General features: G+C 40.5%; 39 protein-coding genes and 2 pseudogenes (1 of these 41 running past the window's edge). 27 read left to right on the forward strand and 14 right to left on the reverse strand.

Translation table 11 applies throughout. The annotated features are described in order from the left end of the window. Together BUC01_RS15390 and BUC01_RS15395 are read left to right on the forward strand one after the other, a co-directional pair. Positions 1-388, forward strand: the 3' portion of a protein-coding gene (locus BUC01_RS15390) for a heparinase II/III domain-containing protein (protein ID WP_083595465.1). The gene continues 1454 nt to the left of window position 1, outside the view; 388 of the gene's 1842 nt are visible here — the last part of the coding sequence; its start codon lies off the left edge, out of view; its stop codon occupies positions 386-388. Between the two features lie 32 nt (positions 389-420). Continuing rightward, positions 421-1593, forward strand: coding sequence for a glycoside hydrolase family 88 protein (locus BUC01_RS15395; RefSeq protein ID WP_025831479.1), 1173 nt, complete (start codon positions 421-423; stop codon positions 1591-1593). Positions 1594-2068: 475 nt separating this feature from the next. On the opposite strand, the gene BUC01_RS15400 is transcribed toward BUC01_RS15395, so the two are convergent. Continuing rightward, positions 2069-2476 (reverse strand): LacI family DNA-binding transcriptional regulator, encoded by a 408-nt coding sequence (locus BUC01_RS15400; RefSeq protein ID WP_007663930.1) that lies wholly within the window; start codon positions 2474-2476, stop codon positions 2069-2071. 205 nt (positions 2477-2681) lie between these two features. On the opposite strand from BUC01_RS15400, the gene BUC01_RS15405 reads away from it, so the two are divergent. Further along, positions 2682-6566 carry a hybrid sensor histidine kinase/response regulator gene (locus BUC01_RS15405; protein ID WP_244895752.1) on the forward strand — a complete coding sequence of 1295 codons (3885 nt, stop codon included), beginning with the start codon at positions 2682-2684 and terminating at the stop codon, positions 6564-6566. 185 nt (positions 6567-6751) lie between these two features. Here the strand turns inward: BUC01_RS15405 and BUC01_RS15410 are convergent, their stop codons facing one another. After that, a complete protein-coding gene (locus BUC01_RS15410; RefSeq protein WP_073314172.1) occupies positions 6752-8170 on the reverse strand; it encodes a sialate O-acetylesterase in 1419 nt (472 codons plus the stop codon). Positions 8171-8433: 263 nt separating this feature from the next. Between BUC01_RS15410 and BUC01_RS15415 the strand changes: the two genes are divergently transcribed. Genes BUC01_RS15415 through BUC01_RS15430 form a run of 4 tightly spaced genes read left to right on the forward strand, consistent with a single transcriptional unit; the run spans position 8434 to position 16607 of the window. Further along, complete coding sequence (locus BUC01_RS15415; RefSeq protein ID WP_025831483.1) at positions 8434-10434, forward strand: retaining alpha-galactosidase; 2001 nt, start codon at positions 8434-8436, stop codon at positions 10432-10434. Positions 10435-10447: 13 nt separating this feature from the next. Continuing rightward, positions 10448-12232, forward strand: coding sequence for a glycoside hydrolase family 2 protein (locus BUC01_RS15420; protein ID WP_025831485.1), 1785 nt, complete (start codon positions 10448-10450; stop codon positions 12230-12232). Positions 12233-12236: 4 nt separating this feature from the next. Then, positions 12237-14450, forward strand: a complete 2214-nt coding sequence (locus BUC01_RS15425; RefSeq protein WP_025831487.1) for a glycoside hydrolase family 3 N-terminal domain-containing protein — start codon at positions 12237-12239, stop codon at positions 14448-14450. Positions 14451-14462: 12 nt separating this feature from the next. Next, the gene (locus BUC01_RS15430) at positions 14463-16607 is read left to right on the forward strand and encodes a polysaccharide lyase family 8 super-sandwich domain-containing protein (protein WP_244895753.1); all 2145 of its coding nucleotides are present in this window, start codon (positions 14463-14465) and stop codon (positions 16605-16607) included. A gap of 143 nt (positions 16608-16750) precedes the next feature. On the opposite strand, the gene BUC01_RS15435 is transcribed toward BUC01_RS15430, so the two are convergent. The 6 genes from BUC01_RS15435 to BUC01_RS15460 form a co-directional block, all read right to left on the reverse strand. Beyond that, positions 16751-18742: a glucosamine-6-phosphate deaminase gene (locus BUC01_RS15435; protein ID WP_073314176.1), complete on the reverse strand. Its 1992-nt coding sequence runs from the start codon at positions 18740-18742 to the stop codon at positions 16751-16753. A 232-nt stretch (positions 18743-18974) separates the two neighbouring features. Then, complete coding sequence (gene pbpC, locus BUC01_RS15440; RefSeq protein WP_025831491.1) at positions 18975-21392, reverse strand: penicillin-binding protein 1C; 2418 nt, start codon at positions 21390-21392, stop codon at positions 18975-18977. Positions 21393-21479: 87 nt separating this feature from the next. Then, positions 21480-27098 (reverse strand): alpha-2-macroglobulin family protein, encoded by a 5619-nt coding sequence (locus tag BUC01_RS15445; protein WP_073314178.1) that lies wholly within the window; start codon positions 27096-27098, stop codon positions 21480-21482. 35 nt (positions 27099-27133) lie between these two features. Continuing rightward, on the reverse strand, positions 27134-27937 hold the full coding sequence (locus BUC01_RS15450) for an amidohydrolase (protein ID WP_025831493.1): 804 nt from the start codon (positions 27935-27937) through the stop codon (positions 27134-27136). A gap of 81 nt (positions 27938-28018) precedes the next feature. Next, positions 28019-28573, reverse strand: a complete 555-nt coding sequence (locus BUC01_RS15455; RefSeq protein WP_025831495.1) for a 1-acyl-sn-glycerol-3-phosphate acyltransferase — start codon at positions 28571-28573, stop codon at positions 28019-28021. A 9-nt stretch (positions 28574-28582) separates the two neighbouring features. Next, the gene (locus BUC01_RS15460) at positions 28583-28852 is read right to left on the reverse strand and encodes a hypothetical protein (protein ID WP_025831497.1); all 270 of its coding nucleotides are present in this window, start codon (positions 28850-28852) and stop codon (positions 28583-28585) included. Positions 28853-29034: 182 nt separating this feature from the next. Between BUC01_RS15460 and BUC01_RS15465 the strand changes: the two genes are divergently transcribed. The 10 genes from BUC01_RS15465 (at position 29035) to BUC01_RS15510 (ending at position 39938) form a co-directional block, all read left to right on the forward strand. Beyond that, positions 29035-30681, forward strand: a complete 1647-nt coding sequence (locus BUC01_RS15465; protein WP_025831498.1) for a diphosphate--fructose-6-phosphate 1-phosphotransferase — start codon at positions 29035-29037, stop codon at positions 30679-30681. Positions 30682-30801: 120 nt separating this feature from the next. Continuing rightward, positions 30802-31668, forward strand: coding sequence for a glycoside hydrolase family 25 protein (locus tag BUC01_RS15470; protein WP_034524250.1), 867 nt, complete (start codon positions 30802-30804; stop codon positions 31666-31668). 726 nt (positions 31669-32394) lie between these two features. Next, positions 32395-32934, forward strand: a complete 540-nt coding sequence (locus BUC01_RS15475) for a UpxY family transcription antiterminator (RefSeq protein WP_025831502.1) — start codon at positions 32395-32397, stop codon at positions 32932-32934. Between the two features lie 43 nt (positions 32935-32977). Next, complete coding sequence (locus tag BUC01_RS15480; RefSeq protein ID WP_025831504.1) at positions 32978-33454, forward strand: UpxZ family transcription anti-terminator antagonist; 477 nt, start codon at positions 32978-32980, stop codon at positions 33452-33454. 35 nt (positions 33455-33489) lie between these two features. Continuing rightward, positions 33490-33714: an acyl carrier protein gene (locus BUC01_RS15485; protein WP_025831506.1), complete on the forward strand. Its 225-nt coding sequence runs from the start codon at positions 33490-33492 to the stop codon at positions 33712-33714. A 56-nt stretch (positions 33715-33770) separates the two neighbouring features. Continuing rightward, positions 33771-34811, forward strand: coding sequence for a 3-oxoacyl-ACP synthase III family protein (locus tag BUC01_RS15490; protein WP_243462463.1), 1041 nt, complete (start codon positions 33771-33773; stop codon positions 34809-34811). Position 34812: 1 nt separating this feature from the next. After that, positions 34813-35574, forward strand: coding sequence for an SDR family NAD(P)-dependent oxidoreductase (locus tag BUC01_RS15495; RefSeq protein ID WP_025831510.1), 762 nt, complete (start codon positions 34813-34815; stop codon positions 35572-35574). A gap of 34 nt (positions 35575-35608) precedes the next feature. Next, a complete protein-coding gene (locus BUC01_RS15500) occupies positions 35609-37432 on the forward strand; it encodes a Coenzyme F420 hydrogenase/dehydrogenase, beta subunit C-terminal domain (RefSeq protein ID WP_025831512.1) in 1824 nt (607 codons plus the stop codon). Between the two features lie 25 nt (positions 37433-37457). After that, on the forward strand, positions 37458-38372 hold the full coding sequence (locus BUC01_RS15505; RefSeq protein WP_025831514.1) for an aldo/keto reductase: 915 nt from the start codon (positions 37458-37460) through the stop codon (positions 38370-38372). Positions 38373-38411: 39 nt separating this feature from the next. Then, positions 38412-39938 (forward strand): lipopolysaccharide biosynthesis protein, encoded by a 1527-nt coding sequence (locus BUC01_RS15510; protein ID WP_073314180.1) that lies wholly within the window; start codon positions 38412-38414, stop codon positions 39936-39938. 64 nt (positions 39939-40002) lie between these two features. Here the strand turns inward: BUC01_RS15510 and BUC01_RS15515 are convergent, their stop codons facing one another. The 3 genes from BUC01_RS15515 to BUC01_RS15520 form a co-directional block, all read right to left on the reverse strand. Continuing rightward, positions 40003-40428 (reverse strand): N-acetylmuramoyl-L-alanine amidase, encoded by a 426-nt coding sequence (locus BUC01_RS15515; RefSeq protein WP_025831516.1) that lies wholly within the window; start codon positions 40426-40428, stop codon positions 40003-40005. Continuing rightward, the gene (locus BUC01_RS26220; RefSeq protein WP_159106501.1) at positions 40428-40532 is read right to left on the reverse strand and encodes a smalltalk protein; all 105 of its coding nucleotides are present in this window, start codon (positions 40530-40532) and stop codon (positions 40428-40430) included. The genes BUC01_RS15515 and BUC01_RS26220 overlap by 1 nt, the downstream gene beginning before the upstream one ends. Positions 40533-40648: 116 nt before the next feature. Continuing rightward, positions 40649-41188 carry an HU family DNA-binding protein gene (locus BUC01_RS15520; RefSeq protein WP_025831518.1) on the reverse strand — a complete coding sequence of 180 codons (540 nt, stop codon included), beginning with the start codon at positions 41186-41188 and terminating at the stop codon, positions 40649-40651. Positions 41189-41431: 243 nt separating this feature from the next. On the opposite strand from BUC01_RS15520, the gene BUC01_RS15525 reads away from it, so the two are divergent. Further along, positions 41432-41689: a DUF4248 domain-containing protein gene (locus BUC01_RS15525; protein WP_025831521.1), complete on the forward strand. Its 258-nt coding sequence runs from the start codon at positions 41432-41434 to the stop codon at positions 41687-41689. Positions 41690-41822: 133 nt separating this feature from the next. Here BUC01_RS15525 and BUC01_RS15530 read toward each other — a convergent pair whose 3' ends face one another. Further along, a complete protein-coding gene (locus BUC01_RS15530) occupies positions 41823-43829 on the reverse strand; it encodes a bifunctional DNA primase/helicase (RefSeq protein ID WP_025831523.1) in 2007 nt (668 codons plus the stop codon). Positions 43830-43868: 39 nt separating this feature from the next. Further along, positions 43869-44871: pseudogene (locus BUC01_RS15535) on the reverse strand (hypothetical protein). Positions 44872-45304: 433 nt separating this feature from the next. Here BUC01_RS15535 and rfbC point away from each other — a divergent pair. The 9 genes from rfbC (at position 45305) to BUC01_RS15590 (ending at position 54403) form a co-directional block, all read left to right on the forward strand. Further along, complete coding sequence (gene rfbC / locus BUC01_RS15545) at positions 45305-45877, forward strand: dTDP-4-dehydrorhamnose 3,5-epimerase (RefSeq protein ID WP_025831524.1); 573 nt, start codon at positions 45305-45307, stop codon at positions 45875-45877. Continuing rightward, positions 45874-47028, forward strand: coding sequence for a polysaccharide pyruvyl transferase family protein (locus BUC01_RS15550; protein ID WP_025831526.1), 1155 nt, complete (start codon positions 45874-45876; stop codon positions 47026-47028). Before rfbC ends, BUC01_RS15550 begins: the two co-directional genes overlap by 4 nt. A gap of 5 nt (positions 47029-47033) precedes the next feature. Then, a complete protein-coding gene (locus BUC01_RS15555; RefSeq protein WP_025831528.1) occupies positions 47034-48002 on the forward strand; it encodes a glycosyltransferase family 2 protein in 969 nt (322 codons plus the stop codon). Between the two features lie 52 nt (positions 48003-48054). Then, positions 48055-49374 (forward strand): O-antigen polysaccharide polymerase Wzy, encoded by a 1320-nt coding sequence (gene wzy / locus BUC01_RS15560; protein WP_025831530.1) that lies wholly within the window; start codon positions 48055-48057, stop codon positions 49372-49374. Further along, positions 49349-50152, forward strand: coding sequence for a glycosyltransferase family 2 protein (locus BUC01_RS15565; protein ID WP_081795784.1), 804 nt, complete (start codon positions 49349-49351; stop codon positions 50150-50152). Before wzy ends, BUC01_RS15565 begins: the two co-directional genes overlap by 26 nt. A 367-nt stretch (positions 50153-50519) precedes the next feature. Continuing rightward, positions 50520-51635, forward strand: a complete 1116-nt coding sequence (locus BUC01_RS15575) for a glycosyltransferase (RefSeq protein ID WP_025831534.1) — start codon at positions 50520-50522, stop codon at positions 51633-51635. A 1-nt stretch (position 51636) separates the two neighbouring features. Then, the gene (locus tag BUC01_RS15580) at positions 51637-52449 is read left to right on the forward strand and encodes a glycosyltransferase family 2 protein (RefSeq protein ID WP_025831536.1); all 813 of its coding nucleotides are present in this window, start codon (positions 51637-51639) and stop codon (positions 52447-52449) included. 9 nt (positions 52450-52458) lie between these two features. Continuing rightward, positions 52459-53355: an NAD-dependent epimerase/dehydratase family protein gene (locus tag BUC01_RS15585; RefSeq protein WP_025831538.1), complete on the forward strand. Its 897-nt coding sequence runs from the start codon at positions 52459-52461 to the stop codon at positions 53353-53355. Between the two features lie 97 nt (positions 53356-53452). Then, positions 53453-54403 carry an MraY family glycosyltransferase gene (locus BUC01_RS15590; RefSeq protein ID WP_025831540.1) on the forward strand — a complete coding sequence of 317 codons (951 nt, stop codon included), beginning with the start codon at positions 53453-53455 and terminating at the stop codon, positions 54401-54403. A gap of 291 nt (positions 54404-54694) precedes the next feature. Here the strand turns inward: BUC01_RS15590 and BUC01_RS15595 are convergent. Next, positions 54695-54832, reverse strand: a pseudogene (locus BUC01_RS15595) (DDE transposase); the annotation flags it as partial.

The raw sequence follows: 54832 nt of genomic DNA on the forward strand, positions 1-54832 counted from the left end.
TAGGAAAGGGGCAGAAGTAAATCTTACAAGCGTTTTTGCTGATGATATGGAAAAAGTTGTCCGCATCATTTATCTGAATGAAGAAGATGATCTGATTGTGAAAGATGAACTGGTTACGGGAGAAAAAGAGGCTTTGGTAACTTGGATTATGGTAACACCGGCTGAAGCAAAAATCATCGGTAAGAATCAAATAGAATTGGCTAAGGATGGACACCGAATGTTGCTTACCGTGGCTGCACCGGATGATGTTGAAATGAAACTTTGGTCAAATGCCCCCCTCCATGTTTTTGATGAACCTAATCCGGGAAGTATGCGTGTAGGTTTTGAAACTTATCTTCCTGCAAACCGGAAGAATTTGTTGAAAGTGACATTAAATCTTATCAGATGAATTATTTGTTAATTAAATTATAAAAAGGATTTATGAAAAAGAAATGGCTCTTATTAAGTTTAATTGGTTTCCTTGTTTCGTGTTCGAAACAGGAATCAATGGATGCATTGACAGCACGTGTATTTACCGTTGCTGAACAGCAGTATTTGACAATGGATACTCGTTTGGAAAGTACTACTTTACCGCAGTCCATAGCTCCGGACAGTACATTCAAATCTTCGACAATTTATTGGTGGTGTAGCGGGTTTTATCCCGGTTCACTCTGGTATATTTATGAGTATACTCAAAATGAAGCCGTGAAGACATTGGCCGAAAAGAATACGTTGAAACTGGATCCTATTCAATACGTAACCAATGACCATGATGTAGGTTTCCAGTTAAATTGTAGTTATGGTAATGGTTTTCGTCTCACGGGAAATGAAGATTATAAGAAAGTTCTTTATCAAGGGGCACAATCATTGGCGACCCGCTTTAGTTCTGTAACTGGAGTAACCCGAAGCTGGGATTTCTTGCGCCGTGGTTGGAAATACCCTGTTATCATTGATAATATGATGAATTTGGAATTGCTGATGTTTGCATCGAAAACCTTTGATAATGATACTTTGGAATATATAGCTCGTACACATGCAAATACTACCCTTAAAAATCATTTCCGTAAAGATTATTCTTCTTATCATCTGGTAGATTATGATCCTGAAGATGGACATGTGCGTAGCCAGCAAACAGTACAGGGTTATGCCAATGAATCATCATGGGGGAGAGGGCAAGCCTGGGCACTTTATGGCTATACAATGATGTTTCGCATGACCGGAGATGAAAAGTATTTGGAACACGCAGAAAATATTGCCGATATGCTTCTTTCACGTCTTCCGGTTGATGGTATTCCTTATTGGGACTTTGATGCTCCTAACGGTAATGAATATCGCGATGCTTCAGCCGGTGCAATAATGGCCTCTGCTTTTGTAGAGCTGAGTGGTTTTGTTACAGATGAGAAAACAGGACAAAATTATCTCTCAATAGCTGAAAAACAACTTCGAACTCTAGCTTCACCTCATTATCTTGCTGAACCGGGAACTAACTGTAATTTTATTCTAAAGCATAGTGTCGGTAATCTTCCGGAAAATAGCGAAGTAGATGTACCGCTTTCTTATGCCGATTATTATTTCTTAGAAGCATTGTTGCGTTATAAAAAGGCTGTGGAATAAGCTTGTAAAATCCTTTCTCTCGAAGAGTGGGCTTGTTTAAGGTTAACGCTTCGAGAGAAAATGCATTTAACTCCTGTTCTTTTCCTAATATATATCCGCCAGATATGCACGCTTTTTGCAGGGTTATGAACACAATCCAACTCCTGATCCGCATAAATAATATTAAGTTTCAGAGGTTAAGCCGCCGCATCGCCACTTTTATCCCTTTTCGCTGCGACGGTTAAGGAAAATTGTAGTAGGTACTTATTCTTTCCACCATGGAGAAAGTTTCTTTCCATCACGGGGAAACTTTCTTTCCACCATGGTGGAAAGAAAGAAACTCCACGGTGGAAAGAATAAGCGTTCGGATGGAAAAGGCTAACCGTTGGAAGGGAAAAAGCATAGGAATGCCTAAGAAAGGAGTTAGCTATTGCATTTAGTTCATTTCTGACGGGTTATGAATCAATTTCAACTCTTGATTCGCATTAATATGAGATTATGCTGATGCACGTTTAGTATGTTGTTGTTTTAAGATGATAGCGATAGGATTTGGACGATAATGTAGCTTCTTAGCTAAAGCCTGTACAGCCTTTCTGGTGTTCAGGCTAATATCTTTTTTATTGGCTAATGCGCGTGATATGGTAGATGGTGCCAGATTGAGTTGGCGTGCCATTTCTTTGATGGTAATTTTAGGTTGTTTACTGACTTCCGTATTATTCTTATGGCATTGTTTAAGTTTCACTGCCATGATATTGGGCTTGTAGTTTAATTTGGTGGCCAATTCCATTACGATTTCTTTTGTCTGCGAATTTACATCCCACTGGTCTGCCAAAGCTCTGGATACAGTGGAAGTAGAAAGATTTAGTGCTTTAGCGATTGTTTTAAGTGTTACTTGAGATTTCATGGTATTTACTTTATTAGGGTTAATATTATTTTCTTTATTGTTGCTGCAAAGTTAGAATGCAATGAATTTTAGGACTTTACGACATGTCTCAGAAACTCCCGGATTTGTGTCATTAAGGAATAAAAGGTATATTTGCAGCATGTTTAGCCGATATATATTATTGATATTATTCTTTTTTTGTTGGTCGAGTGGAAGTGCTCAGCTTTTGACTGACAAATTGTTCTTCGAACATTTGACTACCGAGGACGGACTTTCTCATAATTATGTGCAATCCATATATCAGGATAAGGATGGTTTTATCTGGTTGGGAAGTGATAATGGTTTAAACCGTTATGACGGACAGCATATCGATATTTTCAGTACTAATACGCAACCCACTCTTGGAGGTAATAAAATACGCCGTATCATTCAGGACAGGGATAAGAATTTATGGATATTGCATGAAAACGGTTTGGACAGGATGAAATATTCTACTCAGCAAGTAAAAAGTTTCCTGTATGACAAGAACCAAAGTAGTCGTTGGGTTGGGATTGGAGTTGATAAGGGAGGGAGCTTTGTAGCCTATACGGAAAAGAAAATATTCAGATATGATATGGAGAAAGATACTCTTGTGGTTCTGCAAGACGCTCCGGAGGAATATCGATATTCTGCATTTGTGCAGGCTGGTGGGAAATATTACGTAGGCACTCGCCAACATGGCATTATTGTATATGATGAAAACTGGCAATTGCTTGAGCATATTTATCCTAGGTCTATAGAGAAAGGTCCCTTGACTGACGGATTGATAAATGTGTTGCGGGTGGATTCAGAAGGTTGTCTTTGGAGCGTGATTGTAGGTATATGTATCAACAAATATAATCCTCAGACCAAGGAAGTGAAAACTTATAAGCTTTCTTCTACATCTCTCCTTAATAAAGAGATCAGAGATATCATAGAGTTGAATAAGGACTATATGTTGATTGGTACTTTCAATGGCCTGTTTAGGCTGCATAAGGATAATATGGAGGAGGTGATAGTAGAAAAAGGGGAAATCGGAGAAGATGGAGGTCTGAGTTATTATTCCATATATTCTTTGTTTAAGGATAGGCAAGGAATAGTGTGGGTCGGTACATATGCCGGTGGTGTGAACTACAGTCACAGCTATAATCAGCGTTTCAGATTCTTTGCTCCTTCCCATTTGGCAGGACGCTTCAGGATGGCAAAAGAAGATGCTGATAATAATATCTGGTTCGCGACAGAAGGTAACGGCTTGCTGCGTCATCGTCCGGAAACAGGTCAGGTAGAATCCTTCTGGCTGAATGAAAACAAGCACCACAATGATAATATCATTAAATCAATCTGTATATCGGGTGATACAATCATGTGCGGTAATCAACGGGGAGAAGTTTATAATTATTCTATAAAGAGGAATAAGTTTTCATTATTGCGAAAGTACGATAATACAAATATATTGTATATCTTCAAAGACTCCAGAGAGCATTGGTGGATATCTGTACAGGATCAGGGCGTTTTCTGTCTAGATATGGACTCCGTGCAATTTCCATGCTCGAATTATATTGATGAAATAGATCCCGGAATACTTGTGTTTGCCACCCAGAAGGAAGGATTGTATGTCTATGATCTGAATATAGGACAAAAGAAACAGATAAGCGCGGCAGATTTGGGAGTTCCTGCAGATAAATCGCTTAGTATAACTTCTTTTTGCCGGGATTCGGAGCATAACCTATGGATGACGACTGAGAGACAGGGGCTCTTATCTGTAGATAAACATTGGAAATTGCGAAAGCAACATTTGTCGCATACCAAGGTTCATTCGGATAAACTTTATTTTGTTGCAAAACAGAATGAAGAGAGGTTATGGGTAATTGGTGCACACAAGTTGTATTTGTTCAACTTCAAAGAAGACCAATTACATACTTTTGATAATAACAACGGTTTGCGTCTGACCGATATGGATGCTTCCAGTCTGATAGATTCAGCCAATCGTTTTTGGATATTGGGTAATACCGGATATGTAATGGTAGATAACCGGAATTTTATGTTGAATGATACGCCGGCCTCTGTGATTCTTACTACGTTGCGTATTAATAATAAATTGCAAAGACCTTGTGATGGTTCTGTGTTAGATAAATGCTTGGCTGAGACATCTGTGTTATGCTTAAAACACAATCAGACAAACATTTCGATAGCCTATGCGAGTGATAACCATATATATGGTAATAGCGACCGGTTCTTTTATAAGATGGATGGAGTAGATCCGGATTGGGTGGATGCGGGTAATCGTCGTGAAGTATTCTATAGTAATCTTGCTCCCGGTAACTACCTTTTAAGGATCAAAGCACTTAATAATGATGGAACGATAGGACCGGAAACTCATTTGAAAATTGAAGTGCTTCCCCCTTTATGGGCGCGTTGGTGGGCATTTGTTATTTATGCTGCTATTATTTTCTACATATTGCAACGCTATATTGCCTATAAGCAAAGGAAACAACGGTTAGAGCACGAACTGTATCTCAAACAAATAGAAAAGGATAAATCTGAGGAGTTTAACCGGGAATTGCAGACTTTTTTTACGCAAGTGGCGCATGAATTCAGGACTCCGTTAACTTTGATTTTGAATCCTTTGGACGAGATACAGAAAAAGATAATACATGTTTCCGGAGTAAAAGAAGACTTGCTGTTAATCCGTCGTAATGCCAAACGATTACTTACGTTGGTAAATGACCTGATGGATTTGAGGAAGATAGAGAATGGGAATGGGGAACTGGAACTATCTTCTTTTAATTTTAATGATTTTATTCAGGAGATTTACTACTCTTTTCAGGTTACTGCCCGGCAAAGAGATATAGCATTGCAGCTTTCTCTGCCAGAGACGCCTATATTAGCTACATTTGATAAGGACGCATTAGAGAAAGTGTTCTTTAATTTATTGTCCAATGCTCTGAAGTTTACTCCGGAGGGAGGAACTGTTATTTTGGCTGTTTCCTTGATTGAAGGAGAGAAGCCGAAAATACACATTGAAGTGAAAGACACTGGAGTTGGAATATCCAATGAGGATATAAACAAGATATTCAAACCTTTTGCACTGTCTCATCAGGATTTGCATGGACAGATGGGAGGTAGTGGAGTCGGTCTGACTATAGCAAGAGCTATTGTAGAAAAACATCAGGGAACTATATCGGTCAGACGTAGGGAACCGCATGGTACTTGTTTTTCTATTGATTTGCCGTGGAGATATGATAAATGTTATGAAATGGCAGTTCAAGGCACATTGGATGAGAGTGAAGATGCAGTAGACGATGCTTCTTCTTTTAAAGTTACTTCGATTTCTGAGACGATTTTGTTGGTAGATGATAATATTGAAATTCTGACTTATCTTCAGAAAGAATTGTCGAGAAACTTTAAAGTTGTTACAGCTCAGAATGGACGTGAAGCACTGGAGGTATTAGGCAAAAAAAATGTGTCATTAGTAGTGAGTGATGTCATGATGCCTGAAATGGATGGCATGGAATTATGTACGTATATTAAAGAGAACCCTTCTCTTTGCCATCTTCCTGTCATATTGCTGACTGCAAAATCCATGACGATATATGTTGAAGAAGGCTTCCAGGCCGGTGCAGATGACTATCTTGTGAAACCTTTCAAAGTCTCTACCCTGATAGTCCGTATTAATAATATTCTGAGCGGTCGGAAGAAATTGAAGGAGATTTATGGAAAACAACTCTCTTTAAAGAGTGTAGGCATTGAGTTGGAACCTGCAGATAAATCTTTTGCTGAACAATATGAAGCAGTAGTGAAAACACACCTTTCTAATCCTGAGTTGGATGTGGAAATGTTATGTAAGGAAATGGGAGTGAGCAGGGCTAAGTTATATCGTAAGGTAAAGGCTATTACTAATCTTTCTCCGGCAGAGTTGATTCGTAATATCCGTTTGGAATGTGCTGCTGAGATGCTTCGTACTTCTCAACAGACAGCAACGGAAATTGCTTATCAAACAGGATTTGGCAGTTATAATCATTTTGGTGATTATTTTAAGAGTGTTTATGGTGTTTCTCCTAAAGTATATAAGGAGAAGTATAAGAACACTTAATTTATTCGTTTACAGAGTCGATTGCAAAGATTTGGAAATGTATATTTAGGGATAACAAGATCGTCTAAATAAACTGCACCTCACAATTTTAAACTGCCCCAAAAAGTCAGATACGAAACCTTAGGAGCAGTTCTGTTAAAAAGATAATATCATTTGATTCTTTAGCGATGTGAAATAGATAATGCTTACCAATTATCTGTACGGAACAGGCAAGCCGGTAAGCCGTCCTTATTATAAAGATTTCCGTCCGGATTATTTTCCCAGTTATAGCGTACGGCAACAGGATTAGGGACTTTCGGACTCCAAATAACAATTCGGTTATCTTTGAGTTCTCCCAGCGCCCAGTGGAATTTTTTGTCTTCTCCTGCGATGGCAAAACCTTGCAGACATCCATATCGGCTACGTATTTCTAAACCGGAACCTGTATTTTTGAATGTAATTATGACTTTGTCACCATTGATTTCCATGCGTTCAAACATGGGGCTTTCACTGACAATATCTGAATACCCGTACTCGTAATGTAACGCTTGTAATGCTGCTCTCATACCTACCTTTTGTTTGTTGCGGGGATGAAGGTCATAGGGGTCTCCCAAGTCACTGGTTACGATGAGATGGGTTCCAGAAACTGCCAGAACTTTACTTTGAGCATCTCGCATTTCCGCCCAAAGTGGTTTCTTGTTGATAGAATCGAAGTTGGGAAGCTGGATGATATAAAACGGTAATTCTGAATTCCAGTGGTTACGCCAATCTCCAATCATACATGTGAGCCAATCGGTATAAGGTTCTGCATTTCCTACATTATTTTCTCCCTGATACCAGAGAACTCCCTTAATGGAGAAGGATAGCAGCGGATGGATCATTGCATTGTATACCAATGATGGATAATCATTACGCTTTGCTTCCTTATTTTTTCGTGTAAGGTATTCTGTAGGGGGGAATAGTTTCTCATTTTTGTTATATCGATCGAGTCGTTTTTGTGGCAATGTATTGGCAGCTTCCAGACTTGTCCAGGTTTCCACGATTGTACCGCCCCATGATGAATTTATAATACCAATAGGTATGTTTGTTTCCTCATAAACCTTTTTAGCAAAGAAATAAGCAACTCCGGAGAAACGGCCTACGTTTTCAGGTGAACATACGAGCCATGTTGCGCTGATTGTATCTTTAGGGGATAATTCCATGCGACGAGGTATGTTTAAAGTTCGGATTTGCGGATAATTGGCATTCTTTTTCTCCACTTCCGCATTAGTGACGTTATTTACTACCCATTGCATGTTAGATTGTCCGCTACATAACCATACATCTCCGATAAGAATATCCTTGATACTTATTTGGTTTTCTTTTCCGATGATTTGCAGTTGGTAGGGGCCGCCAGCTTCCAGAGCTTTCAGATTCACTTCCCAGTATCCCTTGCCATCGGCTTTTGCTGTTTGTTTTTGCTCTGCGAATAAGATTTGTATTTTTTCCTTTGGATCAGCCTGCCCCCATATACGAATAGGTTGATTCCTTTGTAGTACCATTCCATCAGAATAGATGGCTGGTAATGTTACTTTAGCTTGTACGCTTAAAGAAACAAATAGAAAAATAAATAATAAATGTTTCATAGTGAATTGTTTTTGTGCGAAAATAAGTGAATACTATAACATATACAATAGGTATACAGATGAAATTATTGGAAACGATTTCGTATTTCATATTTTAGATAAATATCTTATATATAGCTTTTTAATGTAAAATTGAATTTGCAAACGTTCCCGATGATTTCATACATAAACACAAACCTGACTTCAGTAAATGTCTATATTTGTGACGTATTATTTAATTTAATATTAATCAAAATATCACTTAAAACCAATAAAATTGATTTATGAGAAGATTTTGTCTGACACTTACATTTCTGAGTGCATTCCTGAGTTTTAGTATAGCTCAGAAACAATATCAGTTAAAGTCACCGAATGGGAAGCTTAAATTAAGTATCGAAGCCGGTGATAAAATTTGTTATTCCTTAAAACATGAAAATACTGCGATTATTGTCTCTTCGCCTATTTCTATGTCATTAAGCAATAATAAAATATTAGGCGTGAAGTCTAAAGTCAAGAATGTACGTAGGCGTGTGGTTGATGAGAATATCACTACTGCCATCTACAAACGGAGTGAGATAAGAAATCGTTGTAATGAGCTGTCTCTTACTTTCAGGGACGGATTCCAATTAGAATTCAGAGCCTATGATGAAGGAGTTGCATATCGCTTCGTCGTTACGGAGAATAAACCTTTTAATGTAATAGCTGAAGAAGCTACATTTAATTTTGACGATGATTATATGACGTATATTCCCTATGTGAGAGGAGGAAAGAATAAAAAGGTAGAAGACCAGTTCTTCAATTCTTTTGAGAATGTCTATACACATGTCAACCTAAGTGAAATGGGTACTAATCAATTGGCTTTTACTCCGGTTGTTGTGGAATTGAAAGATGGAAAGAAGCTTTGTATTGCAGAATCAGACGTGGAGAGTTATCCCGGCATGTTTGTTCGCAATGCGAATCAGTCTAATTCTTTGAAAGGTGTTTTTGCTCCGTATCCGAAAGAAACGATACAAGGTGGACATAATAAATTGCAAAAGCTGGTTACTGCAAGAGAAGATTATATTGCGAAGTGCTCCGGCAGACGAAGTTTTCCCTGGCGCATTGCTATTGTATCTTCTGATGATAAAGAACTCCTTGATAATGATATGGTTTATAAACTGGCTGCTCCCTCCCGATTGGAAGATACTTCATGGATTAAACCTGGAAAGGTGGCTTGGGAATGGTGGAACAGTTGCGGGTTGTCCGGTGTAGATTTCAAGGCTGGTGTGAACAATGTTACCTATAAAGCATATATTGATTTTGCTTCTAAGCATGGTATTGAGTACGTGATTTTGGATGAGGGCTGGGCCGTAAATCTAAAAGCTGATTTATTTCAGGTTGTGCCGGAAATAGATTTGAAAGAGTTGGTTGCTTATGCTGATTCTAAACATGTAGGGCTGATCTTGTGGGCCGGTTACTATGCTTTTGAACGTGATTTGGAAAGCATCTGCAAGCATTATTCAGAATTGGGCATTAAGGGCTTCAAGGTAGACTTCATGGACCGTGACGATCAGGCAATGGTTGATTTTCACTATCGTGGGGCTGAGATAGCTGCAAAATACCATTTAATGTTAGATTATCATGGCACTTATAAACCGACAGGAATGAATCGTACTTATCCGAATGTGATTAATTTTGAAGGCGTACATGGCTTGGAGCAGTTGAAGTTCTCTGGCAGTGAGAAGGTGGATCAGGTTACCTATGATGTGACTATGCCTTTTATTCGTATGATAGCGGGACCTGTAGATTATACCCAAGGTGCAATGAAAAATGGCAATAAACGTAATTTTCGCGCTGTTAATGAAGAACCTATGAGTATGGGAACTCGTTGCCGCCAGCTGGCTGAATATGTAATATTCGAAGCTCCGCTATCCATGTTGTGTGATAGTCCTGTTCTCTATGAACGTGAATCTGAGTGTACCTCTTATATTTCAGATATTCCGACAGTATGGGATGAAACAAAAGCCTTGAATGGAAAAATAGGAGAATATATCTCAATGGCTCGTCGTAAAGGAGATGTTTGGTATGTGGGAGCGCTGACTAATTGGAAAAAGCGTACAATGGAATTTGATTTTTCATTTCTGGGTGAAGGGGAATGGACAATTGAACTTTATAAAGATGGTATAAATGCAGATAAGATAGCTTCTGATTATCGGAAGTCTGTTATCTTTGTTCCCCAAAATCGTAAGCTAACGGTGAATTTGGCAGAAGGGGGCGGATGTGCAATGAAAATTTATAAAAAGTAATAGAGAAATACTTATGAAGGAGAAATTTTTAGGTTGGATTTTATTTCTGATAACGATCTGTAATGGCCAGTACGTTGGTGCTCAGGAGTTACTGACGAATGTATATGGTAGACAATACACTTTTTTGAATGGGAAGTGGAATGCTATTATTGATCCTTATCAGCAAGGTCGGCGAACCTCTATCTATAAGAACAGACCTTTAAGAAATAAGGCTGATTTTAAAGAGTATGAGTTCGAAGGAGGGCTACGTTTGAATGTGCCTTCCGACTGGAATTCGCAGCTTCCAGAACTTAAATATTATGAAGGTACGGTGTGGTATGCCCGTAAATTTGAGGTGAGTAAAAATCAGGATGAGAACCTGTTTCTCTACTTTGGAGCTGTGAGTTACCGTTGCCGGGTCTATCTGAATGGAAAAGAGATAGGTAGTCATGAAGGTGGATTTACGCCGTTTCAGTTCAATATCACTGATTTGGTAAAAGCAGGAGAAAACTTTCTGGCTGTGGAAGTGAATAATACTCGGACGGTAGATGCAATTCCTGCGCTGTCATTTGACTGGTGGAATTATGGCGGCATAACGCGTGATGTGATGTTAGTACGTACTCCTAAAGTATATATCAGCAATTACTTTATACAACTGGATAAATACAAGCCAGATTATATTCATGCAACCTTACAACTGTCAGAGCAGAAAGCGGGCCAGAAAGTGAGAATTGAAATTCCTGAACTGAAAATCGCATCTGAAGTGCAGACTGACGGACAAGGAATGGCGAAAATATCTTTCTGTGCTAAGAAACTGGAACGTTGGTCGCCCCAAAAACCTAAACTTTACCAAGTCACAGTTTCCACTGCAACGGACCATGTGAAAGAGAATATAGGTTTTCGTAATCTTAGTGTGAAAGGGACGAAGATTTATTTGAATGATACTCCGGTCTTTATGAAAGGAATCAGTTTCCATGAAGAGATAGCGCAACGCCAGGGAAGAGCATTTTCAGAGCAGGATGCTGTAGCATTACTTTCTGAAGCAAAGGAGTTGGGTGCTAATTTAGTGCGTCTAGCGCATTATCCACAAAATGAATATATCGTTCGTCTAGCTGAAAAGATGGGTATTATGTTGTGGGAAGAAATTCCTATTTGGCAAGGAATTGATTTTAAAAATGCCGAGACGCGTATGAAGGCGCAAAAAATGTATACGGAAATGGTTATGCGTGACAGGAACAGGTGTGCCTTGACCTTCTGGGGAGTTGCCAATGAAACAGCTCCTTCCGAAGCCCGCAATGCCTTTCTGAAGAGTCTTGTCGAACACTGTCACGAGATGGATACTACTCGTCTGATAACAGCAGCTTTCGATCTGCCGAAGCTGAATCCTGAAACGAAGGCTTTTGAAATGAATGATTCTTTTATCGAAGAGTTGGATGTGGTGTCGATTAATAAATATATGGGGTGGTACCATGCCTGGCCGTCAGATCCTTCGGAAGTACGTTGGAATGTGGCTCTCGGTAAACCGTTGATTTTCTCTGAATTTGGTGGTGAAGCCCTTTACGGACAATCGGGAGATTCTACTTTAACAAGTTCATGGAGCGAAGAATATCAGGAAAAGCTGTTCAGAGATAATTTGGAGATGTTCAGCCGTGTGGAAAATCTGGCTGGTATTTCTCCTTGGATACTATTTGATTTCCGTTCTCCGTATCGTTTTCATCCTACGAATCAGGAAGGTTGGAACCGGAAAGGGCTTATTTCTGATCAGGGATTCAGGAAAAAGGCCTGGTATGTGATGAAAGAATTCTATAATAATAAGTGATAATATGAAAAAGAATAGTCTTTTGTGTGCAATAATTCTAGGGATTATGGCAACTTCCTTGTCTGCTCAGACAAGGAAGAAGGATTATACCCATCAAGTAGATTCTGTACTGAATCTTATGACTTTGGAAGAAAAAGTCGGGCAAATGATTCAGTATTCCAATAATAAGCTTCTGACCGGACCTTCTCTTGACAGTCGTAATCATACGGAAGAAATCAAACGTGGTGAGGTAGGTTCTATTTTTAATATATTGACTGTAGAGCGTGCAAGGCAATATCAGGATTTGGCTATGCAGTCCCGTTTGAGGATTCCGTTGATTTTTGGTTTGGATGTTGTACATGGGATGAGGACTATTTTCCCGATACCGATGGCTGAAGCTGCCAGTTTTAATCTGGAATTGATAAAAAAAACAGCCAGTGTGGCGGCGGCGGAGACTTCTGCCCATGGGATTCACTGGACGTTTGCTCCCATGGTTGATATCTCCAGGGATGCCCGTTGGGGGCGTTCGATGGAAGGAGCCGGTGAAGACCCTTGGTATGGTAGTCAGGTGGCAAAGGCTCGTGTAGAAGGTTTTCAGGGTACCAATTATAATGATAGAAACACTGTGCTTGCTTGTGCGAAGCATTTTGCTGCTTATGGAGCGGCGGTAGCAGGTAAAGATTATGCCGAAGCTGATATCTCGGAACATACACTTCAACAAGTATATTTACCACCATTCCGGGCTGCAGTAGAAGCCGGAGTGGGCACTTTTATGAATGCTTTTAATGAGATAAACGGTATTCCTGCAACGGCCCATAAGCCTCTTTTAAGGGATGTTTTGAAGGGAGAATGGGGATTCACAGGCTTTGTAGTCAGTGACTGGGGTTCTGTTAGTGAGATTGCCAAACACCGGATGGCAAAAGACAATAAAGATGCAGGACGTCTGGCTGCTATTGCAGGTTGTGACATGGATATGCATTCTATGACTTATGCCAGGCATCTGATAGATTTAGTGAAAGAGGGCACTGTAGACATTACTTTGATTGATGATGCTGTAAAACGTATCTTAACGGTAAAATTCGAATTGGGCTTGTTTGATGACCCTTATCGTTATAATTATCGTGAGAAGGAAATCGGAGACAAGAAAGTGAATGCGGTTCACAGGAAAGTAGCCCGTGAAGCTGGAGCCGGTTCAATCGTCCTGCTGAAAAATCAGAATGTTCTGCCTATTGCGTCAACCGTACGTAATATAGCTTTAATCGGTCCCTTGAATAAGGCTAATAAGGATATGCTGGGGAATTGGTCTGCCATTGGCAAGGCAGAAGAGGTGATTTCTGTTTTTGATGGTTTGAAAGCTGCTTTTTCCAAGGCTAAGGTTACCTATATAGAAGGTTATGATTTGGAAACGAATGAATTGAAACCATTACCGGATCTTTCTGGTTATGATGTGCTTATTGTATCGGTAGGAGAGCGTGCCATGGATTCCGGAGAAGCGAAATCGAAAGTTGATATTAGTGTCAATGCCAATCAGCAGTTGATGGTGAAACAAATAAAGGAAAAGGCCGGGAAACCTGTTGTAACTTTGGTTATGGGTGGCCGTCCGTTGATTTTCTCCGATATGGAACCTTATACCGATGCCATTCTTGTGACTTGGTGGTTAGGTACGGAAGCTGGTAATTCTATAGCAGATGTGCTTACTGGTAGCTATAATCCGTCTGGTAAATTGCCAATGACATTTCCCCGTCATGTAGGTCAGTGTCCGATATATTACAATCATAAAAGTACAGGTCGTGCTTGGACACCAAACAATCCGTGGGTAAGCGGTTATATGGATGAGAGTGTGAAACCTGCCTATGCATTCGGATATGGTTTGAGCTATACAACTTTTGAAATTGCTGCTCCTGTGATATCAAAAAAAGAATATAGGTCAGGAGAGTCAGTGGTCGTGACTACTTTTGTTAAGAATACGGGAAAGTATACGGGCAAAGAAACCGTCCAGCTTTATTTGCAGGACGTTGCCAGTTCCGTGACCCGTCCGGTTCTTGAATTGTGTGGAATCCGGCAAATAGAATTGTTACCCGGAGAAACCCGGAAGATTGAATTTACTCTGTCAGAACAGGAACTGGGGTTCTTTAATGCAGATAGACAGTTCGTAACAGAGCCGGGTAGCTTTAAACTTTTTGTCGGGAACAGTTCGGATAATTTGAAAGTTACAGAATTTGAACTTATAGAGAAATAAATGGCATCACATATGATACGCTATGTTTTTGTACTTTTCATTTTCATTTTTACTTTGGGATTGAAAGCCGATGATTTATCCATCATCAGGCAGAAGTATATAGAAAGTATATTGTATAAAAACAAATCAGAACAGCAGCTAATACGGCTGATGTGTCAGACTTCGCATGAAAAGATCGTCGGTGATCAGATGATTGTAGAATTGATGGAACGTTGCCCGATAGAAGTCGGGTACGTTCGTCAATTATTATCAGACTTGAGTGAGGAGGGTAGTTGGAGTGACCTTGATTTTACTAATAGCAAGGCTGCCAGCTGGCTTCCGCGGATTCATGCAGCCCGTGTGCTTGAACTGACTAAAGTTTATAGTAATCCGGAGCATGATTTTTATAAATCGGCTGAGGTTGCAGAGGCTATCCATAAAGCCATAGGCTATTGGTTTCGAATGAAGCCGATAGCTGCCAATTGGTGGTATAATGAAATTGGTATACCTAAAGTACTGGGAGCTGTGTTTATCTTATTTGAAGATCAATTGTCGACGGAAGAAAAGAAACACGCTATAGAAGTGATGAGTCAGGCAAAGATAGGGATGACAGCTCAAAATAAGGTTTGGTTAGCCGGCAATGTGTTGGTGAAAGGTTTGTTGCTGAATGACCTTCAACTAGTGTGGAAAGCAAGGAATGCTATAAACGATGAGATCAAGATGGCTTATGGTAAATCAGAAGGAATTAAGGTTGATTATAGTTTTCATCAACATGGACCTCAACAGCAGGTCGGGAATTATGGTGCAGCTTATTTGGCTACTATGAGTTTCTGGGCATATATTCTTGATGACACTTCGTTGGCATTGGATGAGGAGCGTTTTCAGATTATAACTAACTATACTAATGAAGGTGTACGGAGAATTCTGTGGAAAAACAAGATGGACGTAAATAATCTCGGAAGACAGCTTTACAAGCAGGCACAGCGAAACAAAGCTTTTTCGAGTTTGTTCTCTGCCAATATGTTGGCGCAGGTGAATAGTAAAGACAGTAATACCTATCAGCTCTTGATTGATGAAAACCTTGGTAATACTCCAACTTCGTTGTTAGGGCAGTATCATTTCTGGAAATCAGATATGACAATCCATCGTTGTCCCACTTGGATGGCATCTGTGAGGATGGCATCGGACAGGGTGATTGGTACAGAGTCGGGCACTGATAATGTAAAGGGGTATTATCTGGCAGACGGTGCTCTCTATACTTATGTGGATGGTGATGAGTATACGGATGTATTTCCTTGTTGGGATTGGCGTAAAGTGCCTGGTGTAACTTGCTATCAAGAAGATAAAGCTGTCCATGTGATGGGATGGCTTGAAAAGCAAAATAAAGGTTCGTTCGTAGGAAATGTGAATGATGGCGTTATTGGTCTTACCTCGATGGATTTAGTAAGGGATGAGCTTTATGCTAGAAAAACATGGATTTTTACACCGGATTATATCTTGTGTTTAGGAGCGGGCATTCGTTCGGATAGCAGTTATCAGGTGAATACTTCTGTAGAGCAGGCTGTGCTGAGAGATGATTTACTACATCTGCATAAAGGGAAGTGGGAGGTTGTGAAGGATTTGAATTTTTCTTGTGAGAATCCCCAGCGCTTCTTTCATCGTCAGACCGGATATATTTTACTGGAAGGTAAAGGGCGTATGTTTTCTGAACAGCGTACGAATTTCTGGAATGATATCATGAAGATATATCCTAAAAGTGAATTGCTGACAAAAGATGTATTTACTATCTATATAGATCATGGGATTCTTCCACAAAATGATTCATATCAGTATATAATATTGCCGGCTACCACTCCTAAGCAAGTACAACGCTTTGATTTATCTTCATTCAAAATAATCAGTAATACTAGTCAATGTCAGGCTGTCCAACTGGATCAAGATACATATTTACTTGCATTGTATGAAGCCGGAAGTATTTCCTTGTCCGGTAAACTAAAGTTTGAAAGTGATAAAAAAGGGCTTTTCATTCTGCATACTTATAAGAAGGGGTGGAAAGTATATGCTTCGGACCCAACTCAGACAGAAGCATTTATGGAGGTGACATTTAATGGGGACAAGAGAAAAATCAAATTGCCCGAAGGCGAATATAAGGGAACTGTTGCCATATCCTCCGAATAATCTGTTGAATGCGTCATGGTAATGAAGAAAATCTTGGTGAGATAGAGATCACACGAAAATGAAGCTGATGAGAATGTTAAATGAAAAAAGGTTGCAGTGATAAAACACTGCAACCTTTTTTTCTTTATTTCTTTGTTAGTGATTTACAACGGAATATATTCCACAAATGCTTCCATTGCTTCGTAAGATGCCAAGCCCAGGCTGTCATACAATGCAGCCGTACCACGGTTACGGTCTTCACTGCGTTGCCAGAACAGGCGCTCGTCATTACCCAGGAACGGTGCGCTTTCCATCTGCGACTGGTGTTTCAGGATGGAGTTGCGTTTCGCACGCAATTCTTCCGGACTGATAGGCACTGCCATTTCAATGTTTTCAATTTCCCATTCAGCCCACGCACCACGATACATCCAGATGCGGCAATCCTTCAACCACTTTGCACCTTCTTCTTTCTCCAGGTCAATGGCTGCAAACACTGCATCCGTGCAGACACGGTGTGTTCCATGCGGGTCGGCAAGGTCGCCGGCAACGAATATCTGGTGAGGTTTCACTTCGCGCAACAGGTTGCGTACGATTTCTACGTCAGCTTCCGTCAGCGGACCTTTCTGGATGCGGCCTGTTTCGTAGAAGGGCAGGTCGAGGAAGTGGCAGTGATCCAGCGGTATATTGTTGTAAGTACATGCCGTGCGTGCTTCACCGCGGCGAATCAAACCTTTGATGGTCAGGATATCGCGCGTATCAATATCGCCGTCTTTTTTCTCTTTCAGGAACTTGCGGATTTCTGCATATTTATCAATGACCACCTGATCTTCGCTGTTATTGAAAATCTGGTTGAAACCATTGATGAAATGCATGAAGCGGATTACTTCTTCATCACCTACGGCAATGTTGCCGGAAGTTTCGTAAGCTACGTGCACATCATGTTTCTGCTCTACCAGGCGGCGGATGGTGCCACCCATAGAAATCACGTCGTCGTCCGGATGCGGAGAGAATACAACGACCCGTTTCGGATACGGCTTCGCACGTTCGGGACGATAAGTGTCGTCAGCGTTTGGCTTTCCACCGGGCCAGCCGGTGATGGTGTGCTGCAAGTCGTTGAATATCTTGATATTCACATTGTATGCCGAACCGAATAAAGCCAGCAATTCGCTCAATCCGTTTTCGTTATAATCCTTATTGGTCAGTTTAAGGATTGGTTTTCCAGTCAATTGGCAAAGCCATACGATGGCACTGCGAATCAGTTTATCGTTCCATTCGCAGGAAGTCACCAGCCACGGACGTTGGATGCGTGTCAGATTACCAGCTGCAGAGAGGTCGATAACGACATGGGCATTGTTATGAGTTTGCAGGTAAGAAGCCGGGATAGTGTCGGTTACCGCACCTTCCACACATTCTTTTACCATTTTGGCTTTATCCTCACCCCAAGCCATCAGATAGATTTTCTTGGCGCTCAATATGGTAGAAACCCCCATCGTTATGGAACTGATAGGCGTACTTTCAATGCTACCGAACATTTTGGATGCTTCGTTGCGTGAGTCGCTATCCAATAAAATCAGTCGGGTAGTGGAGTTCAGACGGGAGCCCGGTTCATTGAAACCGATGTTACCTACGCGTCCGATACCCAGTAACACAGCGTCCAGGCCACCGAAGCTTTCTATACGCTGTTCATACAGGCGGCAGTATTCGAAGATGGTATCTTTGGGGATGGTGCCGTCCGGGCTGAAAACGTTTTGTTTGTCAATATCCACATGATCCAGAAACATCTCTTTCAGGGCATTCAGATTGCTGTTGATGGCATCCGACGTAAGTGGATAATATTCGTAAAGGTTGAATATGATGACATTACGGAAACTCAGACCTTCTTCCTTATGCATGCGGATGAGGGTTGAATATACGTTACGGGGAGAATTACCACCAGGCAATGCCAATACGCAGAAGCGTCCGGCTTTCTGTTTATCGCGGATAAGTTGCGCAATTTCACAAGCAATGTGGTTGGCTCCTTCCTCTGCCGATTCGTAAATGTCGGTTGGGATTTTTTCGAGTCGGGTCAGTACCGACCTTTCAAATGCATTCTCAGGTCTGTAATACCTGGGGGAGACTCTGTTGAGAGTGATTTGAGAACTAAGATTGGTTTTCATAACTTATTGGTATTAATAAATTGATTAAAGCTTATCACTTCTAAGATTTAACAAATATACGAAAAACAAAGTTCACTCCTAAAAGCGTTGGGGTTGTTTTTCGGAACAAGGTGTTTTTTGCCGCACTGTTTCGGGGTACAAATGTAGGCACTTTTTAGCAACAAAGCACTCACTCTTTTTAGGTATTTTCTTTAAAAAGCCTAAAATTTATTCTGATGCAAGGTTTGTTTCGCTATTCCACAAAGAAAGTAGTAGAAACCGTATTTCCTGCATCATCTACGGCAGTCAGTGAATGTTTGCCGGAGCTGGGTTGCAGGGAGATTTTATGGAAGTCCTGAGTTTGAGTTAGATAGCAGTTGTCGAGGTGCCAATAGATGGTAGTGGCGGGATTGCTATGTGCCAGTTCGACGGTGATGAAGCCTTTGCTTCCGTCCATCTGCCGGGGCAACACGATGCGGGCATTCATCGGTGGATAGATGAATTGCATCTGTTGCAGGGCGTCTTCTCCGCAACCCGGCTTGAAGGGTGGAAGTGGATTGTATTCCGGATGATGCTGTTTATAATACCATTCCCATACGGGCGGCAGAGTGAACCATGACTTTTGGATGGTGGGCTCCGTATTGGCACAATTTTCATAAATGCGTTGGGTTTCATCAGCCGACAAAGTGATGAGATGATGATAGGGGCAGGCTTCTGTCTTGAGCCCTGCAGGAAGAATCAATAAGGTGTCCGTCTCTTCACAGAATCTACTTTTCAGATGTCCTGATTTCCGGCATATTTCAGCTTTGACAAAGATATCTCCCGGACGTTTGAACCATCGTGAGGCAGGAAGCATATTGAATATGTCAAACAATACCGGACCCGCTGTCCGTGCTCCTACAAGACCGGGCTTTCCTTCTCCGGTTGCGTTCCCCACCCATACGCCTACTGCATATCTGGGGGTGACTCCGACAGCCCAGGCATCGCGGAAACCATAACTTGTTCCGGTTTTCGAGGCAATGGAGTGCATGGAGGGGATGGATTTCCAGTCTATCTCTTCGGGGCGGTTGACTTCGGTCAGGGCATCAAAGGTTTGCCATACGGCACCCGGCTGAAAAATATCTGTTCCGCTTGCCTCCGATGCCGTTTGCTTCGTTTCCCTAAGCTCACTCTCCGCTGCCTGTTGCTCACTTTCTGTCATCCTGAGCTTGTCGTAGGATCTCTTCTCCTCCTTTTCTTGAGAAGAAGCAAGCAGTAAGCTGCATTTTTCTTGCGGAAGTTGCAGCAAGCTTCGTCCCATATTAGCGTATGCACTCGTCACGTCCCATAGTGTAGCTTCCGCGCCGCCCAGAATAAGTGATAATCCATAATGGGAGGCGGGACGGTTAATTGTCTTAAATCCTGTTTGCCGTAGGAAACTGTGAAACTTTGGGACTCCATATCTTTGCAGCATCGTGACAGCCGGAATATTCAGCGACCGTGCAAGCGCCTCCGATGCAGGAACCGCCCCCTCAAACTGCAAGTTGAAGTTCTGGGGAGTGAATCCGTTGATATTAACCGGTATATCCGGCAGCAGCATATCCGGTAACAGGCTGCCTTCCTGCAACATCGCATAGTAGAGGAATGGCTTCAGAATACTTCCCGTGCTTCTGGGAGCCTGAATGACATCTACTTGATTTCCTGCCTGTTTGCGCTCAAAGTTGACATTTCCGCAATAGGCTACTACTTGATTGTTCCGGATATCAATCACCAGGATTGCCAGATTACGTATATCGCTCCGGTTGAATTCGTTGCTCCATCGTTCGGCCAGACTTTCAATCTGTGTCTGGATTCCCCTGTCGATGGTTGATACGGAATACTTCCCGTTTCGTTCTTGATAGAAGCGGCTGACCAGGTGTGGGGCTATTTGTGGCAACGGATGCGGTTCTTCAGGAAGTGGTTCGCTGACAGCCAGTTCGTAGGTCGATTCATCTATTACTTCTTCCTTATATAGTTGTTTCAGGAGTCTGTTGCGCTTTTCGAGTAGTGCCTGGCGTGCCTTTGAGAGATGAATCATCGAAGGCGCATTGGGCAGCACAGCCAGCATGGCAGCTTCTGCCCACGACAAATCTTCTGCGGAATGTCCGAAGTATCTCCATGCTGCGGCATCCAGTCCTACAACATTTCCGCCGAACGGGGCGTGCGAGACGTACATCGACAGGATTTCTTCTTTCGAAGCGCGGAATTCGAGACGGGTAGCCAGGATCATTTCAATGAATTTCTCCCCGAAGGTGCGCGATTCATTTCTTGCCAGCCGGATGGTCTGCATCGTGAGGGTGCTTCCACCGCTGACGACGCGTTTGTTTTTCAGATTTTGCCAGACAGCTCTTCCGGTAGCGAATGGGTTGACGCCCCAGTGATAATAGAAATGCCTGTCTTCAAACATCATCAGGCATTGCTTCATTTTCTCCGGAGTAGTGGTTCGGGGAGGAAAACGCCATTGACCGTCGGAGGCTATGCGTGCACCTAATAGATCTCCGTTGCGGTCGGTCACGACGGTAGAGTAGGGGACATGGAACAATTCTCTGGGGAGACAAAAGATATAGCCTATCACCAGAATTGTAATAATGCTGAGTATTACTTTTCCGGTGATAGACAGGTGCTTGAAGAAGTTGATAATCTGAACTTTCATCCATGGTTTATATAACTATCCCCGTTCTCCTCCTCCCAGAAGGAGGGGAATTGAGATACTCTGTTTTTTACTTACTGAGGTACTCCGTTACCTACTAACCGTCGTCCTTCCCGCCCTTGTCCGTGCCTGTGCCGAAGCGTCATACATGGCTTCGCACTGGACGGCAGGCAGAACAAAATTACCGGCATACGTGGCTTGCAGCCTTACGGTAAACTTTTTCAGTTCGCTACGTTGCAGGTCAAAGTAAGTCAGTACGCGGTCGTCGCGAATATCCTGATAGGTATAATTGCGGGTAGGAGTAGCCTCCGGAGTTATAAAACGTTCATTGTAAATCTCCCATCCTGACGGAATGATATGCGTTAACGCCAGATTGCTATAACCGGTAGTCCCACTGATATTGCCTACGGTGATGACAGCCATAAAGTCAGTGCCTTGCCGGATGTCATCTATAGATATAGTCGCTCCGTTCATATCCGTATATTTCACATCCAGGCGGAGATTATTGGAAATTGCGGGCAGTGTATCGTTGACTAACTGTATACGTGTAATGAAGTCCACATTCAACGCTCCCTTACCTTGATTCTTTACTGTCACATTTCCCGATGCCGGGGTAGTAGCCAGTTCCTTTCCGAATACAGCCTTAGCCGACTTCACGGCAGGTTGTTGCTTTCCGTTCCAACTCCAGGTGAAATCCAGTGTGCCTGAGAGTTTTTCCGCCAGACGTCCCATTGCCATCAGTGAGAAAGCTGTGGACTGTGTACTGAACCAGTTCTCATCTGCCAGATTCTGCGAAACTTTCTTGGCCTGTTGCAGGGCGGCTTGGTCTTTGTGCAACAAAATCAGTGTTTCCAGTATCATCGCCTCGTCGCGGTCGTATGAGCCGTAGATGAAGTTTTGTGAAGAATAGGGTTTCACGGTTGTTTCCGCATTGAACACCAGTTCTTCTGCCGGCTTCGTCTTACCCGTCAGGGCATATGCTGCCGCCAGTCTCCATTTGGCTTGCAACGACAGGTTGGCTTGCTCCTTCATCCGGTTCATGGCTCCCTGTTCAGGAGCGCCTGCCAATGCTAATGTATATAACCTGTAAGCCTGTTGCAATCCTGATTGCCAGTACATCCAACTGTCATTCTGTTCCGGCATCCGCCAGTTCTGGGCGGCGGTACGCTGGAAGCGTTTCCACTTGTCCAGCACATTCGGATGAACGGCATAGCCTTTCTCTTGTGCCAGCACGAGGAACATACCCGTATAAGAGGTTATCCACTCATCAGCCACCGCATTTCCCGGCCAGTAGACGAAACCACCGTTGGGAAGCTGCCGGGAGTAAATCTGCCGGATGCCTTCCTGTATATTGGCTTTTATCTTTTCCGCCTCTTCACTGTCAATGGCTTTGAACTGGCTGACAAACAGCAATGGCAATACTTTCGATGTCAGCTGCTCCGTGCAATGGTGCTGGTAGTTGTACAGGAAATCGAACCGTCGGCTGATGTCCACCGGAGGTATGCGCGAAACTTCCATCAGCAAACGGCTATTTGCCGGAGATGCATTATTCAGATTGTACGGGATGGTTACACTTTCTCCGCCTTCCACCCATTTGCTGGTGCGCAGGGTGACTGCCGGATTCGGATTCCGCACTTCTATTTCAATCGTTTCTTTCGTCTGTTTTCCGTCACCGCTGGCAGTCAGATGGATGGTTGCTTTCCCGGTTTGGCTGCCTGTCTTGATCTTGAAGAATGTGAGCTGGTCACCCGGTTGGGCAAAAGTGATGGACTGCTGTTTATTCCCTACAACTTGCACTCCGCCGCCGGTTGCCTGAATGGACACCGTTACATTCTTCACCTCTTTTTCCATGGCAAAGATATTCACCGGAACAGTGATTTCCTCCTGCGTACTGAGAACACGAGGGAGGGTAGACAACAGCATCAACGGTGTCCGTACAAACGATGTCTTTTCCGCCTTTCCGTAAGCTCCATCCTGTCCGGCCACTACCATTGTGCGGACAGAACCCACATACATAGGCAGCTTCAGCGTATGCGTTCTTTGTTTGCCCTTATCCAGATAGAACGGGCCGATGAATTTGACTACCGGTTTGAACCGGTTTGCTTTTGCGTCGGCAGGTTTCAGTGTTTCGTCACCACCTGTGCTGAACAAAGAACTGTAACGTCCTGCCGAAGCTCCGAGCACATCGTCATACATATCCCAGGTACGGATGCCCAATGCTTCGCGGGCATAGAAATCATTCCACGGGTCGGGAGTCTTGAAGTTCGTCAGGTCGAGCAAACCGTCATCCACGATAGCCAGCGTATACGTCATGGGTTTACCACTCTTCTCGCTGACAGTCACATTGAAGTCGGTTTCCGGACGCAACACTTCCGGCATTTTAATTTGCGGTTGCAATATGGTTTGCTTATTAGTCACTAATACCGGAACAACACCGTACATACGTATCGGCAAATCGTTCACAGTCTGCGCATGAGGCTGCAACAGGCTGATGTGCAGGTAAACATTCGGAGCCATTTCCGGAGTGACCTTGAAAGCATATTTCGTGTCTCCGTTGCTGGAAACTTCAATCCATTCGCGTTGCAATACGGTCGAACCGTTTTCCAAGGAAACCAGTGCCCGCCCTCCTGCGGCGGCAGGGATGATGGCAGTTGCCGTTTCACCGATTTCGTATGATTCCTTATCCAGTGAGAAGGCCAGCATCTTGATGCCGCTTGGGTCAGTCTTGCTTGAACGTCCGCGCCAGTCGGGCCAGTCTATATAAACGGTTCCGCCGGTGGCGTGCCCGCTTTCCTTATCCTTTACATACACCAGATATCGTCCCCAGTCCGGATAGTTAACCCGAAACTTGAAAGTCGCTTTTCCGCCTGTAGTCCGGATGTTTCCACTGGCTACGGGAGTGATGGAACTACTGTTTATGTAAGTGCCGAATGATTCTTCCCGGTTTTCCCACCACCAACTCCAGGAGACGCGGTAGATTCTGTATTCCAGGTTGGAACGGTTCACCAATTGTCCTTCCGCGTTCACCGTGACAAGGTCGAATACATGATCCTTATCTGTTTCTACATATTTCCCTTTCGGTTGGTTCAGGTTGATGCCGACATAGGATGAGAAGGGAGAGAACGGAATGGTCTGTGTATAAATGCTGGCATCTCCTCCCGGCTCGAATACGCGGCTGGTCAGGGTTGCATTCAGCATGCCCGGTGCATTGGTGGCAGGTGGCAGCTTCAGCATGAAAGCGGCCTTTCCTTCCGCATCCAGCGTACCGTCGAATACATCGCTCTTCACGGTCGTAAATTCAGTTGCCGGATTATTGAAGATGTATTGGCTGTAATTCTTGAATTGCGTATTTACCCTTGACAGGGACATTTCCACTTTGGTTTTCAGCCTGGATGCCGTGGCTCCCGTCAACCACGTGGAAGAAAGGGCTACCGGCATTTCTTTTGCTGAAGCCTGAATGACCTTATCGGGTAATTTTAGGTTGATCTTCAGCCGGTTCGGTTTTACGGTTTCTATGCGGAGGCTCTTATGGAAAGCTGTTCCACCCACTTTGACATAGGCGTTCCATAATCCGGTCGGATCTTCTGCCCGTGTCGGAATATCAAAAGTATAGAAACCATTTACACCTTGTGTAGAAATCATTTTCGTATAGAACTGGCCTCTCGGATTATAAAGTTCCAGCGCTACGGGATGTTTGTCCGGAATTCTCTTTTCCCGGTCTTCCAGGATGAAGGCTACGTGAAGCGTATCTCCCGGTCTCCATACCCCTCTTTCTCCATATACAAAGCCCTTTAAGCCTTTTTGAATATCCTTTCCGCCTACGTCAAACCGACTGACGGATTGTTCTTCACCATCTGCCACGCGGACATATGCTTTCTGTTTGTCCACTTCGGCTACGAGGATGAAAGGTACGCCTTTCGGGGTGATTTCCACAAAGCCCTCACTGTTGGTTTCACCAGTTCCGATGGCTTGCAACTGGAAGTTATAAGCGGTCACTTTCGCTTTTTCCATCGGCTTGGTGTCCAGGATGTTACTTACGGCAATCCAGAGCTTGTTCAGTGAATTCCGTTTCACAATCATTCCTATATTCGAAGCGAATACATTGCAGGATGCCGCCCGGTCGGAGTCCATATAATAGGAAGGGTGGCAGGGATTGTTGCGTTGCCTCCAGTCATACTGTCTCCAGTCCATTTGAACTCCGCCGTTATAATAGAAGTAGGCTTCGGGGGTGTCCCATTCCGCTTCGTTTTCTTCAAAAAGAGTATTTCCGCTGACTTTTGTCAGTCCTTCGGGGGCTGCATTGCCGGCAAAACTCATCTGCTGGTTCTCTGTTCCGCTGCAAGGATATGCCGAGTATTCCTGCCGGAAGGAAAGAATAACGCGGTAGATGGCTCCCGGTTCCTGTCGGATAAGTCCGGCAAGGTCTATCGAATAATCTTCCCAGCGGTGCACATCTTTCGTACTGTCTTTACTCAGCCAAAGCGTGTTCTGGTAAACCAACCGCCCGGAACGTCGCAGTTCGCTGGCAGACGAAAGGGTATTTGTCTGCATAAACATCAGCACGTTGTTCTCGAAAATGCGGATGACGCTCAAATCCACTGCATAAAGATTGACTGCCCGGAATGGGATAATCAGGCTTTTGGAGTCGGGCAGGATAGCGGCCGAAGTAGACATTTCCACTTGCGGTTTCAGATTGAGCTCGCTGAACGAGATGGAGTGGGAGGTACCAAGTGATTTATCTTTGCTGTTTTTCACTCCCTCATGTATCTTCAGTGTCAGTTTATTCAGTTGGTTTGCTTCAAAGTAGATATATACTTTGTTGCTTTCTACCTGAAAGATGGAAGTGGATACTTCCGGAATTTCAATCAATCCTTTCAAATCCTGTGTAGTGGAAACCGGGTCGGAAAATACAATTTCTATTCCGTTTTCCGGTTCTTCGATACGCTTGGCGGAAAGGAAACGGAAACTGTTCTTTGAAGGAATCAGTACGCTTTCGGTCAGCTGGCGGTCGATGCCTACGGGGCTGCCGTCCGCTTTTATTTCCAGTTGATAGTCTTCTTCTTCACGGGGAATACCGATAATCTCGAACTGGTAGCGTGTCGGGTTATCTGTCGGGGTGATGTTTACCGGGTAGGTTTGTCCTTTCCCGTTTCCGGCAGTCAGCATTTTTTCTACCGCTTCTTTCTTTGCGGCATCACTGAAGCGTATTTCTCCTTTGATGCCTACCTGTTCGGAGTGGCTGTTTATGTCGGCTGTTGTCAGCGGTTCAACGTTGAGAGAGAAATTGGGTTCCTGCACCCTGAAAGAAAACTTGAATTCTTTCAGGCGGCTGTCCACTTCTACAAATTTGCCCAGTTGGAAAGTGCCTTCGTAGAATTGTCCCGGTTTCAGAATACCCGCTTCAGGAACGAATTCAATGGTATTGTTGCTGACCCAATACGCCTTACCCTTCAGAGAGGGAGAGAAACTGAATGGGTTCTCTTTCAGCTCATTGTTCAGATCCACCATAGGCTGGTCTTGTGTCAGTTCTATGCGGATGTTCGAAGTTTGCGAGATGACTCCTCCGGTGTATGCGTTCACATAAGGAGCGTATTCGGCAGAGGGAACAATATCTTTCTTGCTGCTTGTGCAGGAAGCAAAGACAACAATACTCAGTAACAGAAAGAATAGCTTATCAGCTATACGATGTTTAGCTTTCATTCGTCCCATGATTATAGTAGTTATTAAGTTACAATGGTGAATTGTCAATTCTCAATTGTCAATTGAAAAAAGTCCGCGTCTTTCCATGCGGGGAATTTGCTTCTGAATTCTCTTAATGCGGAGAGGTCGAGAGAAACGGTGTCGGTGCCCTCTTCGTTATCAGGCACACTGGCAAGGAGCTCACCTTTTGGTGAATAAATCACGCTGCCACCGCTATATGACATTTGGTTATCATCCGTACCGACCCGGTTTACGCCACATACGTAGCAGATATTTTCGAGTGCACGCGCTTGCAACAGGACATCCCACACCCGACGGCGGGGAACAGGCCAGTTGGCGACGTATATCAGGAGATCGTATTCGTTGTTCACATTACGGCTCCAGACCGGAAAACGTAAGTCGTAGCAGACAAGCAAAAGAATATTCCACCCCCGGTAAGAAATGATCGGCCGCCGGTTTCCCGCACTGAAATGTTCCGTTTCTTTTCCCATGCGGAAGAGATGGTGCTTATCATAATAGTAAGCTTCTCCTTCGGGAGTCAGGAAGAAAGCACGGTTGTAGTAAGGGTGGTGGTTGGTAGGAGAAACTGTACCTTCGTTACAGGCGATATAACTACCCGTGATGGCAATTTGGAATTCTGTAGCCCATTGGCGCAGGGTGGTGATGGTATCACCGGTTACAGGCTCGGCCAGTTGCCGACTGTTCATGCTGAATCCGGTGGAGAAGGTTTCGGGCAAGACAACAATCTCCGCTTCTCCGCGAAGCGTTTCCAGCTTCTTGCGGAGTAGGCGGAGATTCTCTTGTTTATCCTCCCAAACAATATCTGTTTGTAATAGAGTTACACGCATAATACTAAGGTTAAAACAGTTAAGGAATAACCTGAGCTTAAAAGACTTTCATCTTTAATCTAAGTTTGAAAGACTTTCAGCTTACATATTTCCTAAAGCGAAGTTTTTCGGATTCTTTCCTACAAAGTCCTTATAATAAAGCTTTACCTCGCGCATATCCTTTTCGATGTCTCCGGAAGGCATGAACGCCTTTGTTGCGGAAATCGTCTTGGTTCTATAGTTGATTCCTATTAAAACAATGGGAACCTGCGCTTTCAAAGCTATAAAATAAAATCCTTTCTTCCAATTAGGATTAGCCTTACGGGTTCCTTCCGGTGTAATCGCAAGCTGAAACTTCTTACTTTTAGCAAACCTTTCCGCCATTTGGTCAACCAATGATGTTTTACGTCCCCGGTCCACCGGTATGCCGCCCACAGCCTTGAATATCAGTCCCAGCGGAAAGAAGAACCATTCTTTCTTCATCATGAAACTGGTTTTCCGACCGATGGCTCCATAAAATAGTTTGCCGATAAATAAATCCCAATTTGATGTATGAGGTGCTGCGGTTATCACGCATTTATCATAATCCGGCACCGTCACGTTTGTCTTCCATCCCAAAATGCGATAGTAGATAAAGCCGTATATTGCTTTTTTCATTCCGGATTCTTACTTCAGTTTACCGATACCGTCAATAATTTCATTCACTTTCTTGTTGAAGTCTTCGCGGAACTTCTTGTAAAATCCCTTAACATTTCCCGGTTCAGTATGACTGATGCGGCTGACAAATTCATCCTGCATTTCCAGAACTTCCGCCATTAGCTTATCGGCTTTGGCCTTGTCGGTTCCGGGTACATATAAGCTGTTTACCAAACACTCCATGAACAGTTCACCTGCGATATAATTGACGTTTTTCTTGAGTTCTCTTCTACTTGCCATAATCTTTACTTTTTTAGTGAATAAATTGAAATATCTCCGGTAAAGATAAGTACTTTCCACGGTATAAACCAACATTTCATATTTTTTTTGATGTGCGCATCCTTTCATAATTCAGAAAAAAACACGAAATTTGCGACGCTTTTGAACGAAACTTTACTAACACCTTTAAATAATTAGATAAAATGACAAAAAGTGCATTGCAAATTGCAAGGGCTGCCTATCAGCCCAAACTTCCGAAAGCGTTGAAGGGGGCCGTTAAGGCAGTAGCTGGCGCAGCTACTCAATCTGTAGCCGATCAGGAAGCTATCCAGAAATTGTTCCCCAACACGTACGGAATGCCTTTGATTAAGTTTGAGGCTACTGACGAAGTGGTTACGTTCCCTGCTATGAACGTAGGCGTTATCCTTTCAGGCGGTCAGGCTCCCGGTGGTCACAATGTGATTTCAGGTATCTTCGACGGTATCAAGAAGCTGAATAAGGATAGCAAGCTCTATGGTTTCATCCTCGGCCCCGGCGGTTTGGTAGATCACAACTATATGGAACTGACAGCTGATATCATCGACGAATATCGCAACACGGGTGGTTTCGATATCATCGGTTCCGGTCGTACGAAACTGGAAAAAGAAGATCAGTTCGAAAAGGGTCTGGAAATCCTGAAACAACTTGATATCAAAGCATTGGTCATCATCGGTGGTGACGACTCTAATACGAATGCTTGTGTGCTGGCTGAATACTATGCTGCCAAGAAGTGTGGCGTACAGGTAATCGGTTGTCCGAAGACTATCGACGGTGACCTGAAGAACGAAATGATCGAGACTTCTTTCGGTTTCGACACTGCATGTAAGGTTTACTCTGAAGTGATCGGTAACATCCAACGTGACTGTAACTCTGCCCGTAAATACTGGCACTTCATCAAGTTGATGGGACGTTCCGCTTCTCACATTGCACTGGAATGTGCTTTGCAGGTACAGCCCAACGTTTGTATCGTATCAGAAGAAGTTGAGGCAAAGGATATGTCTTTGGACGATGTAGTAACTTATATCGCTCAAGTAGTAGCCAATCGTGCTGCACAAGGCAACAACTTCGGTACGGTTCTTATCCCCGAAGGCTTGATTGAGTTTATCCCCGCTATGAAGCGCCTGATTGCTGAGTTGAATGACTTCCTCGCTGCAAATGCTGAAGAATTCTCTCAGATCAAGAAGTCACACCAACGTGACTATATCATCCGTAAACTGTCTCCGGAAAATGCCGCTATCTATGCCAGCCTGCCCGAAGGTGTTGCACGTCAGTTGACACTGGATCGTGACCCGCACGGAAACGTACAGGTATCTTTGATCGAAACAGAAAAACTGTTGTCGGAAATGGTAGCTACCAAGCTTGCTGCATGGAAAGAAGAAGGCAAGTTCGTAGGTAAGTTTGCTTCCCAGCATCATTTCTTCGGTTATGAAGGCCGTTGCGCAGCTCCGTCCAACTATGATGCTGACTACTGCTACTCATTAGGTTACACGGCAGCTTCTCTGATTGCTAACGGTAAGACAGGTTATATGTCTTCTGTACGCAACACGACTGCTCCGGCTGACGAATGGATTGCAGGCGGTGTGCCCATCACAATGATGATGAACATGGAACGTCGTCATGGCGAAATGAAGCCGGTTATCCAGAAAGCTCTGGTGAAACTGGACGGTGCTCCGTTCAAGGCATTTGCCGCTCAGCGCGACCAGTGGGCTATCACTACAGACTATGTATATCCGGGACCTATCCAGTACTTCGGACCTACGGAAGTTTGTGACCAGCCGACGAAGACTTTGCAGTTAGAACAAGCAAAATAGATCTTCCGAGAGAAGGATGTGTTAAGGGTGTTGTACTTGCGGGCGAATGATTATTCGCCCCTATAAGTGCTGTCATCACTTTTATCACATCCTTTTCCTTTATCATTATTATTGTCATTTATGGCAGACAAGAAACCTCGTACAACTACAACCCGCCGGAAACCCGCTTCTTCCCGCCCTGCCGCACCTGCTGTGCGTCGTGGCAAGAAGACAAGCAAAGAGCGTGTTATGCCCGCATGGCTGCGCACTATAGTTGCAGTCTGCATCATTGCCGTGTTCTCCGCTGGTTTTTATTGGTTCTTCATTCGTCCGTATGCCTATCGCTGGAAACCCTGTGCGGGACAGAAAGGATACGGTGTCTGCATGCCCTGTGACTATGAAGTGCATGGTATTGACATTTCTCATTATCAGGGGAGTATAGACTGGGTGCAACTGACCTCCAACAAAGCATCCCGATTCCCCATACATTTTGTTTTCATGAAAGCCACTGAAGGCGGTGACCATGGTGACGATACCTTCCCGTTTAATTTCGACCAGGCACGCCGTTATGGTTTCATTCGTGGAGCTTATCATTTCTTTTCTCCTAAAACAGATCCTAATAAACAGGCTGATTTCTTTATCCGCACCGTTCAGCTTACTGCCGGAGACTTGCCGCCTGTGCTGGATGTGGAAAATATTGGTAAAAGTACCCCGAAAGATTTAAAGACTGCCGTCAAAACCTGGCTTGACCGCATAGAGGCGCATTATGGTGTGAAGCCGATTCTTTATACTTCTTATAAATTCAAGAGCCGTTATCTCAGCGATTCCATATTCAATACGTATCCTTATTGGATTGCGCACTATTACGTGGATTCTGTGAAATATGAAGGCCCGTGGCACTTCTGGCAGCATACGGATGCAGGAAATGTTCCCGGTATCAGAGAAGAGGTCGATTTGAATGTTTTCAACGGTACGCTGGAAGAACTCGTTAATATGACAATTCCTTGATTATACTGTATCTTAAATAATCAAATTAGTGAGCTTGCCTGATGAAAACTATGTAAACACTAATTTTTACCTTCTTGATATATTTCTTTCACTAACTCTGTTCTGAGTATCGGTCTGCAATGTTTTCTTTTTTTTCTTCATTCTGCTATGTTTCTCTTTTGATGTAAATCCTATCTTGCTGATTTATAGATGTATAATAGAATATTCTTGATTTTTTATTATAGATGGAAAAAATGAAAAGGGGACTTTAAAAAAAGTATTTATAATAATGGTAATGTGTTGATATATAGTAGTATATCGTTTTAAAATAGGGGTGTGCAAAAAACGTTCGTTTAATGTGCGCAAAGATAATGGGTATTTTTCGAATGTACAAGGTGTTTAATAAAAATATTTCTAATAAAAAATATTTCAGATCTTATATTGCTGATACTCAACATCTTTGTACTAAATAAAAATAGATTTAATATCTTCTCATTTTTATAATTCTTGGTATTTATTTTTTGCGCTTAAGATTGCGCACATTAAACGAACGATTAAAAGACACTTCGTCTTCTTTTACCTCTTCGTTAATAGCCTTTTTACATAACTGTTTCACTGCTTTTTGATCGAGATGACGAAACGCTTTGGAATAAGATGAATGCTGAATAAGTTGTTGAAAACAACTGCATTACATAAAATGATCGGTAAGTATTTCACTACTCCGGTGTCCCCAAAGAATATTCTGACGTGAACATCACCCCTCGCCTCCACTGGTTTGCAGTACGTGTCACATACGGCCGTGAACTGGCTCTGAAAGCTTTTCTGGATGAAGAGAAGATAGAGAATTTTATTCCGATGCGTCGCGATTATGTCGTGAAAGATGGCCGTCGCATTTGTAAGTTTGTTCCTGCCGTGCATAACCTTGTTTTCATTCGCTCTACTCGTAAGCGTATCGATACATTGAAGGATAGAGCCGGTATGAACATCCCTATACGTTACATTATGAATCGCGAAAATCATCTTCCTGTTATCGTTCCGGAAGATCAGATGCGTAGTTTCATTCTTGTTGCTGGTACCTACGAGGAATCGGTTATTTATGTAGAGCCCGCTGAATTGCAACTGGTAAGAGGTCAGAAAGTGCGTGTAAAAGGGGGCGTTTTCGAGGGTGCAGTGGGAGAATTTGTCCGTATCCGTCGCGACCGTCGTGTGGTTGTCAATATTGAAGGTGTCATGGCTGTTGCAACGACTTTTATTCACTCTTCGCTTGTAGAACCGATAACTGACTGATTTCAGTGTCTTAAATCATAAATTCTAAATCATAATTAAATATATGAGTGATCAAGTTTCATCCTTATTTTCCCTGGCTCACAGTCTTCTCACTCTAGGTCAGGATGGCAGTCCGATTTATGTTGATAGTTTCACCCGTCTGAATCGTGATGTTTATGAATCAGCTCTAAATTCATATGGAAAACATGGCTCAACTCCTGAAGCTGAAGCCGAGCTTTGTTTAGGTCTTTTGGTAGCCTTCAATGCCACAATGTATGATAATGGGCATAAACAGGAATATATTCAGAAAGTTCTGGAGCGTAGTCTTGACGTTCTTCCACAGATTCCTGCTTCGTTGTTGAAAGTTCGCCTACTGACTTATTGCTATGGTGAGGTTTATGCAGAGGAGTTGGCTAAAGAGGCTCATGCTATTATTGATAGTTGGGTTACTTTTCGACTGACTGCTGAACAGAAGGAAGCGATAGAGGAACTGAAGAATATTGAAGAAAATCCCTATCCATGGGAAGACGTTGACTTATAAATATAGTATATTGTAATTATTAATTGTATATGTTTATGGACTTAAAAGAATTTATAGAGAAATTTGCAGAAGTAATTGAGGTAGAGGATATCGAATCTTTGAATGGCGATACTGATTTTCGTGATTTAGATGAATGGTCTTCTCTTTCGGTAATGCTGCTTGTTGCCTTTTTTGATGAAGAATTTGAAAAAGAGATAGGCGACTCAGCTATAAAGGAATGTTCTACGATTGAAGACCTTTATAAGATAGCAATTGGTTAAATATATATTGAGGGATAATGGCTTTTCTTACGTATCAGAATATTGGCATATCAGCTATGGCTGCTGCTGTACCTAAATGTGTAATAAATAATTACGAATACACAGAATGCTTTCCTGCAGATCAAGTAAAAGAGATTGTTGATAAGATAGGCATTTTTGAGCGCCGTTTTGCTGATGAAAATACTTGTTCTTCTGATCTTTGCTTTGCAGCAGCAGAAAAACTGTTGAAGGATAATAATATTGATAGATCTGAGATAGACCTTCTTGTCTTTATATCACAGACACCGGATTATCGTATGCCAGCTACCTCACTTATTCTTCAGGAGCGTTTAGGACTTTCGCATAATTGCATAGCTTTCGATATAACTCTTGGTTGTTCTGCTTTCTGCTATGGTCTTTCTGTAGTATATGCTATGATGCAAGGTGAGAATATTCGTAAGGCTTTAATTCTTGATGGAGAGACACGTAGTAAAGTGTATTCTCCTAAAGATCGACGTAGTGCTTTTATTTTTGGCGATGGTGGTGTTGCGGCTCTCATAGAGCGAGATGTAAAGTATGGTAAGAGTATTTTTTCACTCAATTCAGATGGTTCTCGGGCAGATTTGATTATGATTCCTGGTGGTGGTTATCGTCATATGAGTAGTGCAGATACTATTCGGGAAAAAGTAGTTGATGAATATGGTAATATTAGAAGTGATGAACAGGGTTATATGAAAGGTGGTGATGTGTTCAATTTTGTTATTCGTGAGATCCCGCGTGACATAAAGAAGACACTTGAATTTTCTCAAATGTCCACAGATGATTTTGATTATATTGTTTTTCATCAGGCCAATAACTTTATTAATTCTTACATAGCAAAGAAAATGAAGCTTGATCTGGATAAGATGCCTTCTACCATCGCCAAGTTTGGTAATACATCTTCTGTCTCTGTACCTTTGACAATTGTCAGTGAGTTGAAGGATAAGCTTGATGGCAAGAAAAATATTTTGATGAGTGCTTTTGGGGTAGGTATGACTTGGGCTACCGCTATTGTTCCCTTTGTGGACTGTAGAATTAGCAGCATTGTAGAAGTAGAGAATGGTGAGTTGGTAAAATAATATGTATAATCCTTTTTCACTTGAAGATAAAACAGTATTGGTGACTGGTGCTTCTTCTGGCATTGGACAACAGTGCGCAATAGATTGTAGTCGGATGGGGGCTAAAGTTATACTTATAGCTCGTAATGAAATTCGTTTGCAAGAAACATTGTCATTATTAGATCATCCGGAAAGACATTGTTATTATAAGTTTGATTTATTTCAGACAGACCAGATAAAAACTCTTGTAGATGAAATAGTTGAAAAACAGGGTAAGATTGATGGATTTGTCTATGCTGCTGGTGTTGAAAAAACTTTGCCAATAAAATTGTTGACTCCTGATGACTATATAAATGTATTTAAAGTAAATACTTTAGGTGCTTTTGAGTTTATCCGTTATTTTAGTAATAAGAAATATTTCAGGGATGGTGGGCATATTGTGTTGATATCATCTATTACTTCAATTATAGGGCGTGGTGGAGTATCGGCCTATGCTGCCTCTAAAGGGGCAATGGTCAGTGCTGTTCGTTCCATGGCATTGGAATTAGCAAAGAAGAAGATTTGTATCAATTGTATTTCTCCCGGAACTATTTTAACTCCTTTAATGCAAAATTTTCTTTCAGATCTTTCGGAGGAAGATTATCAGAAACGTGTAAGTGGTTTTCCTTTGGGATTGGGTGAAGTTGTAGATGTTTCTAATGCTTGTATCTATTTACTTAGTGATGCATCTCGTTGGGTTACAGGGCAAAATTTAATTGTGGATGGAGGTTATACAGCGAGGTAATCTGCTATATGTTAGCATCTAAATGTAGAAATTGATGATAGATATTGAAGAAAAGAGGAATTGTTGTGGATGTAATGCTTGCTATGATGTCTGTCCGAAAGATGCTATTACGCTTTCCACTGATATAGAAGGTTTTTGGTATCCTCGGGTTGATATAGATAAATGCATTAATTGTGGACTTTGTGAGCGTACATGTCCTCAGTTGCACATTGAAACTCTGAAAAAGAATGATTTTGAGTATCCTGTTTGCTTTGCTGCTATACATAAAAATATAGAAGTCCGTTTTGGTAGTACTACAGGAGGACTTTTTTCTGCTCTTGCAGAACAAATGTATAGAGAGGGAGGTTATGTTGGTGGTGCTATTTATAATAAAGATTTTTCAGTCTCACATTTTATTTCTAATAATCCGTCGGATCTTACTCTGTTGCGTCAGAGCAAGTACTCTCAGAGCCAGACCTGTGGAATCTATAAAGAAGTAAAACGATTGTTGGTGGCAGGTGAGAAGGTCTTAATTTGTGGTACCCCTTGTCAAATGGCTGCTCTTCGCCGTTTTCTCAATAAAGATTATGAGAATCTTATTATTGTGGATTTTATTTGCAAGAGTATCACATCTCCTAAATTTTATGCTAAATATCTTGATTATTGGGAGCGGAAGGTTGGAAGTCAACTTGTTTCTTTTAAGTTTAAAGATAAAGAATTAGGTTGGCGTAGTCTTGTAAAACGTTTTGATTTTAAGAATGGTAAGACAATGTACAGTCGGGCACAAGATAATGATCTTTATTCAATGGCTTATCATGGTAATATTGTAAGCCGTCCGTCTTGTTATTCTTGTCAATTTAAGGGTTTTCCTCGTATGTCTGATATTACTATTGCAGATTTTTGGGGAGTGGAAAAATATGCTTATCTGAAAGATATTGATGATAATGCTGGTACATCGGCAGTTATGTGCAATAGTTCTAAGGGATTGGCTTTTTATAAGCAGCTTAAAAATATCACATCTTTAGAAACAACTATCGAAAAGATATTGCCTGGAAATCCCGCATTATTGCATGAACAGAAAATGCCGGTGATGAATAGGGATGCCTTTTTTCGTGATTTAGATAGGAAGGCTATTGAGGAAGTCGTTCCTCAATATTTTTCTTTCCATGAAAAAGAACGAAGGTTCAAAACCCAATTCAAGAAGAAAGTTAAATCTATTGTTAAACCTTTTATATTAGCTCTGAGGTATAGTCAATATAACCCGTGGGTTTTTTCTCGTTTTTTATATTTCAATTTTTTTTGTAGACATGTAAAAACAGATTGGGCTAATAACGGATTTATATATATCACTCCCTATTCAGTGATTGAGTTTCATATTGGATCGAAGCTTGAATTACATGGGCCATTCATGCTTGGAGTAAAGAGATTTCGAAAATCGAAAGAAGAGACACGTTTACTTCTTGAAAAGAATGCTCATATGTTGGTTGCAGAGCGTTTTTGTCTTGGTTATGGTTCAAATATAGAAGTCTTTGCTAATGCTTATCTTGGTATTGACAATTGTGGAACAAATTATAATACTACAATTATCTGTGGAAAAAGGATAGAATTGAAAGGGCGTGTCTCTCTTGGCAGAGATGTGAGTATTCGTGATACAAATGCTCATATTATTGCTATAGAAGGCTATAAAGTTTTACGCCCTGTCATTATTGAAAACCATACTTGGATTTGTAGTGGTACTGTTATTTGTCCGGGTGTGAAGATAAAGGAGGGCGCAGTTGTGGGTGCCTGTTCTTATGTTATTCAGAATGTACCAGCTCATACTTTGGTAAGTGGTCATCCGGCTAAAGTAGTAATGAAAAATATTGCTTGGAAATTGTAGTGACTTTTGAAATGCATAGAATATTATGAATGAAGTTCAATTAAATAATGGTGTATCTATTCCAGCTATTGGTATTGGTCCTGCGGCAGCTCGTAGTGGAAATTTGAATTTGAAGTCAGACATTCCTATAATAAATTTGGGGTTTAGAGCTTATAATAAATTTTGTTTGCGTCCTATACTATATCATAATTATGTCAATTCTGTGGCGCATGCTTTCCAAGCAGGCTTTAGATTATTGGATTTTTCTGCCTCATATGGAGATGGCGTTTTAATAAATAAAGCTATAAGAAAAAGCCGCATTGATCGAAAAGATTTGTTTTTGACAACAAGAGTGAGTAATCAGGCACAAAGAAGTGGTAAGATTCGAGAATGCTTATTTCAGCAATTGGAGGGTATGGGGACTGATTATGTGGATTTATTGATGTTCCATTGGCCTGTTACTGATTTATATTTGGATACATGGAAACAGATGGTTCAGTTGTATAAAGAGGGTTACTGTCGGGCACTTGGGGTTGCTAATTGTCATAAGCATCATTTGGAAGCATTGTTAAGTGTTTCTGAAGTTGTTCCTGCGATAAATCAAATAGAAGTTCATCCTCTTTTTACACAAAAGGAATTAATAAAATATTGTAAGTCTTGTGGTATCCAAGTAGAAGCTTATACTCCTATTGCACGTATGGACGTAAGGTTGACTCGTTTGCCTTTGCTTAAACGTATGTCTGAGAAATATCATAAATCTATTGCTCAAATCATACTTCGCTGGCATATTCAAAATGGTTTAATTCCTGTTGTGCGGTCTTTGAATAAGAAACGCCAATTGGAAAACATCTCAATTTTTGATTTTGAGTTGAGTGCAGATGAAATGATTGCTATTGATAATATAAATATCAATTCACGGCTTCGTTTTGATCCCGATAATTGTGATTTTTCCATATTATAGAAAATGGTCCTATAATCATACTTATTCCTACTAATTTTGATGTCTGTACCTTCTACAAATAAAACCATAGCCAAAAATACCGCATTCCTGTATTTCCGTATGATGTTTACAATGATAGTTTCATTGTATACTTCACGTGTGATACTACAAACGTTAGGAGTTGACAATTATGGTATTTATCAGTCCGTAGGTGGAATTGTAGGCTTTTTGTCTTTTATTAATAGTGCGCTTAGCACAGGTTCGTCTCGTTTTTTAACTTACGAATTGGGAACAGGCAATTTTGAAAAGTTGAAGAGAACTTTCTCTACAACATTGACTATTCATATAGCAATTGCTCTCTTTGTTGTTATAGTTGCAGAAACGCTCGGAGTGTGGTTTCTTTATAATAAATTGGTGATACCGGCTGAGCGGATGGACGCTGCAGTTTATACTTTTCATATATCCATATTAACAGCTGTGTTTACATTGACGCAAGTTCCTTATAATGCAAGTATTATTGCGCATGAGAAAATGTCGGTTTTTGCATATATGAGCATTATAGAAGTTTCGGCAAAACTAGGAATAGTCTATCTTTTATCCATTGGCAGTTATGATAAATTAAAATTGTATGCCACTTTATTATTCATAGTTCAGGTAGGACTCATTTGTATCTATCGTTTGTATTGTAGTCGGTATTTTAAGGAAACGGTTTATCGTTTTGTCTTTGATAAGGCTATATTTAAAGAAATAGCAGGATTTTCGGGCTGGAGTTTATTTGCCAGTAGTTCAACTGCTCTTAATAGCCAAGGTATTTTGATTTTGTTGAATATGTTTTTTGAACCTGCCGTGGTTGCAGCACGATCTATTTCTATTCAAGTAAATATGGCAGCCAGCCAGTTTGTCGATAACTTTCGTACAGCGGCTAATCCGCAGATAGTAAAGAAACTGGCAGCGGGCGACTTGATGGGTTCTAAAAGGCTACTATTGGCATCCACCAAATATTCTTATTATATGATGTTTATAATCTGTTTTCCTGTCTGTCTTCTCGCACATCCTTTATTAAAAATATGGCTGGGTGTTGTACCTAATTATACAGTTATATTTCTTCAGATTATAGTTATTCAGAGTCTGTTTCAAGTTTTTGATACTTCTTTTTATACAGCTTTGTATGCTAAAGGACGGTTAAAGGAGAATGCTTTGATATCACCAACTTTGGGCTTAATAAGATTTCCTATAATCTATTTCTTATTTAAAGCAGGATATTCTCCTGTCGCTCTTTCATGGGCTAGTTTATTGACTTATGCCGTATTGGGGTTAATAGTAAAGCCTATATTGGTAGTGAAAATAGCAAATTATTATTGGAGAGATGTCTGGAATGTTTTTAAGCCCTGTTTGTTGGTTACTATGGTTGCTTTACCTGTACCTGTTTTTTTATATCATATAATAGGTGTTGATAGTATCCCACACTCCATTTTTATAGGTTTTATAACTGTTATTATAATTATATTGTCAATATATTGGATTGGGATTGACATGTTGACCAAACAAAAGGTTTGGTTATATGTAAAACGAAGATTTAGGAGATGATATAGAATTTTATAGCAGCTTTTTATAAGGCATTTCGTCAGATGCCTTATAAAAAGGAAATGTTTTACGGTATAATTTTTAATTCTCTATATTCCTTTGCCGCATCAAAGCAAGGACAGCTTTTCATCGGATTAAGATCATGATGACCTACTATCAACGCCCGTGGAAATACCCGTTTCAGTTCGCGCAGCAAAGCTACCAGCGAAGCTTTCTGATGCAAGGTACGCGTATCGGTCGGCTGGCCCGAAGCGGTAAGCCCGCCCTCGTAGCAGATACCTAAGGAGTGACGGTTATGATTCCGGCAATGCGCTCCGATGCATTCATAAGGTCGTCCGCGGTGAATTTCACCGTCACGTGTCACGTAGAAGTGATAACCGATGTCGTTAAATCCACGGTGTCGGATGTGATCCCTCCGGCAGTCGTCAAAGCTCAGGCTCACGCCTTGAGGCGTGGCCGAGCAGTGAATGATAATGAGTGTGATAGTTCTCATCAGTGCATGCAGGAAGTTACACCGAATACACCTGCTAAGGCAGTAACCACCGTGACGATAACCTTGAGGACAACGCCCCATACTGATTTGGATTTCTTTTCCATAAACTTATTAAATTTAGAAGATAAAAATTGAAATATTGGTTGACGTTTAAGAATTTGCGCAGTCTTTCATGGTTAATTTTTTCATTATTAATTTCTGAAGGCTACGCTTTTAAATTCTATCCCAGCGGGTTTTCATCCACTCCTCCGCCACCGGTGTTGCCACCGTCATCCGGTTTACTGCCGGAATTTCCACCAGAAGAGGGCGTTTTTGAAAAGTCCACTGTCGTCTGTCCCGCCTTTTGAGCTTTGAGCAGCAGACGTGTGGCAGCACGGGTAGGTACGGGTGAAAACTCAAGACCGGAGAATATAGTTTTCAAATCTTCGCCCGGAATGAACTGGATATTAACTCCGGTGATGTTGGTAGCCGTAAATTTTTCCGCGGTTTCTGCACCCCGGCTGGTGATTTGAAGACGAAATTTTCCCAAGTCTCCGAAGTCTACTTGTTCGCCTGCACGCAGGCCGTCAATCATGTTTTCCACGGTAGCGATGATAACTGCGGTGACGTCGGCACGACTGGCGGTGGTCTGCGCAGCTACACGGCGGCTCAGTTCTTTCAGGGACAGTTCCCCTGTGATTTGTGACTTGGCATACGCCTTTGCGCTCTCATCCTGGTTTTGCGGGTTCTTGAGCATTGCGATACTGTAATTCAATCCCATAATTGATAAATTAAAAGGGTTAATAATTAAATAATTAAGTTCTCACAGGAAGACTTGGCGCAATTCTGGGAACAACTCAGTGAAACTCTGCGTCCTCCGTGGTGAACAATACAAAGATACAACCTCCCGAGCCTGTGAAAATGAGTGACATTGACACCTGATAAACCTGTTACGGAATAGGTGATATCTGATGACTTTTTTGTACCTTTATAGCATAAACAGTACTCTAAAAGTTATCGTAAAATGAAGAAAATTACATGTAATCATGATGCGGATGTGCCCGTAGAAGAATGGCCTGTCCGTCCTTATTCCAAAAGTGAGTTAGCGCGTGCATACGCGCCTGAAATCGGGGATCGTTCGGCTCTTAACCGCCTTTCGCGCTGGTTGCGCAGGAACGTGCTTCTGTATCAGGCTTTGTTGGATACGGGTTACCGCTCCGCCCAACAGATTTTTACCAGCAAGCAGGTGGAACTGATTTTTGAGTATATAGGGAGACCTTAGAGAGTTGAGAGGGAAGATTTGAAAGTGGCGCTTGTGAAGTTTGACACTTGCGGCTGCGAAGCCTGATGCTTGCGGCTGTGTAAGCTTACACTTGCACAAGCATAGCCCGACGCAGCCGCAAGTGTTATTTCCCTCAACTTTCGATGAGACTGATCCAGGGTGAATGATCCTTACTCATGACTTTGCCTTGTGCTTCCGCTATTACTTGCTCTTCGGACTCCCGTTCGTCGTAACGTCCGCAGGTTTGCCGGACATATAGGACGCTTCCTGTCTGGCACAGGTCCTGGTCGCGCACCTTCAACATGTCGAGTCGGGTATAGTTGCTGTCCTGCCGGTTGATGCGGGATATGGAAAATATGAAATCGGCAAGATTGGCCCAGTTAGCACTGCCTGCGATGGTATACATGTCAATCTCTTCCAGCTCGTTCTTCCCGTTGAGTTTGGTGAGTTTGCGCGGATGGGCTACGATGATGACCCATATATTGTTGGTTCTGCCCCATGCTTGCATTTGCGTCAGCATAGCTTTTATGGCTTGGGTTTCGGTGTTGTAACGGTTGGTTTCCACCTCCATGAAGAGGTATGGGTCAATAATGAGATATTTCAGTGGAAGGGTGCGTCGCACCATGTCCGCTCTCGCGATGATATTGTTGGGGGTGGGGGATACTTCATGCAGGTCGAGGTGCACCATGTGGCTGTCAAGGAAACTGATGATAGGTTTCAACTGTTCCTGGGTATAGTTTGCAGTGTTCACTTTTCCCAGCATGAGCTGCACGAGATGGGCGATATGTTTGTCTTTGTCCGGCACTTCGAAAGAGAGGTAACATACATAGCGTCCGGTCTTGGCCATGAGCCGGCAGGTGAGGTCGTTCAGAAAATCGGTCTTTCCGCTGTTGGGTACTCCGGTCTCGATAATCAGGCCTCCCTGGTCGGTGGGGTGGAATACATGGTCGGTCAAGGGTCCGTAGCCTACATCATATCCGTGGTCATATTCTCCGTGCAGCACGTTCAAAATCCCGTTTGCCCGTTCGCTTACGGTGACGATGTCCGCTGTGTGTTGCGGTCGGGCGGATTCGATGATTTCATGTACGACTTCGATACCGTATGTGGCGAGTACGTCGGAGATATCCTTGCAGTCGCCGGGTAGTGTGGTGAGTAGGCAACGCTCTCCGAAGTAGTCGGTGAGATGTTTCACCAAGGTTCTTCCCGGTAGGTCGATGTCTCCGCAGATCACGATGTCCCTCGCTTGGTTCATCCAGGGTTCGAAGGCTTCGAAACTTTTGGAGAGATCACTTGCTGCTCCGTTGGGTACGCTAATAACGTAATGATAGCCTGCTTCTCTGAGTGTAAGCACATCCTTTTCACCTTCGGTGATGATGAGTCGGGGAACGGTTTCCTCGGCTACCTTCAGGGGATTGATGCAGTCGATGTGGTAAGGTGGGCAAGGTGTGGTTGGTGAATCCTGGCTCCAGAATTTGGTATATCCGGCAGCTTTTTCCCTGCCGGTTGTTTCTCCTTCATCTGTGGCCTTGATAGTTGAGGGATCGCACGAGCGATATTTGACATTTACGGGCTGTCCGTTCAGAAAGTTGACGTAGGCTATGCAATGATACATGGTTCCGGTGCTCTTGTTGTCTTCATCCTTGCCGTAGCAGCGATGCATGAGACAACCGATACGGGCTTCAATAGCCGTTTTCAGTGAGATGCCTTGATCTGCAAGATAGCGTCGGGCAGCGAGTTGATTCTGGTCCTTAGTCTCGGGATCATCTGTCAGCGGTTTGATTTTGGAGAATACTTCGGGAGGTAATTTTTTGTAATCTTCGGGAATCATGGGTACTTCGGATGTGGCTTTTCCACTGCCGTTTCCCGATTCTCTTTCCTGGCGGATATTGTGGGTAGGGTAATGTGTACCCATAAATTTATCACCGGCTGTTCCGGTAAATGACGAATTATAGCTCGGCCTTTCTTCCCAGAAGTCTTTGAGCTTCCCTTTGAAGTCGCAACCGCTGGAGAAGCAGTGAAAAACTCCTGTCGTTTTGGAAATATAAAGATGTTTTTTGCCGCATTTAGGGCACTCTGTTACGAAATTCTTTCCTGCATTCTTACGTTCGGGAAAGTCACATAGATAATAAAATGGTTTCATTGGATTTATGAATTATAAATTATGGTTTATGGGAGAGTTTTATACCCATTTGTTGCTTAACACATTCCATGTCGCTTCTGCTGATGGTCTTGGTGGTGCATCCTTGGGTATATTCACTGTTCCTTCCATCTCATCGTCGTAGAATCGCATTTCGGATTCGGGATCTGTCCATTCGAATTCGTTGAGAGGGTGATTGCTGCGTTGATTACTTCTTATTTCATGAACTGCTTGTTTTCGTTTCTCTCTGTTTGTTCTTGCAGCGTCGTTTAACAGATGTTGTCCGTGGGCTGATTTCAACAGATTGCTCAACCAGCATAGCCGTCCGGTGTGATTGGATTTCATGAATCGTGCTTGCGAAGCAAAATAAGGAATTAGTAGTTCATTGACCAGATAAATGAGATTCTCACATGCGTGTTTGCGTGTGAGTCCTTCGTGCAGCTGGAACCAATTGATGAGTGGCGTTAGTATCTGTGCTTTCTGCGTGGAATCCTTATTGATGAGATGGAAAAACTCTTTAGCGGCAACTAAAGATTCCGGTGTAACAATATTTTTTTTAGAAGGAAAGTTCTTGGAAGGTGGTTCGCTAATAGGCGAAAGTTCTTCGTCAGAAGAATTCCCTTTAGTATATATATTATTATATATATTATCTACCACAAGAGTTTGCGCAAAAGCTTGTGATAAATTTGGTAATGTACTGGTTGTACTTATAATCTCATTTGTTTCATTTTTAGAATTTGTATGATACCAGAGTGGTGAATAAAATGCTTTAATCTGTTTTGCTTTATCATCTTGAATGAATTCAAATGATTGGCTTCTCTTTATGGCCTCTATGAGTGATTGCGTGGTAGAAAACCTTAATGACATCTTAATATCATAGAAGTTTTCTATCGGATAAACCTTCTCCTCATTCATATAGGACTGTTAGTCCGAGATATAAATCGAGTAATTTGGAGATGGTTGAATCTGTGATTTTTCGACTCCTCCATTGCTTGATTATCTTTTGTAATTCCATAACGGAAATACTCGTTTTAAGTGCTTTCATTGTTTGCTGTTCTTTGAAATATGGTCCAAAGTTAGAAAGATTTAAAAAGGGTATCGTACCAACATGTTGGTACGATTAATAATTTAATTATTGAATATTAACATATAATTATATAGAAATCGTGTTTGAAGTAGCAGAAAAATCGTACGGTCATAAGAGTTTAGGTGAATATATCAATCAGCTTCGTCTTGATTTGGGGGTGAGTATTAAACAGCTTTGTGAGGATTGCCACATTAGCCGACGTACTTATTACGAGAGTTCTGAGTGGTAAAGATTTGAAACTGAGCTTCTATATTCGTATTCTCAATGCTTTTCATGAGTATGAAACTGAGGAAGAATTTGGAGAAATGTGGAGAGAGATAGCTTTGTTGCTATTCTAAATTTTATTAAAAAGAAGGAGCTTAACGCTCATTGTCATTTAAAATGTGTAGAAATGAATGTAATAAAAACCTCAATTGATGGAGTTGTCATTATCGAACCTCGTCTTTTTAAGGACGCTCGTGGTTACTTTTTTGAGTCTTTCAATCAGAAAGAGTTTGAAGAAAAGGTGTGCCATACCACATTTGTACAAGATAATGAAAGTAAATCAGCTTATGGTGTTATCCGTGGTCTACATTTTCAGAAACCACCTTTTGCTCAAAGTAAATTGGTACGTGTTGTGAAAGGTGCGGTACTTGATGTAGCTGTAGATATTCGTAAAGACTCTCCAACTTTAGGGCAGCATGTAGCGGTAGAGTTGACAGATGAGAATCATCGTCAGTTCTTTATACCTCGTGGCTTTGCTCACGGTTTTAGTGTGTTGAGTGAAGAGGTTGTTTTTCAGTATAAATGTGATGATTTTTATGCACCGCAAAACGAGGGGGCGATTGCGTGGGATGATCCAGATTTGGGGATTGACTGGAGAATACCTGCAGATAAAGTCTTGCTGAGTGAGAAAGATAAGGTACATCCGAGATTGCAGGATGTTGAGTGGCTGTTTGATAGTAATGTATCTTTGTATTTATGAAAATATTAATTCTTACCCAACCTTTGCGCAACAACTATGGTGGACTACTTCAGGCCTATGCTTTACAACAGATACTGAAGAGTATGGGGCATGACGTTGTAACGGATCGGGATGGAACTGTGAGGAGCTTATCTCTGTGGAATCGAACTTTACGTTTTATATATCATGCCATTCGGTTTTATATACTGAAGGATTATCGTTATTATCCATATCGCTATCTATTTCCTTCATTCAATAAAGAAAAGAAAGCTCAGAAAATTATTTCTATCAATATGAAACGCTTTGTTGATACTTATATTGATACGATTGATTTTTTTACGGGAAATATAGAGTCTCTACGGGATAAGGTGAAACATTTTGATGCGATAGTTGTAGGGAGTGACCAAGTTTGGCGAGCTCCAATGAGTGATATTCCTACTTATTTTTTATCTTTCACAAAAGGTATACAGGTAAAACGTGTGGCTTATGCAGCCTCATTCGGTACAGACCATCTAAATGAGTATTCAAAAACAGAAATAGGGATAGCTTTAGAATGTATAAAATTATTTAATGCCGTTTCTGTTAGAGAAGAAACTGGAATTCAACTTTGTCGGGATTATTTAAAAACAAATGCAGTTCATGTTTTAGATCCCACAATGCTTTTGAATAAAAATAATTATCTGAAGTTGATAGAAGATGAGGATAGATCTTGTTCACAGGATATATTACTAACTTATATCTTGGACAGAACGCCGGAGAAAAGTACAATTATAGAAAAGATAAGTAACTTTCTACACTTGAGTCCTTATGAAAATGGTCCTATAAAAAACTTTTCTAATATAGTGGAGGATAATGCTTCAGAATGTATTTATCCTTCGATATCCAAATGGTTAGCAGGATTTTGTGATGCTCAATTTGTAATAACTGATTCTTTTCACGGAACAGTGTTCTCTATTCTTTTTAATAAACCATTTGTTGCGATTTTAAATCCTGAAAGAGGCTCTTCGAGGTTTGTTTCACTATTAAGTATGTTGCATTTGGAAGATAGATTAATAACTTCTACAAGCAATATAGATAAGATATGTAGAAAAGAAATAGACTATAAAGATGTTAACAGGATTTTGTCTATAAAAAAGCAAGATTCAATGCATTTCCTTACTAATTTTCTTTAAATACAATGAATTATTTTCATCCAATTTTTTCTATAATTGTTCCTGTGTATAATGTGGAGCAATATTTGCCTCAATGCATTGATAGTATATTGCAACAATCATTTCCGTATTTTGAGTTGCTATTGATAAATGATGGTTCATCTGATAGTTCGGGAATAATATGTGATGAATACGCATTGAAAGATAAACGAATTCGAGTTTTCCATGAACAAAACGGTGGTGTTAGCATTGCTCGTAATATAGGAATAGAAAATGTTAAGGGACAGTGGATTATTTTTATAGATAGTGATGACTGGATTGATAAAGAAACACTTAATTATGTAGCAACAAATAGGAAAGATGCTGATTTTATTCAATTTGGTTTTAGGAAAACCAATGGTACTGTCCTTGAATATAGCAATATTCCTAATGAAATTTTAGAATTATCAAGTCAAGATTATTGTAATTCGAAAGTATACCATCCAGCTATTTGTGGATATGCAATAAAATTGGATGTGATAAAAAAGTACAATTTAAAATTTCCAGTAGGTATTAAATATGGAGAAGATCAAGTATTTATTTTGAAGGCCTTAATGTGTAGCTCTTTTGTTGTAGTACTAAATAGACACTTTTACAATTATCGGATGCGTTATGGGTCTGCAATGAATTCTTCTTTGTCGTTTTCTATGGCTAAAGATCATTTATTAGCGATTGGGGATTTACTAGATTTTTCTATAACTTATCATATAAAGTTGAATTCACTATATATAAGTGTAATCACTGCTTTTATTAAAACTTATTTTGGGATTTCTATAAGAGGACTTCGGTGCATTGGTGAGATAAAGGAGATAAAGAAGAATTATTCAAGATTTTTAAATTGTAAAGATTATTGTGAGTGTTTGCCTGCTCATTTTAGAATTTGGAATTCTTATCTTTTTGTTGTAGGCTATTACTTTTATGTAAGGATGAAGCTAATTCTAAAATTAGAGAATTGATGTTTTAATATAGTATTGTTTTTTTTACATAAGAATATAACTAAATATATTTGTGAAACTAAGAAATAAATTTTGTGGAATACTATTGATTGAGATTGGAGCACTTGTTCTCTTCTTTTTCTTTTTGGTACCTCTTACATATTGTAAGGTTCTAAATGTTTCTTTGCTATTGTTGTATATTGTAAATGCTTTTTTTTATTTTAAGTATTCTAAATTTGATACATATTTGGATTTTGAACCGATATTTATCATTATTTCAACTATAATGGTTTATATTTTTCCTGTATTTGTATATAATGGAGATAACACGGCATATTTATTCTCGTTTGGATTGCCATATTCTTTGGAAACGATAAATAAAGGTACTATTATCTCTACAGTGGCTCTGTTCTCTTTTTTTTGTGGTTCATTGAATTGTGAAAAAAAGGTAAGGGCTGTTGCTTCAGTGAAATATATTCCTAATAATATCATACTACTATTTTCTTTAGCTTGTTATTTTGTTTTTGCATTGCTTGGTGGGTTTGATGCGATAAAGAATGCATATAAAGGTGGTGGTTCATTAGGAGCTGAGAAATATATAATGCCATTTTTAATAGCATCAATTCATGTGATAATATTTAACGCCTTTTGGAATTATGTTTATTTTAAGAAGAAAAACATTATTCCTCTTGCATATTCTCTAATTGTCGCTATTCAATTTATGTTATCGGGTAATAGAACGGTAGCATTATATATATTAATGCCAATTATAATTCTATATTCTTTGAAATTCAGGAAAGTTTCTGTTTGGTCTTTTTTTTCTTTCATATTAGTTTCTTTAGTTTTGATGAATTATATTCAATATTTTCGTTCGGGATATAGTTTTGACGCTGACTTAGATTGGTTTTATCGCGTTTCAGATTTGCTAATACCTAATACAAATACTTATTTAGCCTTGGAATATGTAGACTGTTATGGAATTTCTTTTGGCATATCTTCTTTGGCCAGTATACTGTTGCTAATACCATTTTCCCAGTCTTATATTGTTAATACATTTGATTTTCCTGTGAAAATACTCAATAGTGCCTATATTTTTAGTGATTATTTAGGTACTAGTGTAATGGGGATTGGTATGGGGACTAATTTTATAGCAAGTTCATACTTAGCTTTTGGAATGATAGGTGTGGTTTGTGGTCCATATTTATTTGGCTATGTTATCAAATTATTAAAGAATGATTTGTTTTCGAATTACTATAAGTCAATTATCTATGTTGTTATATGTGGATTTTCTGTATATGTAGTACGTTCGGGAATTTTATATATGTTGTCTTTTATTTTTTATGCATTAATTATAGCTTCTTTAAATTATGGGTATTATAAGTACAGAAAATAATTTGACTGATATTTTTGTGTCAATTGTAATTCCGATGTATAATTCGGAACAGTATATAAGTGCTTGTCTAAATACATGCATAAATCAGACTCATTCAGCTATTGAGGTGCTAGTTGTTGATGATGGTAGCACTGATCAATCTTTAGAGATAGTGAAAAAATACCAATGTAAAGATGAAAGAATACATGTAGTTTCACAATCGAATAAAGGTTTAGTGGAAACTCGTAAAGTCGGAGTGAAAAATGCACTTTATGATTTGATAGTATTTCTAGATTCTGATGATACATTAGAGAATGATGCAATTTCACTTCTAATTAAGCAATACATAAAAACTGGTGCAGATTTGGTTCTTGCAAATTTTCTAGTTGAGACAGAAAATAAGAAACTTATTTTTGAGCAATATAATACCTATCAATATGGTTTGACAGCAGAGGGTGTTCTCAAGTCTGTATTAATAAAAGATGCGGCACCCACTATATGGGGGAAACTAATAAAGAAAGATGTATTCTTGCAAACAAATACTCCTAGCGATATCACAATAGGTGAAGATGTGGTAACGCTATTTCAGATATTGTTAAATAAATCGCTAAAAATATCATATATAGATGATTGTATCTATCATTATATCCAAAGACCATCTTCCATGGTAAATAAAAAAAGCAAATTAATAGTTGATAAGCGGTTAAAATTATTAGAATGGATTGATAATTATTATTGTATAAATTTGAAAAGTACTTGCCAATATGAAAGATGTTATTATTTTTTTTATTCTCAATGAGTACTTTTCGTTACTAAAAGATGGTGCTAACTATGCTGATATAGACTGTGTTATTAAACAAATTAAACCTGAATTATTTTCATATTGCTCTCAAATTGTAAAAAGAATGGGGTTGATAAGGTGGGGGTTGATTTATACGTCGATGAATTTTTTTTCTCTTTTTTTAATTATGAGAAAAGGCTATCTTTTTATACGTAAATTGAAATACGGTATATAAAAATCATTATAGATACACGATAAGACTATGTTTTTTTGAAGTCTTGGATATTATTATAATCCTAAGTTCCTCTGCTTGCTATTTAATAATAGCAAAATAACTTTCTAAATGGCTTTGATACTACTCTTTAATAATAGAGAATTTTAATTGATGAAAAAAATCTTATTTGTTTCTGCTTTTGTCCCTTGTGATAAAACTGCGGGGCAGAATTATACAAGGCTTTTGTTAACTGACTTACTAAAGTCTAACACTGTTGATCTAATCTGTTTTGATGCCGCACATCATCAGTTGGATTTGTATTGTAAAAGTATGTGTAGAAAAATAGAAGTGTATTCTATTAATAATATCAATAGAATGCTCGGATGTATCCAACTTCCTTTTTTTCATCCATTTTTTGTATCGCGTTTTAATATTTTTATTGCTTATAAGCTCTATAAAATGGTACATCAAGAGAAGTATGATTGGGTGTATTTGGATTTTTCTCAAAGTTTTGTATATGGCTTATTTTTGCACAATACTTCAAAGATCTTAATGTGTCATGATGTTATATCACAATATTATTTAAGAAAAAAATCTATTTTGAATTATAAATGGGTTCTGAGGACTGAAAAGAGAATATTTAGTCAGAATAATGTGACACTATTTTCTTTCTCAGAGAAAGACAGAGCTATAATAGTTAAACAATATGGGCTTTCTTCTTTAGTGACTTCTTTTTACATCTGTGATTCAATTATTAATTTGCCATACCCTGCTAAAGTGGAAAACTGGTTTACCTTTTATGGCGCATGGAACAGGCTGGAAAATGAAGAGAGTCTCTCTTTCTTTTTGGATGAGATTTATCCTTTACTGGATGTGAAGATATTAATAAAAGTTGTAGGAGGAGGATTGTCTAATGATTTACAAGAGAAGATAAAGAGAGAAGCTAATATTGATTATGTGGGGTTTGTAGATAATCCATATGAGTATTTATCAAAGAGTAAAGCTTTGATAGCTCCTTTAAAAAAAGGAGCAGGTGTAAAAGTGAAAGTTGTTGAAGCTATTGCTTGTGGATGCCCTATTATAGGAACTGATGTAGCTTTTGAAGGTATATCTGAGAAATTTTCAGATATGATGTTTTGTGCACATTCTCCTTTAGAATATAAATCTATTATTGAAAGTATAAATGTGTCTTTTGGAAAAAGACAATATAATAGAGACTTAATGATAAGTCATTCCCGTGATAAAGTTATTATAGAATATATGAATAAAAATAAAAGTTATAAATAATATGCAATTAACAGTTTCAATCGTATTGTATAATAATGATTTATCGGTGTTGGATAGAGCAGTTAGAAGTGTTTTAGAATCACCTATTGTAGCCAAACTTTATTTGATAGATAATTCTCCAATTCCATTGGAAGAGAACATAATATCCGATAGTAGAATTCAATATATTTTTTTGAATTCAAATCGAGGATTTGGAGCTGGGCATAATGTTGTCTTGAAGAGGCTTTCGTATTTAGGAAAATATCATTTGGTTTTAAATCCTGACGTGTACTTTTCTGCAGGTTGTTTAGAGAAATTATGTGAATATATGGATGTTAACCTTGATGTTGGAAATATTATGCCTCGCATTGTATATCCTGGTGGTGAGCTACAGCATTTATGTAAATTGCTCCCTACTCCAACAGATTGGATAGTAAGAATGTTTATCCCTATTCAGAAAGTCAAAAATAAAATTGATTATAATTTTGAAATGCATTTTGCTGATTATAATCAGGAGATGAATGTTCCTTACTTGTCTGGTTGTTTTATGTTTCTTCGAAAATCTGTTATCGAAGAAATTGGAGTCTTTGATGAGAGAATCTTTATGTATGGAGAAGATACTGATTTGAATCGGCGTATTCATCAGAAGTATAGGACGATGTATCATCCCAAAGTAACGATTACACACAATTTTGAAAAAGGATCTCATAAAAGTTTACGCTTATTTTGGATACATGTCAAAGCAGCTATTTATTATTTAAATAAATGGGGATGGTTTTTCGATAAAGAACGTACGTTAATAAACGAGCAGACTAAAGCAATTTATCAAAAATAGTATTTTTATATGAAGTTTTTGTTTACAGGGGCCTCTGGCTTTTTGGGTTATAACATATGTCCTTTATTGAGAGAGAGGTATAATGTTATAACCGCTGGACTGACTCCGCAAGATAACTATACTGTAGATATTTCAAAGAACATTCCGAACCTATATGAACGCTATGATATTGTATTACATGCCGCCGGAAAAGCCCATTCTATTCCTAAAACGGAAACTGAACGACAGGCGTTTTTTGATGTAAATCTACAGGGAACGAAAAATCTTTGTGTAGCGTTAGAGAAGGTTGGAGTACCGAGATCTTTTATCTTTATTTCCACAGTAGCAGTATATGGTTGCGATTATGGAGTGGATATCACGGAAGAATATCCATTAAATGGAACCACTCCTTATGCTATGAGTAAACGTCTGGCGGAAGAGTATTTGCAGAATTGGTGTCGGAAACACAATGTTGTGTTGGGGATAATTCGCCCTTCCTTGATAGCTGGGCCTAATCCTCCGGGCAATTTGGGAGCGATGATAACAGGCATTCGTAGAGGAAGGTATTTCAGTATCGCAGATGGTAGAGCTCGGAAAAGTGTGTTGATGGTGCAAGATATTGCGAATCTGATCCCATTGCTGGCTAGAAAAGGTGGTATCTATAATGTATGTGATAGTTATCAACCTACATTCAGGGAATTGGAAACACTGATTTGTAAACAGATGAATAAATCGCTGCCTTTATCGATCCCTTATTGGCTGGCAAAAGGTATGGCTTTGATAGGAGACTGCTTGGGTAAGAAAGCGCCATTAAATTCATTGAAGCTTAATAAAATAACCAAGTCGCTAACCTTTAGTAATGAGAAAGCAATGCGTGAATTAGGGTGGAAGCCAACAAATGTATTAGAAAACTTCAAGATAGAATGAGTATATGCTTTTGGATTGTAATGGCTGTAGTAAGTATAGCAGCTTTTTTATTTGTCTGTGTTCAGGTATGGTTTCATTGGATTAATAAAAACGAATAATGTATTACGTAATTATTTTGGTTCTGTTGTTCCTGACAGAACTTTTTTATTTTAGGGTAGCTGATAAGTTTAACATCATAGATAAACCCAATGAACGTAGTTCTCATTCACGGATTACTTTGCGTGGTGGTGGAATCATCTTCTATTTCGGAGCTTTGGCCTATTTCTTGACTAACGATTGGGAATATCCCTGGTTTATATTGGCATTAACCCTAATAACATTTATCAGCTTTGTAGATGATATTCGTTCTACTTCTCAAGGATTGCGGCTGGTGTTTCACTTTTCTGCCATGGCCTTGATGTTCTACCAGTGGGGATTATTTTCTCTTTCTTGGTGGTGGATTATCATTGCATTGATTGTTTGCACAGGTATCATCAACGCTTATAACTTCATGGATGGCATTAATGGGATTACAGGTGGTTACTCATTGATTATTCTAGGGGCATTAGCTTATATCAATGCGGAAATGGTAACCTTTGTTGAACCGGTTTTGATTTATACGGTGCTTTGTTCTGTGGTGGTGTTCTGCTTTTTTAATTTCCGCAGGAAGGCGAAGTGCTTTGCCGGTGATGTAGGTTCTGTGAGTATCGCTTTCATACTGCTTTTCCTGATAGGGAAGTTGATTCTGAAAACGGAGGATTTCAGTTGGATTATTCTTTTGGCGGTTTATGGTGTCGATAGTGTCTTGACCATTATTCACCGTCTGATACTCCATGAAAATATAGGTTTACCACATCGGAAACATATGTATCAGTTAATGGCCAATGAGTTGAAAATACCTCATGTTGTGGTTTCGTTGGCTTATATGGCAGTGCAGGCTATGGTGGTTATCGGATATATCTATTGCCAGAATAGGGGATATTTGTATCTTTTATGCGCTATTTTATTGCTTAGCTTCATTTATATATGGTTCATGAGGAAGTATTTTAGATTGCATTTATCTATTTGAGATAATACTCATACTGATTCCCGGCAGACAATTATTGTCTTGTCGGGATTTTTTTTGTCTATAATTGGGGATATTCAGTAAATGTCCCTCTTTCTAATAAATTAAGAGAACAGTTTTACTTTACGTGAGCTTTTCTCTTAATTTTTTTCTGTAAAGCCTCAAGTCTCCTATCTTTTTCATAGAATATTATTTACATATTCTTATTTTTTCTTCCCAACGGTACATTATGTATATGTCTTTTTAGGGGAAGTTAAAAACCTCTCCTGTTTTCCTCTTATTATTTTAGTCTGATTATGCAGCCGTTCTTTTTTTCTTTTCGACCTTTTCTATCATGCATACCGCATTGGCCGTATGTATTCCAAAGAAAATCCAAAGCATTTCCGTTTTCCTGTTTCTAGCTTTTATTCTGGCCAGTGAGTAATGTTGTTT

The sequence above is a fragment of the Bacteroides stercorirosoris genome (genome assembly GCF_900142015.1).
Taxonomy (GTDB): Bacteria; Bacteroidota; Bacteroidia; order Bacteroidales; family Bacteroidaceae; genus Bacteroides; species Bacteroides stercorirosoris.

What these genes read in the sequence shown, in the direction of transcription:
- BUC01_RS15575 (WP_025831534.1), top strand. Translation starts at nt 50,520, where the DNA reads ATGAAAAAAATCTTATTTGTTTCTGCTTTTGTCCCTTGTGATAAAACT.
- BUC01_RS15425 (WP_025831487.1), top strand. Translation starts at nt 12,237, where the DNA reads ATGAAAAAGAATAGTCTTTTGTGTGCAATAATTCTAGGGATTATGGCA.
- pbpC (WP_025831491.1), bottom strand. Translation starts at nt 21,392, where the DNA reads ATGAAAGTTCAGATTATCAACTTCTTCAAGCACCTGTCTATCACCGGA.
- BUC01_RS15520 (WP_025831518.1), bottom strand. Translation starts at nt 41,188, where the DNA reads ATGGGATTGAATTACAGTATCGCAATGCTCAAGAACCCGCAAAACCAG.
- BUC01_RS15430 (WP_244895753.1), top strand. Translation starts at nt 14,463, where the DNA reads ATGATACGCTATGTTTTTGTACTTTTCATTTTCATTTTTACTTTGGGA.
- BUC01_RS15470 (WP_034524250.1), top strand. Translation starts at nt 30,802, where the DNA reads ATGGCAGACAAGAAACCTCGTACAACTACAACCCGCCGGAAACCCGCT.
- BUC01_RS15505 (WP_025831514.1), top strand. Translation starts at nt 37,458, where the DNA reads ATGAATGAAGTTCAATTAAATAATGGTGTATCTATTCCAGCTATTGGT.
- BUC01_RS15435 (WP_073314176.1), bottom strand. Translation starts at nt 18,742, where the DNA reads ATGAAAACCAATCTTAGTTCTCAAATCACTCTCAACAGAGTCTCCCCC.
- BUC01_RS15515 (WP_025831516.1), bottom strand. Translation starts at nt 40,428, where the DNA reads ATGAGAACTATCACACTCATTATCATTCACTGCTCGGCCACGCCTCAA.
- BUC01_RS15395 (WP_025831479.1), top strand. Translation starts at nt 421, where the DNA reads ATGAAAAAGAAATGGCTCTTATTAAGTTTAATTGGTTTCCTTGTTTCG.
- BUC01_RS15510 (WP_073314180.1), top strand. Translation starts at nt 38,412, where the DNA reads ATGTCTGTACCTTCTACAAATAAAACCATAGCCAAAAATACCGCATTC.
- BUC01_RS15400 (WP_007663930.1), bottom strand. Translation starts at nt 2,476, where the DNA reads ATGAAATCTCAAGTAACACTTAAAACAATCGCTAAAGCACTAAATCTT.
- BUC01_RS15410 (WP_073314172.1), bottom strand. Translation starts at nt 8,170, where the DNA reads ATGAAACATTTATTATTTATTTTTCTATTTGTTTCTTTAAGCGTACAA.
- BUC01_RS26220 (WP_159106501.1), bottom strand. Translation starts at nt 40,532, where the DNA reads ATGGAAAAGAAATCCAAATCAGTATGGGGCGTTGTCCTCAAGGTTATC.
- BUC01_RS15495 (WP_025831510.1), top strand. Translation starts at nt 34,813, where the DNA reads ATGTATAATCCTTTTTCACTTGAAGATAAAACAGTATTGGTGACTGGT.
- BUC01_RS15450 (WP_025831493.1), bottom strand. Translation starts at nt 27,937, where the DNA reads ATGCGTGTAACTCTATTACAAACAGATATTGTTTGGGAGGATAAACAA.
- BUC01_RS15490 (WP_243462463.1), top strand. Translation starts at nt 33,771, where the DNA reads ATGGCTGCTGCTGTACCTAAATGTGTAATAAATAATTACGAATACACA.
- BUC01_RS15580 (WP_025831536.1), top strand. Translation starts at nt 51,637, where the DNA reads ATGCAATTAACAGTTTCAATCGTATTGTATAATAATGATTTATCGGTG.
- BUC01_RS15555 (WP_025831528.1), top strand. Translation starts at nt 47,034, where the DNA reads ATGAATTATTTTCATCCAATTTTTTCTATAATTGTTCCTGTGTATAAT.
- BUC01_RS15550 (WP_025831526.1), top strand. Translation starts at nt 45,874, where the DNA reads ATGAAAATATTAATTCTTACCCAACCTTTGCGCAACAACTATGGTGGA.
- BUC01_RS15525 (WP_025831521.1), top strand. Translation starts at nt 41,432, where the DNA reads ATGAAGAAAATTACATGTAATCATGATGCGGATGTGCCCGTAGAAGAA.
- BUC01_RS15445 (WP_073314178.1), bottom strand. Translation starts at nt 27,098, where the DNA reads ATGGGACGAATGAAAGCTAAACATCGTATAGCTGATAAGCTATTCTTT.
- BUC01_RS15590 (WP_025831540.1), top strand. Translation starts at nt 53,453, where the DNA reads ATGTATTACGTAATTATTTTGGTTCTGTTGTTCCTGACAGAACTTTTT.
- BUC01_RS15565 (WP_081795784.1), top strand. Translation starts at nt 49,349, where the DNA reads ATGGGTATTATAAGTACAGAAAATAATTTGACTGATATTTTTGTGTCA.
- BUC01_RS15530 (WP_025831523.1), bottom strand. Translation starts at nt 43,829, where the DNA reads ATGAAACCATTTTATTATCTATGTGACTTTCCCGAACGTAAGAATGCA.
- BUC01_RS15585 (WP_025831538.1), top strand. Translation starts at nt 52,459, where the DNA reads ATGAAGTTTTTGTTTACAGGGGCCTCTGGCTTTTTGGGTTATAACATA.
- rfbC (WP_025831524.1), top strand. Translation starts at nt 45,305, where the DNA reads ATGAATGTAATAAAAACCTCAATTGATGGAGTTGTCATTATCGAACCT.
- BUC01_RS15455 (WP_025831495.1), bottom strand. Translation starts at nt 28,573, where the DNA reads ATGAAAAAAGCAATATACGGCTTTATCTACTATCGCATTTTGGGATGG.
- BUC01_RS15460 (WP_025831497.1), bottom strand. Translation starts at nt 28,852, where the DNA reads ATGGCAAGTAGAAGAGAACTCAAGAAAAACGTCAATTATATCGCAGGT.
- BUC01_RS15465 (WP_025831498.1), top strand. Translation starts at nt 29,035, where the DNA reads ATGACAAAAAGTGCATTGCAAATTGCAAGGGCTGCCTATCAGCCCAAA.
- BUC01_RS15485 (WP_025831506.1), top strand. Translation starts at nt 33,490, where the DNA reads ATGGACTTAAAAGAATTTATAGAGAAATTTGCAGAAGTAATTGAGGTA.
- BUC01_RS15500 (WP_025831512.1), top strand. Translation starts at nt 35,609, where the DNA reads ATGATAGATATTGAAGAAAAGAGGAATTGTTGTGGATGTAATGCTTGC.
- BUC01_RS15415 (WP_025831483.1), top strand. Translation starts at nt 8,434, where the DNA reads ATGAGAAGATTTTGTCTGACACTTACATTTCTGAGTGCATTCCTGAGT.
- BUC01_RS15420 (WP_025831485.1), top strand. Translation starts at nt 10,448, where the DNA reads ATGAAGGAGAAATTTTTAGGTTGGATTTTATTTCTGATAACGATCTGT.
- BUC01_RS15480 (WP_025831504.1), top strand. Translation starts at nt 32,978, where the DNA reads ATGAGTGATCAAGTTTCATCCTTATTTTCCCTGGCTCACAGTCTTCTC.